Origin of the sequence: Mycobacterium sp. B14F4 (genome assembly GCF_039871645.1) — a bacterium.
GTDB lineage: Bacteria > Actinomycetota > Actinomycetes > Mycobacteriales > Mycobacteriaceae > Mycobacterium.
Window position 1 is genome coordinate 338239 of record NZ_JBDPMF010000004.1, and the last position, 56754, is coordinate 394992.

Below are 56754 nucleotides of genomic sequence, written 5' to 3' on the forward strand. Positions count from 1 at the left end.
CCTGCGGCGGGTCGCGCAGCGCCGCACGCCCAGGGCGGCGTTCGACTACGCCGACGGCGCCGCCGAGGAGGAGCTGTCGCTGGCCCGGGCGCGGCAGGCGTTCCGCGACATCGAGTTCCACCCGGCGGTGCTGCGCGACGTGGCGACGGTCGACACCGCCGCGACGGTGCTCGGCGACCGGGTGGCGTTGCCGTTCGGCATCGCACCGACGGGGTTCACCCGGCTGATGCACACCGCGGGCGAGGTCGCGGGCGCCCGGGCGGCTGCGCGGGCGGGGATCCCGTTCTCGCTGTCGACGCTGGGGACGTCGTCCATCGAGGACGTCAAGGCAGCGAACCCGCACGGGCGCAACTGGTTTCAGCTCTACATGTGGAAGGACCGGGACCGGTCGATGGCGCTGGTCCGGCGTGCGGCGGCGGCGGGCTTCGACACGCTGCTGGTGACCGTGGACGTCCCCGTCGCCGGCGCCCGACTGCGGGACACCCACAACGGCATGTCGATCCCGCCCGCGCTCACGGCGCGCACGGTCCTCGACGCGATACCCCACCCGCGGTGGTGGTTCGACCTGCTGACCACCGAGCCGCTGTCGTTCGCCTCACTGGATCGCTGGCCGGGCACCGTGGCCGAGTACCTCGACACCGCGTTCGACCCGACCGTCACTTTCGACGACCTCGCATGGATCAAGTCGCAGTGGCCGAACAAGTTGGTGGTCAAGGGAATTCAGACACTCGAGGACGCACGGGCCGTCGTCGACCTCGGCGCTGACGGCATCGTGCTGTCGAACCACGGCGGGCGCCAACTCGACCGCGCTGCGGTGCCGTTCCATCTGCTGCCCACGGTCGCGCGTGAGCTCGGGGCAGACACCGAGATTTTGCTGGACACCGGGATCATGTCTGGCGCCGACATCGTCGCGGCGATGGCGCTCGGCGCGCGGTTCACCTTGGTGGGGCGTGCCTACCTCTATGGCCTGATGGCCGGCGGCGAAGCCGGGGTGGACCGGGCCATCGCGATCCTGTCCGAGCAGGTCACCCGCACGATGCGGCTCCTCGGGGCGAGATCGTTGGACGAGTTGACGCCGCGGCACGTCACCCAGTTGCAGCGGCTCGGGCGCCACGTGCCGGGTGTCGGGGCCGAGTCTCAGTAATCACATCGTTCTCACAGGTCACTGCGCGAAAGGGTGGATCGTGAGTCCGCGCCGAGTCGTAATCGTTAGCCAACCGCGACGTCGCAACCGCATGTCACGGCACGGGACGCGGCGGCTCGGCGTGTTTCATTACGCAGGAAGCGACGGCAATTGCTTTGTGGCATGCGATGAAAGGTGGGTTGGTTGCCGTTATGAAGTTCATGGAGAGATACCGAGGTACCGGTACAAAACTGCTGCGCCGGATGGCGGTGGTCGCCCTCACGGCGGCGGCGCTACCCGGGCTGATCGGGTTCGCCGGGGGTTCGGCGACCGCGGGAGCGTTCTCTCGGCCGGGTCTGCCCGTCGAGTATCTGGACGTGTTCTCGCAGTCGATGAACCGCAATATCCGGATCCAGTTCCAGGGTGGCGGTCCGCACGCGGTCTACCTGTTGGACGGTCTGCGCGCGCAGGACGACTACAACGGCTGGGACATCAACACGCCGGCGTTCGAGTGGTACTACCAGTCGGGCCTGTCGACGGTGATGCCGGTCGGCGGCGAGTCCAGCTTCTACACCGACTGGTATCAGCCGTCTCGGGGTAACGGGCAGGACTACACCTACAAGTGGGAGACGTTCCTGACCCAGGAACTGCCCGCGTGGCTGCAGGCGAACAAGGGCGTCGACCCGAACGGCAATGCGGTGGTCGGCATCTCGATGGCCGGCAGCACCGCATTGACGTACTCGATCTACTACCCGCAGAAGTTCATCTACGCGGCGTCGCTGTCGGGCTTCCTGAACCCGTCCGAGGGTTGGTGGCCGATGCTGATCGGGTTGGCGATGAACGACTCCGGCGGGTACAACGCCGAGAGTATGTGGGGCCCGTCGTCCGACCCGGCCTGGAAGCGCAACGACCCGATGGTCAACATCGGGCAGTTGGTCGCCAACAACACCCGCGTCTGGATCTACTGCGGCACCGGCACCCCGTCGGAACTCGACACCTCCGGCGGCGGCGGCAACTTGATGGCCGCGCAGTTCCTCGAAGGGTTCACGTTGCGGACCAACATCACCTTCCGCGACAACTACGTCGCGGCCGGTGGCACCAACGGCGTCTTCAACTTCCCGGCCCAGGGAACGCACAGCTGGGGCTACTGGGGTCAGCAGCTGCAGATGATGAAGCCCGACATCCAGCGGGTCCTGGGAGCGCAAGCTTCCGCCTAGATCCACCCACTACAGGGAGCCTGCCGTAACCCCCGAACGGCAGGCTCCCTGCCATGTGCGGGTATGGCCGTCGACTCTGCGGTGAGGGCGTCGGCTACTCGGAGTTTCGCGCCCTACGCGCAGAGTGACTGCGCACACGGAGGGAACAAACCGGCTCGTCCCAGGGTTGAGTCCATTCGACTGAACTTTGGAGGATTGATGGCTGAAGCCGACAAGACGACGCGTGCCGTGCCGGTCCTTTTCACCAGCGACTCGATCGTGTTGCCCGGAATGGTGTTGCCGATCGAACTCGACGAGGCCGCACGGGCCGCCGTCGACGCTGCCCGCGCCAGCGAGTCCGGTGAGCTGCTGATCGCGCCGCGTCTGGAGGACCGCTACCCCTCCTATGGGGTGCTGGCCTCGATCGTGCAGGTAGGCCGGATCCCCGGCGGCAGCGGCGCCGCAGCGGTGGTGCGCGGCGAGAGCCGTGCGCACATCGGGGTCGGCGCCACCGGACCGGGTGCCGCGCTGTGGGTCGAGGTGACCGAGGTCGCCGAAGACCCTGCGGCCGCATCCAGCGAGGAGATCAGGGCGCTGGCGACCGAGTACAAGAAGCTGCTGCTGGCGGTGCTGCAGCGCCGGGAGGCCTGGCAGATCGTCGACTTCGTCAATCAGCAGACCGACCCGTCGGCGCTGGCCGATCTGGCCGGTTACGCCTCGCACCTGACCCAGGTGCAGAAGCGCCAACTGCTCGAGACGCCCGACGTGGCGGGCCGGCTGCGGGCACTGATCGGATGGACCACCGACCACCTCGCCGAGGTGGAGGTCAACGACAAGATCGCCGAGGACGTCCGCGAGGGCATGGAGAAGACGCAGAAGGAGTTCCTGCTGCGCCAGCAGCTCGCCGCGATCCGCAGGGAACTCGGCGAGTTGGGGTCGGACGGCGAAGACGGCGAAGACGACTACCGGGCGCGGGTCGAGGCCGCCGATCTTCCGGACAAGGTCCGCGAGGCGGCACTCCGCGAGGTGGGCAAGCTGGAGCGGTCCAGCGAGCAGAGCCCCGAGAGCGGCTGGATCCGTACCTGGCTGGACACCGTGCTCGACCTGCCGTGGAACGTGCGCACCGACGACTCCACCGATCTGGAGGCCGCCAGGAACATCCTCGACGCCGACCATCACGGTCTGGAGGACGTCAAGGACCGCATCGTCGAGTACCTGGCGGTGCGGGCCCGTCGCGCCGAGCGCGGCCTGGCGGTCGTCGGCGGCCGCGGTTCCGGCGCGGTGATGGTGCTGGCCGGTCCGCCCGGTGTCGGCAAGACCTCGCTGGGCGAGAGCGTGGCCCGGGCCCTCGGCCGCAAGTTCGTCCGCGTCGCCCTCGGCGGGGTGCGCGACGAGGCCGAGATCCGCGGCCACCGCCGCACCTACGTCGGCGCCCTGCCGGGCCGCATCGTGCGGGCCATCGGCGAAGCGGGTTCGATGAATCCCGTCGTGTTGCTCGACGAGATCGACAAGGTCGGCAGCGATTTTCGCGGTGATCCCGCGGCGGCGCTGCTGGAGGTGCTCGACCCGGCGCAGAACCATACGTTCCGCGACCACTACCTGGATCTGGATCTGGACCTGTCCGACGTCGTGTTCCTGGCGACGGCCAACGTGATCGAGAACATCCCGTCGGCACTGCTGGACCGCATGGAACTGGTGCAGATCGACGGTTACACCTCCGACGACAAGGTGGCGATCGCGCGCGACTTCCTGCTGCCCCGGCAGCGGGAGCGGGCGGCGCTGACCGAGGACGAGGTCACGGTCACCGAGGCGGCGCTGCGCAAGATCGCCGCGGACTACACCCGTGAGCCGGGGGTTCGCCAGTTCGAGCGGCTGCTGGCCAAGGCGATGCGCAAGGCCACCACGAAGCTGGTGTCCGCACCGGCGCCGTTGACGATCGACGAGCCCGATCTCGTTGGCTACCTCGGCCGTCCGCGGTTCCTGCCGGAGTCCGCCGAGCGCACCGCGGTGCCGGGGGTGGCGACCGGGCTGGCCGTCACGGGCCTCGGCGGCGACGTGCTCTACATCGAGGCCGGCGCCACCGATGGTGAAGCGGGACTGCAGCTGACCGGTCAGCTGGGCGACGTGATGAAGGAGTCGGCGCAGATCGCGCTGTCCTACGTGCGATCGCACGCCGAGCAGTTGGGCGTCGACCCCAAGGCGCTCGATCGTCGCATCCACGTGCACGTGCCTGCGGGTGCGGTGCCTAAGGACGGTCCGTCGGCCGGTGTGACGATGGTGACCGCGCTGGTGTCGATGGCCACCGGCCGGCAGGTGCGCTCGGACGTCGGCATGACCGGCGAGGTCACGCTCAACGGCCGGGTGTTGCCGGTCGGCGGTGTCAAGCAGAAGCTGCTCGCCGCGCAGCGAGCGGGGCTGTCAACGGTTTTCATCCCGCAGCGCAACGAGGCCGACCTGGACCCGGAACACGGAGGGGTGCCGGCCGACGTCCTCGAGGCGCTGGAGGTCAAGCCGATGACCGACGTGGCCGACATCGTCGCGCAGGCGCTGGCGCCCGCGGAGGCGGTGACCGTCGCCGCCTGACCGGCTCGCGAATGCACTCAGGGTCGTGATCCTTCGCGGGTCACGATCGTGAGTGCAGAATCGGTGTATCCGGGTACATCTCGGGCGTGAGATTCGTGCTCGATGTGAACCTTCCCGACGACGCCGACACGTGCGCCGAAGTCGGACGGATACTGCGCTACTGGGGCGGGGCGATGAACGACCTCGACGACCTCGAACCCGGCGACAAGCAGGATATCTACGACGCGGCCTACAACCGGGTCGGGTCGTGGTCGGTGACCGCCGATGGCGAGTGACTTGTCGGTGTCGGGGGTTACGGTCGTCGCATGCCCTACGACCAGGACCTGGCCGACCGTATCCGCGAGTTGTTGAGCGCCGAGCGCGGCGTCGAGGAGAAGCGGATGTTCGGCGGGTTGGCGTTTCTCATCAACGGAAACATGGCGGTGGTGGCCAGCGGCCACGGCGGGCTGATGGCACGGGTTCCGCCTGAGGACACCGAGAAGCTCCTGACGCGCGAGCACGTCGCGCCGATGGTGATGGCCGGCCGGGAAACACGCGGTTGGCTCCGGGTGTCCCTGGACGGGGTCAAGGCCAAGCGGCAGTTGCAGCCTTGGGTCCGCCGCGGTGTGGACTACGCGAAGAGTTTGCCCCCGAAATAGCCGGGGTACGCGCCGACGATGATCCGCATCGGCACCTCGGGCTGGTCCTACAACCACTGGACCGACGTGCTGTATCCGGCCGGGACGCCGGTGGCCAAGCGGCTGGCCCGCTACGTCGAGGAGTTCGACACCGTCGAGCTCAACGCCAGCTTCTACCGCTGGCCCAAGGACTCCGCCTTCGCCGGCTGGCGCGAGCGGCTGCCCGCGGGATTCACGATGTCGGTAAAGGCCCAGCGCGGCCTGACCCACTACCGCCGGCTTCGCTCGCCCGAGCCGTGGATCGAGCGGTTCGAACGGTGCTGGACACTGCTCGGTGATCGCGGTGAAGCCCTACTGGTGCAGGTGCATCCCGAGCTGGAACGCGACGACGCGCGCCTCGATCACTTCCTGACGCTGATGCCGGACCGGATTCCCGTCGCCATGGAGCTGCGCCATTCCTCGTGGGACGACCCCGGCGTGTACGCGCTGCTGGAACGCCACAGGGCGGCCTACGTGGTGATGAGCGGAGCCGGACTGCGCTGTGTTCCCCGCGCGACCGGCTCGCTGGTGTATATCCGTATGCACGGGCCGGACCAGAGCTCGATGTACGCCGGTTCCTACCCCGACGACGAGCTGCGGCACTGGGCGGACCGGATCAGCGAGTGGGACCGCGAAGGCAGGCGGGTACTGGTCTACTTCAACAACGATCTCGGCGGGCACGCCGTTCGCAATGCCCGCACGCTCAAGCAGATGCTGGCCGGCTGAACCGCACCCCGCGTCCCGCGCCGAAATAAGGTTCCGGCACGCTTGAGAGCCGAAATGCGTGTCATATGTCTGATCTCGGCCCTGGCGCTGATCACCGTCGCGGGCTGCTCGGGCGAGCGGATCGTCACCACCGACGAGCCGCGCGTGCAGACACCGGTGAGCACAATCGAGGCACCGCCTCCCCCACCGCCCGACAGTGCGCATCTGGTCGACGCGTTCGACTACGTCGCGCATCCGGGCGGCACGGCGGTCTACTTCTTCACCACCCCGAGCGGACGATGGGCCTGCGCGATCGTGCCGCGGCTCAGGGCGGGCTGTATGGCGGCGGGTGACTGGGAGTCCGGGCTGGGCGTCAGCGGTGAGCCGGAAACGGTCCCGGACGCCGACGGTGAACCGGCGACCCCGAATGCGCTGGTCGTCGACCGCGACGGCGCCCCGGCGTTCGTGGCGCTCGACCAACCGGAATTCGTCCTCGACGCCGCCAGGGTGCTGCCGTTCAACCGGGTTCTCGTCGCCGCCGGATTCCGCTGCAACGTGCAGGAGTCCGGGGTGTCGTGCATGAGCGAGGCCAGCGGCGAGGGGTTCAGCTTCGCCCCTGACGAATTCGTTCCGCGGTACACCGAGGTGCCGGCCGGCGCGCCGTAGGAGAGCGTATGCAGATCCACGCAGGACAGGTCGCCGTCGTCACCGGCGGCACGAGCGGCATCGGCTTCGCGCTCGCCGCCCACCTGGTACACCGCGGCGTGGACGTGATGATCGCCGACATCCGCGAGGACGCCATCCCCGTCGCGGTCGACGCGCTGTCCGGGCAGCCGGGCCGGGTGGTCGGCGTGCGGGCCGACGTCGGCATCGAGGCCGACGTCGACGCGTTGGCCGACGAGACCATCGAACGATTCGGGCGCGTCGACCTGGTGTGCAACAACGCCGGCGTGGTCTGCGAAAAGACCCCCATGTGGGAGCAGCGCCTCGCGACCTGGCGCTGGCTGATCGACGTCAAGCTGATGGGTGTCGTGCACGGTGTGCGCACCTTCGCCCCGCTGCTCATCGCACAGGGTTGCGGGCACTTCCTCATACGGCCTCGGCCGGTGGCCTGATGCCGCTGCCCTACCTCGCGCCGTACAACGCGACCATGCACGCGGTCGTCGGGCTGACCGAGACGCTGAACACCGAACTCCGTTCGATCTCAGCGGATCTGGGTGCCACCGTGCTGTGCCCCGGCATGGTCGACACCCCGCTCGGGCCGAACTCCGCCGCCCTCGGCCCCGCCGGGAGCGGCCAGCGTGCCCGGTGACCGCGACGACGACGTGCTGCGCGGCGCCCGCGGCCAGACAACGCGTCGACGCGCTGCTGGCCGACCTCGACTGAGGGACTACAGCAGCGCCGCGGTGCCGTCCGCGTTGACCTGCACCTTGGCGCCCGCGATGTCGTCGCGGACCGTGGCCTGCGCGTCGGAGGCGTCGCCGATGACCGCCAGCACCCGGGCGTCGTCGGGTGTGCGGACTGCGAGGAAAGCCTTGTCCGGCGTCCCTTCGCGGCTGAACGGAGTCGTCCAGGTCTCCACCGTTCCGACTCCGGACCAGTCCACCGGGGCCGCCCGCGTCGGTTCCCGGTCGACATCGGGTTGCACGTCCTCCCAACGGAATTCATGCTCGGGCGGCTCGGTGCCGTAGACCCCGAAGCTGTGCTTGGTGAGGTAGCCGCCGTTGGCGGTGATCAGGCCGCGCTGACCCGGTGCGTCGGCCAGTCGTTCGGCCATCGTGGCGATCGAGTGCGTGACGTAGTTGTTCCACGGGCCGCCGGCGAAGGTGAGCCCGCCGGTGACGGTGAGCGGCCGGCCGGGGTCGTTCGTCGAGAGCCCCAGTTCGTTGGCGGCCACCTGCACCGCTGAGGGGAAGCAGGAGTACAGGTCGACCAGTTCGACGTCGTCGAGGTCGGTGCCGGCCAATCGGAGCGCGCGTCGCCCGGCGATCCTGATCGCGGGCGAGGTGTGGAACTCGGCGCGTTCACCGATCGCGTAGGTGTCGTGTGCGTCGGTGCCGGCATACGGGAAAACCCAACGGTCGCGCGGGATCTGGAGGTGCTCGGCCTTATCCGCCGACGTCAGCACCAGGACCGCGCCCTGGTCGACCATGTTGTTGGAGTTCATCAACTTGGTGTACGGCCAGCTGATCATCCGGTTGTCCGGACCGGCCTGCCAGATCTGCTCGGCCGACAGCGCCTCCCGGCTCCAGGCGTGGGGGTTCGTCGCGGCGACGCCGCTGAACCGCGCCCACAGTTCGCCGATCCGGCGACGGTGCACTTCGGAAGATTCCCCCACCGCGATCCGCAGCGCCTGTTCGAACATCGGGTAGACGTAGGCGGGCCGGTCGAGGTGAATCTTGATCTCGGCCGGCCCGGCCATCGGCACGCCCTCGTCGGCGCCCGGGGCCGTCGGCACCGACTCGTCCTGGCGTGTCCAGTCCGCTTTCTTGCCGGCGGCGCGCATCCGGGTGCGGGTCCGCCAGGTCTCGGCGCCGGCGATCAGGACGACGTCGGCGCGGCCCCGCTGGATGTCCAGGCATGCCTCGTTCACCAAGGACTGCGGGGTGTTGCCGCCGACCCCCGTGTACCGGGTGGCGGCGTTGGCGGCGCGAAGCCGTTGCGCCAGTAGCAGACCCGGATCGCGGTACCGCCACGACAGCAGGCTGACCACCCGTACCGAGTCGGCCGCCTCGAGCACCCGGGGATCGGCGCCGGCGCGGGCGGCCGCGACCATCAGGTCGATCGGTTCCACATCGGGGTTCTCGTCGTACTGGTTGACCTGGCCGTAGCCGACCAGTACCGGCGTCCGCGGGTCCATCATGGCCTTTCTCGATAGTCGAAGAGCACACCCTCGGCGATCAGCCGATCGATCTCTTCGGGGGTCAGGCCGAGCGCCGTCCGGCAGATCTCGCGGGTCTGCTCCCCCGGCAGCGGCGCGGGACGGAACTCGGCGGGCGGGATGTCGGCGTACGGCGCAGGGCCGGTTTCGCTCGGCATCGCGGCCTCGAACAGTGGATGGACCATGTCGGCCAACACTTTCCGGTGTTTCACCTGCGGGTCGGCCAGCACGTCGACGGCGCGATTCATCGGCGCCGCGGCGATGCCCGCCTGCTGCAGCAGCTCCGCCGTCTCGGTCCGGTCGCGGGTGCCGGTCCACGTCGCGAGATCGACACCGTCGGTGAGCGCCGCCACCGCGGCGCGCTCGGCGTCGGTGCGCAACGAGACCACACACCACTCGTCGTCACCGGCGCACGGGTAGACACCGTGCGCGGCGGCGTCGTCGGCCACCTCGAGCCCCACCGCCCTGGCCGCCTCGGCGACGTACGCGGTGGCGAGCTGGTGCACCGCGGCTTCGGCCTGCGAGACATGCGTGTGCGCACCGTCTCCCGTTCGGTCGCGCCGGATGAGGGCGGCCAGCGCCGCGATCGCGGTGAGCCGCGCCGAGACATGGTCGGGGAAAATCGTGGTGGCGTCGTAGAAGCCGCCGTCACGCGACGTCCACAGCGAGGTCACCCCGGTCGTCGCGCGCACCAGCGGGCCGTACCCCATCCGGGTGCTCCACGGGCCGGTTGCACCGAACGCGCTGCTCTCGGCCAGCACGATGCGCGGATTGAGCTCTCGCAAGCGGTCATACGAAAAGCCAAGGGAATCAAGCGTTCCCGGTTTGAAGTTGGCGAACACCGCATCGGCGTCGGCGACCAGCCGCGCGAACAGTTCGGCGCCGCGGGGGTGGCGCAGGTCGAGGCCGAGGCTGCGCTCGTTGCGGTGGGTCAGCGCCCACGACCGGCTCATCACCTGGCCGGGTGGGGTCTGGCGGAGGCCGTCCGGGTAGGCGGCGCTTTCGATCTTGATGACGTCGGCGCCGAGGTCCGCGAACAGCCTGCCCAGTTCGCCGCCCGCGACGATGACGCCGAGATCGAGGATCCGCAGACCGTCGAACGGCCGGCGCACCGCGCCGGGGTGCCCGCCCGCGCTCGACGGTGCGCCGATCCACCCGGCGTCGTCGGCGCCGGCGTCGGGAGCGAGATGCCGGAGTCCGGCGCGACGGCCGTGGACGACGAACGGGCCGCACGGGATCTGCACCGGGGTCGCGGCGAACCGCGCCGTGGTCAACGCACCGACGGCGTGGAAGTGCTCGGAGGCCAGCGCCTCCGCGGGCGTCAGCACGGCGGCGATCGGCACGCCGCGCGACTGCCCCTCGGCCACCAGCGCTTCCATCGTCTGAGGGGCGACGAAATCGGCGATCAGGGCGTTGAGTTCACGTGACGCGGCATACCGCGCGGCGATGGTGTCGAACTTGGGGTCGGCGAACTGGTCGGGCTCACCCAGCCAGGCCCGCATGCCGTGCCACTGTCGCGCCGACAGCAGGCAGATCCGGACGTGGCCGTCCTTGCAGGCGAAGATCGGATAGATGTTCTGGTTGCGGGGCCTGCCGCGCCACAGTTCGGTCGTCTTCTTCATGCCGACGGCCGCCTGTCCCTCCGACCCGTAGGGCGGGTCGAGCGACTGCAGGACTCCCTCGAACCGGGAGAAGTCGATGTAATCGCCTGAACCGCAGCGTAACCGGCGATAGTAGGCGGCCAGCGCCGCCCACGCCGCCTGCACGGCGGCCGTCCCCGTCGCCAGGCCGAGCGGTGGTATCACCGGGGTACCCGCCGTCGGTCCCGTCCGCGACAACGCCGTCGACAGCGCGTAGAGCACCGGGTCGGTGGCACGCCACGAGGCGCGCGGTCCGTCGGTGCCGAAGTCGGTGACCGACACAGTCACGAGGTGGTCGTACCGCTGTGCCAAGGCCGCGCACGAGATTCCGAAAGCCGAAGCGCCCGAGAGTGATCCGTCGTCGATCACGATGTCGGCGGTGGCCGCCAACTCGAAGAACCGCCCGCGGTCACCCGCATCGGCCGGGTCGAGGACGGCGCAGCGCTTGTTGGCGTTGTGCACGGCGAACGGCACACTGACGCCGTCGACAGCGGGCAGTGCGCGGCGCGCGGGGCTGCCGCCCGGAGGCTCGATCTTCACCACATCGGCGCCGAGGTCGGCGAGCAACCGGCCCACGCCGTCGGATCCGCCGCCGCCGAGGTCGAGCACCCGCACCGATGCCAGCAGGGCGTCGCTCACGGCGCCAGCAGCCGTTCCGCCCACCGCAGGTGCTCGTCGGTGTCCGCCGCGACGTACAGCAGGTCGACGAACGCATCGTGGTAGCCGCTGTCGGCGAGCACCCGCACGGCCTCGGCGACGGCTTCGACAGGCGTGCCGGTGGCCACGTTGATCCGGACGCAGGTAGCGATCGCCGACGGGTCGCGTCCCGCCGCGCGGGCCGCGTCGTCGATCGCGCCGCGCTGCCAGCTCAACATCTCCGGCAGCACGCCCCCGGGCACCTGCACGACGGCCATCCATCCGTCGGCCCGCTGCCCGATGCGCTTCAGCCCGGCCGGGGTGAAGGCCCCGAGGAACACGGGCGGACGCGGCTGCTGCACCGGTTTGAGGTTCACCCATGACGGCGGGATCGACCACCGATCGCCCTCGTGCGACACCGGATTCGTCGTCCACAGCAGCTCGAGCGCGTCGAGCAGCTCGTCGAGCTGGGCGCCGCGGCGACGGAACGGGGCGCCGGCGGCCCGGAACTCCTCGGGCGACCACCCGATGCCGAAGCCGGGCACCAGCCTGCCCCCGCTGATCACGTCGATGCTGGTCAGCTGACGCGCCAGTTGCACGGGCGGATACCACGGCGCGACGAAGACGCTGCTGCCCAGCCGGACCCGGCTTGTGGCCGTCGCCGCCACGGTCAGGGCGACGAACGGGTCCAGACCGGTGCGGAACTGCTCGGGAATGGTGTCGCTGCCCGCGTATCCGACGCTGGGATGCGCCGGTGCCAGCAGCCGGTCGCCGACCCAGAGACTCGCGGCGCCGAGGTCCTCGGCCGTGCGCGCGAATCGGGCCACGTCGGCGTGCGCAGCCTGCCCGTATTGCGGCACCGCGAATCCCAGCACGTCCGACAGGCTAATGCGTAGCCCCTGACCCACCGGGTACCAGGACCTCACGCGTTGTTCACCCGCCACGACGATGATGGGCCAGATGACCACCCAGGACCTCTCCCCGACCCTGTCCGACGACGAGCTGGAAGTGATCGACGCCTACTGGCGCGCTGCGAATTACCTGTCGGTCGGGCAGATCTATCTCCTGGACAACCCGCTGCTGCGCGAGCCGCTCGAACCGCACCACGTCAAGCCGCGTCTGCTCGGTCACTGGGGCACCACTCCGGGACTGAATCTCATCTACGCCCACCTGAACCGCGTGATCCGCGCGCGCGACCTCAACGTCATCTACCTCACCGGACCCGGGCACGGTGGCCCCGGCCTGGTTGCCAACGCCTACCTCGAGGGCACCTACAGCGAGGTCTACTCGGCTATCTCCGGGGACGCCGAGGGCATGCGAAAGTTGTTCCGGCAGTTCTCTTTTCCCGGTGGGATTCCCAGCCACGTGGCCGCCGAGACGCCGGGCTCGATCCATGAGGGCGGTGAGCTGGGCTATGCGCTGGTGCACGCCTACGGCGCGGCCTTCGACAACCCGGACCTGGTGGTCGCGTGTGTGATCGGCGACGGGGAGGCCGAGACCGGTCCGTTGGCCACCAGCTGGCACTCGAACAAGTTCCTCAATCCGGTCACCGACGGCGCGGTGCTGCCGATCCTGCACCTCAACGAGTACAAGATCGCCAACCCGACGGTGCTGTCGCGCATCCCGGCCGACGAGCTCGAGGCGCTGCTGTTCGGCTACGGCTACCGGCCCATCACGGTGGCCGGGGACGACCCCGTCAACGTGCACCAGCAGATGGCCACCGCGCTCGACGAGGCGTTCGACCAGATCGGCGCGATCCAGCGGGCCGCCCGGCTCGACGGGGAGAGCGGCCGCCCGCTGTGGCCGACGATCGTGCTGCGCACCCCGAAGGGCTGGACCGGCCCGCGGACCGTCGACGGCAAGAAGGTCGAGGGCACCTGGCGCTCGCATCAGGTGCCGCTCGCCGAGACCCGCAGCAACCCCGAACACCGCGCCCAGTTGGCGGACTGGCTGCGCAGCTACCGGCCCGGGGAGTTGTTCGACGAGGACGGCGTGCTGCGGGCCGGTCTGCGGGCCTTCGCGCCGGAGGGGCAGCGCCGCATGAGCGCCAATCCGCACGCCAACGGCGGGCTGCTGGTCCGCGACCTCGACCTGCCGCCCTTCGCCGACTACGCGGTGCCGGTCGACAAGCCGGCGTCCGAATCCGCCGAGGCGACCCGCGTGCTCGGCACCTTCCTGCGCGACGTGATCGTCCGCAACCCCGACCGCTTCCGGCTGATGGGCCCGGACGAGACGGAGTCCAACCGGCTCTCGGCCACCCTCGAGGTGACCGACAAGGCGTGGATGGGCGAGATCGGGCCGGACGACGAGAACCTGGGGCCCGAGGGCCGCGTGATGGAGGTGCTGTCCGAACATCTGTGCCAGGGCTGGCTGGAGGGCTACCTGCTCACCGGCAGGCACGGTCTGTTCAACTGCTACGAGGCGTTCGTCCACATCATCGACTCGATGCTCAACCAGCACGTCAAATGGCTGTCCAGCAGCAGGGAGCTGGCCTGGCGGCGGCCCATCGCATCGCTGAACTACCTTCTGACATCCCATGTCTGGCGCCAGGACCACAACGGCGCCTCGCACCAGGACCCCGGCTTCATCGACCACGTCGCCAACAAGCGGCCCGAGATCGTGCGGGTCTACCTGCCGCCGGACGCCAACACGCTGCTGTCGGTGGCCGACCACTGCCTGCGCAGCCGCCACTACGTCAACGTGATCGTCGCGGGCAAGCAACCCGCCCTGAGCTATCTGGACATGGACTCCGCGATCGCGCACTGCACCCGCGGCCTCGGGATCTGGGATTGGGCGAGCAACGCCGGCGGAGGGCTGGGCCCACGCCCGGAGGGCCGGGGAGAGCGGAGCGACTCGGGAATTTACCGCGGTGAACCCGACGTCGTGCTCGCCTGCGCCGGCGACATCCCGACGCTGGAGACCCTGCGCCGCCGCCGACATCCTGCGCCGCGAACTGCCCGACCTGGCGGTGCGGGTCATCAACGTCGTCGACATCATGCGGTTGCAGCCCGACACCGAGCACCCGCACGGGTTGTCGGACCACGAGTTCGACGCGCTGTTCACCACCGACAGACCGGTGATCTTCGCCTATCACGGCTACCCGTGGCTGATCCACCGGCTCACATACCGGCGGACGAACCACCCGCAGCTCCATGTGCGCGGGTTCAAGGAGCGGGGCACCACGACGACCCCGTTCGACATGGTGATGCTCAACGATCTCGACCGGTTCCACCTCGTGCTCGACGTGATCGACCGCGTCGACGGGTTGGCCAACCGCGCGGCGATGGTGCGCCAGCGCATGGTCGACGCCCGGCAGGCGGCCCGGCGCTACACCCGCGAGCACGGCGAGGACGACCCGGCCGTCTCCGGGTGGACGTGGGACCACACCTACCAGGCGCCGTCGTTGTCGCAGGACACCCTCAGCGACGGCGGTCGGTAGACTGGGTTGTTGTGTCCGACCAAGCCGTGGTAATCGATCCCCCGCACCCGCTGGTCGAACAGCTGTCCGCGCTGCACCACTTCCGCACGTACGTCGACATCGCGGTGGTCGTCGTGGTGCTTGCGCTCACCAACCTCATCGCGCACTTCACCACGCCGTGGGCCAGCGTTGCGACCGTGCCGGTCGCCGCGGTGCTTCTCGTCGCCCTCGTCCGCTCACGCGGCCTCGGCTGGGCCGAACTGGGCCTGAGCCGCGAGCACTGGAAGGCGGGTGCGGGCTATGCGCTGGCCGCCGTCGGCATCGTGCTGTCGGTGATCGCGATCGGCCTGCTGCTGCCCTGGACGCGGCCGATGTTCATGAACAACAACTACGCGACCATCTCGGGTGCGTTGATCGCGTCGATGGTCATCATCCCGCTGCAGACGGTGATTCCCGAGGAGTTGGCATTCCGCGGTGTGCTGCACGGAGCGCTGGACCGGGCCTGGGGGTTCCGGGGTGTGGCCGCGGCCGGTTCGCTGCTGTTCGGGCTGTGGCACATCGCCACCTCACTTGGATTGACCAGCAGCAACGTCGGCTTCACCCGATTGTTCGGTGGCGGGCTGCTGGGCACGATCGCGGGCGTGGTGCTGGCCGTCGCGGCCACCGCGGTGGCCGGTTTCGTGTTCACCTGGCTGCGGCGCCGCAGCGGAAGCCTGATCGCGCCGATCGCGCTGCACTGGTCGCTCAACGGGCTCGGCGCGCTGGCCGCCGCCCTGGTATGGCATCTGTCGATGTGACCTCGGCCGCGCGCCGGCGCGCCCGGAACTCCCGGTTCTTGATCTTGTTGCCGCACGTGGCCATGTCGCACCAGGTGCCACCGTGGTTGCGCGACCGGTCGTAGAACGCCCAGCGACAGTCCTCGTTCGCGCACGCCTTCAGATGGACCCAGCTGCCGTCGCGCTGGGCGTCGCGGATGATCAGCAGCAGGTCGAAGAGTCGATCCGCGACCGAATCCCCCTCGGGGGCGAGCTCGATGCCCCCGTCGTCGGCGAGGGCGACCCTGGCGGCGCCGCGGGCCGCGAGCCTGCGCAGGGGTGCCAGCTGAGCTTCGGCCGGGGCCGGACCGCCCGTGTTGTGTACCAGCACGGCGCGCAGCGCCTCGCGTACGCCGCGAAGAAGTTCGACGTCCGGTTCGGTGAGCTCGGCGCCCGGCGTCAGCAGACCGGTGCGCACCAGCCACGGGACCGCCTCGGCGGGATCGGCCAGCCGGTCCCGGTCGAAGTCCCACTCCACGCTGTTGACCAGTGCCTGAATCCGGTTGAGGGGTTCGGGCGCCGGCTTCGTCTCGTCGTCGCTGAACCAGTGGCTCGATCCGGCGGTCATGGGGCCACCCTACGCTCTGTGACTGGTAAATGCTGTTGACCGGTCATGCATGACCGGTGTACGGTTTTTGATAGTCATCACCTTCGAGACCAATGAGGTTAGGCGCATGCCTGACAACCCGCTTTCGCACACCGTTGTCGCCGCCACCCCCGCGTCGGCGGACGGAGGTCGTGCCCGCCCGACGATGCGGGCCCGGCTGACCGCCCGGGTGATGGCGGGCAGATTCGACCGGCTGGTCGCGGTCGGGGTGCGCGCGCCGGCGGGCAGCGCGCTCGCCGCGCACTACGCCCGGCTGACCTCGACGGCCGAACGCGAAGCGGTCGCCCGCGCACTGCGGCGCATCGGATGCGACGCACGCGCACGCGGACCGCTGATGAGTTCGCGAATCCCGTTGCACGTCCCCAACATCGCCGCCGCCGAGGACCTCTTCGACGCGATCACGCTGCGGCTGCATTCGCCCCGGCCCGTCGCCGCTCGAGGAATGGCGCGGCTGCGGGTACTGCTTGCCGACGGAACCGGCCCGCTGTTTCGCTACGGCCGGGGTGACCTGGCCGGCCGGCTCGGCGCTGCGCTGGCCGAACTGTAGGCCTCGCGCGGCTCCGACGCGTCGAGGTCCATAATTTCGGTGTGGACAGACGACGCACGGATTCGCGCGTGTACTCGCCCGACACGTTGCTCGACCACCTGCCGGCGCGAGTCGTGCTCGAGCGCATGCCCGTTCCGGTGCTCGCGATCGGGCTGGACGGCTCGATACTCTTCGTCAACGTCGCGTTCGCCGAAATGCTCGGCTACACCGCGGATGCGGTGACGTCGCTGAACTTCATCGAGATCTTCCAGACCGCACCGATCGACGAGCCGCCGGTGTCGGTGGTCCGCGCCTACGCCGGCGAGATCGTGTCCCTGCTGCACGCCGACGGTTCCGTGGTCCGGGCCAAGATGAGCAAGTCGGCCCTGATGCGCGAGGACGACGCGATGGCGCTCGCCACCTTCGAAGATCTCACCGAGCAACTCTGGCTCCGCGGGGATCGCTGAGCCCCGTCGTCGCCGAGGGGCCCGACCGTCGGTCAGACCAGGAGGACGGCGGCCCCGGCGATGCGGCCGGAGCCCAGATCGGCCAGCGCCTCGTCGGCCCGCTCGAGTGGATACTGCGGGGTCGTGACCGCGACCCGGTGCCTGCCCGCGAACTCGAGGAACGCACGTGCGTCGGCCCGCGTGTTGGCGGTGACCGACCGCAGTTGGCGCTCCTGGAACAAGTGGCGCTGGTAGTTCAGCGCCGGAATGTCCGAGAGGTGGATGCCGGCGATCGACAGCGTGCCGCCACGATCGAGGGCTTCGAGCGCCGGCAGCACCAGATCGCCCACGGGGGCGAACAGGATCGCGGCGTCGAGCGGCACCGGCGGACGGTCGGCCGCGCCCTGGACCGATGCGGCCCCGAGGGACAGCGCGAGGTCACGTGCGTGCTCGCCACGGGTCATGACGTGGACCTCGGCTCCCTGCGCCAGCGCGACCTGAGCCGTCAGGTGCGCGCTGCCGCCGAACCCGTAGATCCCCAACCGTCCTCTGGCGGGCAGGTCGGCACGCATCAGCGCGCGATAGCCGATGATTCCGGCGCACAGCAGCGGCGCCAACTCGGTGTCGGAGTAACCCGCCGGCAGCGCGAGTGCGTAAGCGCTTGGCACGGTGGTGAACTCGGCGTAACCGCCGTCGGCGTCCCAACCGGTGTAGCGCGAGTCGGGGCACAGGTTCTCGTCGCCCCGGACGCAGAACTTGCAGTGTCCGCAGGTGTGGCGCAACCATGCGATACCGACGCGGTCGCCGACGGCGAAGTCGCCGTCGGTCCCGGGGCCCACCTCCACCACTTCCCCGACCACCTCATGGCCCGGTATGACCCCCGGCCGGTGTACCGGCAGGTCGCCTTCGGCGACATGAAGATCGGTGCGGCACACCCCGCATGCGCGCACCGCGACGAGGAGCTCACCCGGTGCGGGACGCGGTATCTCGACTTCCGCGCGCTCCAGCGGCCGTGTCGGGATCGGGCCTGGGCGCCGGACGCGCCACGCACACATGGTGGTCACCACTACATCGTCGCGCCGCGCCGCCCGCAGCACCATCCCCGCTTCGCCGTGAGCGAACCACGCTAACGCCGGAGTCCGCGGCGCGGACATCCCCGATGAGGTCCCCATGCTGGCGGGGCAGCGACGTCGCGGCGCCGACAAGGCCTAGGGAAAACCTGATTCCCGTGGCATAACAGAGGCATAACCTGGATATCACGACGGACGAGGTCGGGCGCCCGCCGAAAGGCCAGTACCGGTGACAGGCCCCGGTACCGCGGAAAAGAAGGTGAAGGATGAAGACACTTGTTGCACTTGCGGTTGGCGCCCTCGCGGCCGGCAGCATCGCCCTGGCCGCGCCGGCCAATGCGGGTTGCCAATCCGGGTGGACGCCGTGGGGTGGCGGCGAGATCTGTGATGGGCCGGTGGATGCCAACGGCAACTTCGAGCGCTGTCAGACCGTGGGAGTCTTGGGCTTCGGCGGTTCAGTGCCCTGCTACATCGCCAATGTCAGCAACGCGAATCCGCCGCGGATCGGCCCGTAACGCCGAGATCCGCGGAATGAACCCGGTTGCTCCGCAGCGGACGCCGCGGAGCAACCCGTCATAGGTCAGGTCAGCCCGGAGGCAGCATCCCGGGCGCGTTCTCCGGCGCGACCGGGACCGCCACCCCGACACCCGGCCGCGGCGCGGGCGCATTCGGGTCCGCCGGCGGAGGCGGCGGGGCGTTCGGGTCGGGCGGAGGCGGCGGGGCGTTCGGATCCGCCGGCGGCGCAGTCGGCGGCGCGACGTACGGCCGGATCGAATTCGCCAGTGTCACAGCCTCGTCCTTGGGCACCGGGTTGTTGGCGGTGCCGAGCCAGACGACGAACCAACGCTCCGGTGTGCGCTGGCCACGCGGTGTCCCCGGCTCCACCGGGTTGCCCACCACCCCGGCCCAGATCTGGCCGCTCGGCTTGTTCGTGTCCGTGAACTTCACTTCGTAGTACGACGCGACACCCGGCATCCCGTCGGCGTTCAGCTCGACCGTTTCCTGGTTGAGCCGGGTGCCCGGGAACGGCATGAAGAACTCGCCCATGTCCGAGGCGAGCCGCTGCGCGGCCTTGGTGTTGTCGGATTCCGCCCCCGCGAACAGTTTCAGGTCCAGCCGGCCCAGCAGCACGCTGGTGTCGTTCGGCGGCTCGGCACCCTCGGGTGCGATCTTGGTCAGCAGCGCCTGACCGTATGAGAGCTGGGTCGAGTCCGAAACCTTCCAGCCCGCGGGCACGACGTAGCTCAGGCCACCCGCGGGAGCCTCGACCCGGCCCGGGTCGGCGGGCGGCGGAGGCGCGTTCGGGTCCGGCGGTGGTGCGGGCGCGCCGGGCGGTGGTGGCGGCGGAACCGGCGCACCGGGTGCCGGCGGGGGCGGTGCGGGCTCACCCGGGGGTGGCGGCGGCGGAGGCGGCCCCTGCATGAACGTGTTGCCCGCAGGCGGCGGGGGTGGCGGCGGTGTCGGCTCGGGCTGCGCCTGCGCCACTGTCGGCAGCGCGAGTGCCACCGCGGTGGCACCGGTCAGCGCCGCGATCGCCAGCGTCTTCGAGAGGCCTGTGCGGTGTTGAGATATCGCGTCCGGCTGATCCATGGGGAAGAAACTACCGTGTTACCGCCGTGACGCAAGTGCGAGTTGCTCAAAAAGTGCTCAATTGAGGGATTGCTGAGAGACATCAACTACGACGCAGACCGCATAGCAGCAAGTTGCTGACATGACAAGGTCCCCGCGCGTTGCGCGGGGCTTGTGAACCGCTGTTGTCGCCGGGGCTGTCGGCTGCTTTGAATCGTTTTTCGCGGCTGCGCTCCGCGCCGTTACGGGATCGGGTGCACCGACACCTCCTGCGCCTTCACCGCGAAGAGGACCCGCTCCCCCGGTGCCAGGCGCAACTCGGCCGCCGCGTCGGCGGTGATGTCGGCGGCGAGGCCGGGTCCGCCGTCGGGTTGTTCCTCCGCGCGGACGCGAATGGCCGGCCCGCGGGTGTCGAGTTCGGCGATCGTCACCTCGACGGTGTTGCGGGGACTGCCGTGCGGCCGCTCGCGGTAGACGGCGACGGCCGCGGGCGCGAACAGCGCGACCGCCGGCTGGCCGGCGGGTACGTCGGAATCGGGACTGCCGTGCCAGATCGCGCCCCACTGCGTGGTCAGTGCACCGGCCCCGTCCGCGGTTCCGCTGACCAGGTTCACGCCGGCCAGCCGGGCGGCGAACTTGCTGCGCGGTGTCGCGAGAACCGTTGCCGCCGAGCCGCTTTCGACCACCCGGCCGTCCTCGAGCACCACCACGCGGTCGGCCAGGGTCACCACGTCGAGCACGTCGTGGGTGATCAGCACGGCCGACCGCCCGTCGCGGGTGAGCACCTGACGCAGCACCTTGCGCACCGCGGTCGCCGTGGCGACATCCAGACCGGCGAGCGGTTCGTCGAGCAACAGCACGTCGGGTTCGGCCGCCAGGGCGCGCGCCAGGGCCACCCGCTGTGCCTGGCCCCCGGACAACTGGCGGGGCCGACGGCCGGCCAGGTCCGCGGCGTCCACCTCGGCCAACCAGTGCTCGGGCCGGGCGCTGCGCGGCGGGAATGCCACGTTGCCGAGCACGCTGAGGTGCGGAAACAACAGTGGATCCTGCAACAGCAGGGCGACGCGACGGTCGTGGGTGGCGACGTGGACGCCGGCTGCGGTGTCGGTGAGGACTCGTTGGCCGATGCGCACGACTCCGTCGTCGGGCCGGATGAGTCCGGCGATGACGTGCAGCGCGGTCGACTTGCCCGCGCCGTTCGGGCCCAGCACGGCCAGCACGTCGCCGGCGGCGACCTCGAAATCGACGTCGACACCCCGCTTTCGGACCGCGGCGCGCACGGCCAGGCCGCCATCACCAGGCACGGGCACCCCTCAGCCGTCGGCCGCCGAGACCGATGACCACCACCGCGGCCACCGCGACCAGCAGCAGGGACAAGGCCACCGCCGCGTCGGCGTCGCTCTCCCGCTGCAGGTAGATCTCCAGGGGCAGCGTTCGGGTGACCCCCTGCCGTGAGCCGGCGAAGGTCAGCGTGGCGCCGAACTCGCCGAGGGAACGCGCGAACGCCAGCACCGTCCCCGATACCAGTCCCGGCGCCAACAGCGGCAGGGTCACCCGCCACCACACGCGGGTCGGCGCGGCGCCCAGCGTCGCGGCGACCATCTCGTAGTCGCCTCCGGCCGAGAGCGCGGCACCCTCGAGTGCGATGACCAGGAACGGCAGCGACACGAACGTCTGCGCCAGCACGACCGCCGTCGTGGTGAACGCGATCTGGATCCCCGCGGCCTCGAGGTATTCCCCGAGCAGACCGAGCCGGCCGAACACGTACAGCAACGCGATACCGCCGACCACCGGCGGCAGCACGAGCGGCAGCAGGATGAGCGGCCGCACGGCGCGCACCGCCCGGTTGTCGCTGCGCGCGAGGACCAGAGCCATCGGCACCCCCAGCACCAGGCACAGGACTGTGCTCGCTGCGGCGGTCCGCAGGCTGAGCAGCAGAGCGCTGATCGACGACTCGCTGGTCACCAGGGTGAGGAAGTCGGGCCAGTCCACCTTGACCGCGATCGCGATCAGCGGCACCACCACGAACAGCGCGCCGATCGCGGCGGGCAGATACAGCCAGCGCGGCAGACCCGGCGACGGGCTCACCGCCGTGCCGCTTCTGACTCCACGCGCCAAATCTATGGCACGGCGTCCGTCGAGGCCGCGGGCCGCCCGCGAGTCGGTTTCGTGCCCTAGCTACTGTCCAGTAACATTGCGGTGGATCGCTGGGTTCAGCGGCGAACACGTCAGGGAGGTCCTCGTGATGGAGGTGCTCGTCACCGGAGGTGACACCGATCTGGGTCGCACGATCGCCGAAGGCTTCCGGGATGCCGGACACCGCGTCGTGATCGCCGGCGCCCGCCGCGACGACCTCGAGGTCGCCGCCAAGGAACTCGATGTCGACGCGATCGTTTTCGACAACACCGATCCGGCCGGCCTGGAGGCGGCGCGTCCGCAGTTCCCCCATCACCTGGACACCATCGTCAACGTGCCCGCGCCGCAGTGGGACGGCGGTGATCCCCGCACCTACACCCTGGCCGACCAGGCCGCGGCGTGGCGTTCGGCGCTCGACTCGACCATGGTCTCTGCGGTGCTGACCGTGCAGATCCTCGGCGACCACCTGCGCTCGGGTGGATCCATCGTCACGGTCGTGCCGGAGAACCCCGCCGAGGGCAGCGCCGAGGCGGCGATCAAGGCAGCGGTGTCCGACTGGACCGCCGGCCAGACAACTCACTTCGGGACCAGGGGCATCACCGTGAACGCCGTCGCGTCGGGGCGCAGCGCCGAACCCGGCTACGAGGGCCTGTCACGCACACCGCCGCCGGTGGCCGCCGAAATCGCCCGCCTCGCACTGTTTCTGACGACGCCGGCCGCACGCCACATCACCGGCCAGACGCTGCATGTCAGCCAGGGCGCGCTGGCTAACTTCGGCTGAATATTCCCGCGTTCGCCCGAAGCGGAAGCGGGGTGCCCGCTCCGCTTAGTTGTGGTTACGTGAAGGCGTGACCATCAGACTCGGACTTCAGATCCCGAACTTCTCCTACGGCACGGGCGTCACCGAACTGTTTCCCACCGTCATCGCGCAGGCACAGGAGGCCGAGGCCGCGGGCTTCGACTCCGTGTTCGTGATGGACCACTTCTACCAGTTGCCCGGCCTGGGCACCCCGGACCAGCCGATGCTCGAGGCCTACACCGCGCTCGGTGCGTTGGCGACCGCGACCTCGCAGGTGCAGTTGGGCACGCTCGTGACGGGCAACACCTACCGCAATCCCACGCTGTTGGCCAAGGCCATCACGACGCTGGACGTGATCAGCCAGGGCCGCGCCGTGCTGGGCATCGGCACCGGCTGGTTCGAACTCGAGCACGACTCGCTCGGTTACGAATTCGGCACGTTCACCGACCGTTTCAACAAGCTCGGCGAGGCGCTGGAGATCATCCTGCCGATGCTGCGGGGCGAGCGCCCCACCTTCGAGGGCAAGTACTACCGCACCAAGGAGGCCATGGCCGAACCGCGCTTCCGCGACCACATTCCGCTGATGATCGGCGGCAGCGGCGAGAAGAAGACCATCCCGTTGGCGGCCAGGCACTTCGACCACCTCAACATCATCGCGGGCTTCGACGAGCTCCCGCGAAAGGTGCAGGTCGTCAAGGAGCGCTGCGAGGAGATCGGGCGTGATCCGGCCACGCTGGAGACCAGCATGCTGGTCATCGCGATCATCGATGAGAACGTCACCGGCGACGTGATTCCCGACGACTTCAAGCAGCAGGCGGTGTACGGCAGCGCCGAGCAGGTGGCCGAGCAGATCAAGGCCAAGGTGCTCGACGCCGGCGTCGACGGGGTGATCCTCAGCCCGGTGACGAGCCTCAACGGCTACCAGCCAGGCGGCGTCACCGCGGTCGGCGAGGTACTGCGGCCGCTCCTCCGCGGTTAATCCCCCGCGGTGCGTGGGATATCACACAGCAAACCGATTCCCCGATCGGCTGTTCAGGCGGCTACCGTAAGGGGTACAGGACTGCACGTGAAGCACCGTCGAGGAGCCCAGAATGAGCCATCCCGGAGCCACTGCAACTGATCGGCACAAAGTCGTCATCATCGGATCGGGATTCGGTGGGCTGACCGCAGCCAAGAGGCTCAAGCGAGCCGACGTCGACGTCAAGCTGATCGCAAAGACGACGCATCACCTTTTCCAGCCGCTGCTCTACCAGGTGGCCACGGGCATCATCCCGTCCGGTGAGATCGCGCCGCCGACGCGGATGATCCTGCGCAAGCAGAAGAACTGCCAGGTGCTGATGGGCGACGTCATGCACATCGACCTGGCGAATCAGACCGTCAAGTCGGAGTTGCTGGGCCACACCTACGTCACGCCCTACGACACCCTGATCGTCGCCGCGGGTGCGGGCCAGTCCTACTTCGGCAACGACCATTTCGCCGAGTGGGCGCCGGGCATGAAGTCGATCGACGACGCATTGGAGTTGCGCGCGCGGATCCTGTCCGCGTTCGAACAGGCGGAGCGCTCCAGCGATCCGGCGCGCCGCGAGAAGCTGCTGACGTTCACCGTGGTGGGTGCCGGCCCGACCGGCGTCGAAATGGCCGGGCAGATCGCCGAACTGGCCGACCACACGCTCAAAGGCGCGTTCCGCCACATCGATTCGACGACCGCCAGGGTGATCCTGCTCGACGCGGCGCCCGCGGTGCTGCCGCCGATGGGCGAGAAGCTGGGCAGGAAGGCGCAGGACCGGCTGGAGAAGATGGGCGTCGACATCCAACTCGGCGCGATGGTCACCGATGTGGACCGCAACGGCATCACCGTCAAGGACTCCGACGGCACCATCCGGCGCATCGAGTCGGCGACCAAGGTGTGGTCGGCCGGGGTGCAGGCCAGCCCGCTGGGCCGTGACCTCGCCGAGCAGTCCGGCGTCGAGATCGACCGGGCCGGACGCGTCATGGTGCAGCCCGACCTGACCATCCCCGGCCACCCGAACGTGTTCGTCGTCGGCGACATGGCTCATGTCGAGGGTGTGCCCGGGCAGGCGCAGGGCGCCATTCAGGGCGGTCGGTACGCCGCCAACGCGATCAGGGCGGAGCTCAAGGGCGCCGACCCGTCCCAGCGTGAGCCGTTCCAGTACTTCGACAAGGGGTCGATGGCGACGGTGTCGCGGTTCTCCGCGGTCGCCAAGATCGGTCCCCTGGAGTTCGGCGGCTTCATCGCCTGGCTGGCCTGGCTGGTGCTGCACCTGGTGTACCTCGTCGGGTGGCGACGTAAGATCACCACGCTGCTGTCGTGGACGGTGACGTTCCTGTCGACGCAACGCGGGAACATGACGATCACCGAGCAGCAGGCCTACGCCCGCACCAGGATCGAGGAGCTCGAAGAGATCGCTGCCTCGGTGCAGGAGACGGAGAAGGTCGCGGGCTAGGGATCCGGCGGGGTGGGAGCGAAGCGACTGGGGGGACTACAAGCGCTCGCCCTGCCACGTCGACAGGCAACCGCCCGCGGCAAGCGCCAGCGGCGTTCCCGCCGTGTCGACATCACGGTCGGGATAGTGCAACTCGCTCACCGCGGCCCTCGGTGTTCCGAGCTCGTCGTCGGTGACCGAACCCCGGCCCAACTCGATGCGGTGACGCACCAGGGGCATACCACCCACGTCGGCGTGCAGCGACCCCGACCAGAACCCCTGTCGCTCATCGGTTCTGCCGATCTGCACCCGCTCACGGACCCTGATCCGGCCGGCGCAGCCGAGATCCAGGCGCGTCGACGCGTGATGCCATGAGGTGGCCGCGACGATCGTCGGCTGCGGGTCGAGGTCGAGGTCGCCGGCCACCTCCAGCGTCCAGATCGCCTGCGACTCAGGCGTGGTAACACCCGGGAGCGTCACCGTCGCGGCCGCACTGCGTACCCGCAACCGGGCGCCGGCCTCGACGACGACGCGGACGTGAAGGTAGTCCCCGCCCAGCGGTGTCGCCGCGGCCGACACCAGGTGCACGGTGTCGGGCTCGGTCAGCCGGGCGGCCAGTCCGCCGGTGCACTCGATGCGCGGCCGCCGAGAGGAGCACGCGACGATGAGCACCTCGGAGCGCACTAGTCGCGGTCCCTGCTGCTCCGCGCGTGCGCGGGCACCCGCAGTTGCTCGCGCACCCAGGCCAGCACCGGGGTGGCCGTGGGGTCTTCGGTCAGCGAGATCAGCACCGTCGGGCGATCGCCGCGGACGGCGGCCGCGTCGCGCCGCATGACGTCGAGGTCGGCCCCGACGAGTGGTGCGAGGTCGGTCTTGTTGACCACCAACAGATCCGAGTACGTCACCCCGGGCCCGCCCTTACGCGGCACCTTGTCGCCGCCGGCGACGTCGACGACGAAGACCTGCACGTCGATCAGGCCCGACGAGAACGTGGCGGTGAGGTTGTCGCCGCCGGACTCCACCAGGATCAGGTCGAGCCGGTCGTTACCCGCGATGAGGTCGTCGATCGCGTCGAGGTTGGCCGTGATGTCGTCGCGGATCGCGGTGTGCGGGCAGCCCCCGGTCTGCACCGCGGCGATCCGGTCATCGGGCAGCACGGCGTGGCGGCGCAGGAAGTCGGCGTCCTCGGTGGTGTAGATGTCGTTGGTCAGCACCGCGAGAGACAACTCCTCGCGCAACTGCCTGCACAGCGCCGCGACGAGCGCCGTCTTGCCTGATCCGACCGGCCCGCCGATGCCGATGCGCAACGGCTCCCCCGGCCGTCGCTCGCGCTTGGGCCGCGCCACGTGATCGTGCGGTTGTCCCACCGAATCGGACGAGAGGAAATGCGGTGGCATGTGGCTCCTTTCAGGAGACGAACAGGGGTCGCTCGCGTTCGCTGTGCCGTTGGGCGAGCACGTCGAGCAGCGGATCGGAGAGGTCGGCCAGTTCCTTGGCGGCTGCCGAGGCGATCCGATCGCACAGCGGCGCCAGTTCGAAGGTCGCCGCGGCCACGTCGCCGGGGTCCAGTGCCAGCAGTCGCTGCGCGGCCGTCGCGGATCCGGTCATCGTGGTGTAGATGACCGACAGCGCAGTCTGCTCGACGGTCAAGTCGGCGGCGCGGCCCGCGACCCCGGCGGCGACCGCCAGGTGCGGTGTCGCGCCGAGCGTGGCCCAATCCTCGCCGGGCCAGACCCGGCGAGCCAGTCGGACGAGCCCGCGGCCCTGCGCACGCGAGGCCCGCCGAGCGGCGGGAGCCGGTGTGCGGGCATCGGTTTCGCGGTCGGCGTCGTCACACGACAGGCTCCCCGCGTGCACGGCGGCGGCCAGCGAGGCGGTCACCAGGCCCTGAGTCCGGATGCGGCGGCGTAGATAGGCGCGAAGCGTCGGCAGGTCGACGACCAGCCCGCTGGTGACCGCCTCCTCGACGCCACCGGAGTGCACATGGCCGCCGGTCGGCAGCCGCGAGTCGGCGAGCGCGAGCAGGTTGGTCAGCGTCATCAGAACAGGAAGTAGCGTTGTGCCATCGGCAGTTCGGTTGCGGGTTGTTCCTGCCACACGTCGCCGTCGATGCGCACGGTGAAGGTGTCGGGGTCCACCTCGATTCGGGGCAGCGCGTCGTTGTGCGGCATCTGGGCCTTGCCGATCCGGCGGACGTCGGAGACCGGGACGAGGCGGCGCTTGACGTCGATCCGGCCGGCGAGGTCGGCCTCGATCGCCTGCGGGGACACGAAGTGCACCGACGTGGCGGCGGCAGCCGACGGCGCCGCGCCGAACATCGGACGCGGCAGCACCGGCTGCGGCGTCGGGATCGAGGCGTTCGCATCGCCCATCGCCGCCCAGGCGATCATCCCGCCCTTGAGCACCGCATGCGGGCGCACCCCGAAGAACGCCGGCTCCCACAACACGAGGTCGGCGAGCTTGCCCGGCTCGACCGAGCCGATCTCGCCGTCAAGGCCGTGGGCGATCGCCGGGCAGATCGTGTACTTCGCGACGTAGCGGCGGGCACGGTTGTTGTCGGCTCCACCGTCGCCGTCGAGCGCGCCGCGCCTGCGCTTCATCACGTGCGCGGTCTGCCAGGTGCGCAGCACCACCTCGCCGATGCGGCCCATCGCCTGCGCGTCGCTGCCGATCATCGAGATCGCGCCGATGTCGTGCAGCAGGTCCTCGGCCGCGATGGTCGAGGGCCGGATCCGGCTCTCGGCGAACGCGAGATCCTCGGGGACGCTGGGGTTGAGGTGATGGCAGACCATCAGCATGTCGAGGTGCTCGTCGAGGGTGTTGACGGTGTGCGGCCGGGTCGGGTTCGTCGAACTCGGCAGCACGTGGGCCTCGCCCGCGACGGTGATGATGTCGGGCGCGTGTCCGCCGCCCGCGCCTTCGGTGTGGTAGGCGTGGATCGACCGGCCCTTGATCGCGGACAGGGTGTTCTCGACGAAGCCCATCTCGTTGAGCGTGTCGGTGTGGATGTTGACCTGGACTCCGGCGGCGTCGGCCACCGTCAGACAGGCGTCGATCGCGGCCGGAGTGGTTCCCCAGTCCTCGTGCAGTTTGAAACCGGCTGCGCCGCCGCGCAACTGCTCCCACAGGGCGTCGGCGCTGACGGTGTTGCCCTTGCCGAGCAGCGCGACGTTCAGCGGCCAGGAGTCCAGCGACTCGAGCATCCGTGCCAGGTGCCAGGCGCCCGGCGTGACCGTCGTGGCCTTGCTGCCCTCGGCGGGGCCGGTGCCGCCCGCGACGATCGTCGTGATGCCGGCGCCGAGCGCCTCGGCCATGAGCTGCGGGCAGATCAGGTGCACATGGCAGTCGACCGCCCCCGCGGTCACGATGCGGCCGTTGCCCGCGATGACCTCGGTCGACGGGCCCACCACCAGATCGGGGTGCACGCCGGACATGATGTCGGGGTTGCCCGCCTTGCCGATGGCGGCGATGCGGCCGTCACGGATACCGATGTCGGCCTTGATGATTCCCCAGTAATCGAGGATCACCGCGCCGGTGATCACGGTGTCGGGGGCGCCGTCGGCGCGGGTGGCGCGGGACTGCCCCATCGACTCGCGCAGCACCTTGCCGCCGCCGAAGACCGCCTCGTCACCCGCGAGTCCCGGACCGCCACTGCGGTCCTCGGTGATCTCGACGAACAGATCGGTGTCGGCCAGTCGGATCCGGTCGCCGGTCGTGGGCCCGAACAACGCGGTGTACCGCGCCCGCGACAACCCGCTCATCGCGTGTCCAATCGCCCCGGCGGGTTCGCGGTCAACCCGTGCACCTCCCGCGAGCCGCTCAGCGGGACCAGCGAGACCGTCTGTGCGACATCGGGTTCGAAGCGCACGGCGGTGCCCGCTGGGATGTCGAGCCGGTGGCCCCGTGCGGCGTCGCGGTCGAACGACAGCGCGGCGTTGGCCTGCGGTAGGTGGACGTGGCTGCCGACCTGCACGGGGCGGTCACCGGTGTTGACCACGTCCAGGGTGAGCCGCGGTGCGCCGGTGTTGATCTCGATCTCGCCGGCCCCGAAGACGACCTCGCCCGGGATCATGGGATCGGATGGTGGACGGTGACGAGCTTTGTGCCGTCGGGGAACGTCGCCTCCACCTGGACGTCGTCGAGCATCTCGGGCACACCCTCCATCACCTCGTCGCGGCTGAGCACTTCACGGCCGCTGGCCATCAGCTCGGCGACTGTGCGGCCGTCCCTGGCACCCTCCAGAAGATGGTCGGTGATCACCGCGACGGCCTCGGGATGGTTGAGCCGCAGGCCGCGCGCTTGGCGCCTGCGGGCGAGTTCGGCCGCATACGAGATCAGCAGCCGGTCCTGTTCATGCGGCGTTAAGCGCATAGTGCGCGATATTGCCACGCCGCGCGCCGATCAGCAGCGCGGCCGGGTTCGGCTACTCGGCCGGCATGTTCTGCAGCCGGACCTGCCCGCGGGCAACGAGGCGGTCGTGGTCGTCGGTGATGGAGATCGACCACAGCTGCTGGCGGCGGCCCCGATGGATCGGCGTCGAGACCGCGGTGACCGTTCCGGAGGAGATGGCCCGCAGGAAATCGGTGTTGTTGTTGACCCCGACCACATGCCCGCCGCCGTTGTCGGCCAGCCAGACCTGACCCGACACGCTGGCCAGGCTTTCGACGATCGAGCAGTACACGCCGCCGTGCACGATGCCCCAGAGCTGCAGCAAGCGGTCGTCGATCTTCAGCTGCGCGCGACCTCCGTCGGGGCCCATCTCGAGGTAGGTCAGACCCAGTTCGTTGTCGAAACCCTTGCCCAGCGCGGTCGGCTCGTCGGATGTCACGTGATCGTGTCTACACGTTCGCTTTCCCCACCGGCGCCCGGGGTCGGGCGGTTAGGGTCGGGCATGGCCAAGAGTGCGAAAGATCTGGTTGCCGCCGCCAACGCAGTCGTGCCGCGAATCTCGCCGGCCGACGCCCAGGAGTTGATCGCCGACGGCGCGTTGGTGGTCGACGTCCGTGACGCCCCCGAACTGGAGCAGAGCGGGAAGGTCGCGGGTGCCGTCCACGTCCCGCGCGGAATGCTGGAGTTCCGTGCCGATCCCGATTCGCCGTATCACGATGCGAACTTCAGCAGGGACAAGGCGGTGATCGTCTACTGCGCATCCGGCGGCCGGTCCGCGTTGTCCGGTCAGGCGCTCAAGGATCTCGGCTACGAACAGGTCTACAACCTGGGTGGCTTCGGGGACTGGGCCGACAGCGGCGGCGCCGTCGAAACGGTCTGACGCCGAACACTTCTCACGCACGCGGACAGGCCCCACACCGATGGCGTGGGGCCTGTCCTTCGTGTGGACCGGGGGTCTCTGCAGCCCTCAGGACTCCGGCGCGGTCCGGTGGTTCTCTCGACGTTCTGCCTTGAGAATAGGCAAGGCTGCCCTAATTAAGCAAGACCTTCCCCGCGGCGGTCCGGGACGTTCCCCGGACGGGCAGCCCGAAGCCCACGAACGCGTCGAGCACGGCCTGTCCGCGGCGCATGCTGGTCAGCTCGCTCGAGCCCGCCAGCAGCGGAACCTGCGTGGCCGCGCTGACCACCGCGCCGCCCACCACGTGCCATATCGCCGCGATCGACATCGCTCCGCCGCTGATGTCGGCCAGCCGGGCGAACAGCGGGGCCAGCGCCCGATGGCTGCGATGGGCGATCCACGTCGTCAGCGCCGCCTCGCCGGGCAGGGCGACGATGCCTTCGCGGATGCCTTCGCGCGCCGAACGCCCCGTATGCCCCGATCGGCGACCGGCGAAGTACGGATCGTCCGGCAGGGCGCGCAGGGTGGGGTCGACGACGCCGACCCAGTCGATCGCGCCCTCCGAATCCACATGCACCCAGAGGTTCTCCAGGCCGGTGTCCCACGCGCGTCCCTCGAGCACGACGAGCGGCATGACGCGGCCGACGACAACGTGCGCGAGCGTGGCCGCCAACTGCTGGGTGACGGCGGCGCGGCTGTCGGTCTCCTCGGCCGCCAGGTCGAACATCGTCTGCAGCCGATTGGTGGTCAGCGCCTCGGCCAGCGGCCACCACCGGCGCCGGGACAGATCGCCGATCACCGCGACGCCGTAGACCCGGGGGCATTCGGGATAGAGCTCGCGAAGTCGCCGGCTCGATTCGTGCAGCGGCAGAGTCCTGCTGATCGCCATGCTCGCGATGAGCGGATCGTCGACGACAACCGTCATGGCACCTCCGATGTTGAGTTAGGGTAGCCTTACTATAACTAGGCACCGGGACAGCACCAGTCTGTGTGATTGGTCTCACAGGGGCATGTGACCGGCGGTTAGGCCAGTCGCAGGTCATGCCGCTGCCTGCCGCGGAGCTCGCTCGCCGGGCGAGATACGACGCACGGTAGTAAACCCGTAGTACGCTGGACCTACAGTCGCTAGGAGATGAACGAAAGATGGCGAAATTGACGCGTCTCGGCGAACTCGAACGCGCGGTGATGGATCACCTGTGGTCCGTGCCCGAGCCCCAAACCGTGCGCCAGGTTCACGAGGCGCTGTCGGCCCATCGGGACCTGGCTTACACCACGATCATGACCGTGCTGCAGCGGTTGGCGAAGAAGAACCTTGTCGTGCAGCACCGCGACGACCGCGCGCATCGGTATGCGCCCACCCGTGGTCGCGACGAACTGGTCGCCGGGCTGATGGTCGACGCCCTCGACCAGGCTGCCGACTCGGGCAGCCGCGAGGCGGCCCTGGTGCACTTCGTCGAGCGCGTCGGCGCCGATGAGGCCGCAGCGCTGCGCCGTGCACTGGCCGAACTCGAAAGCAAACACGGCGTATCGTCGTCCGCTGGCGATCCGGGTACTGGCTGAGGGAGACTTACGGCGTGTCCGCGCTGGCCTTCACCGTCATGGCGCTGGTCCTGTCGGGACCGGTGCCGGCTATGTTGGCGCGGGCATCGTGGCCCTCTCGGGCGCCGCGCGCGGCGATCGTGCTGTGGCAGGCGATCGCGCTCGCCGCGGTGCTCTCGGCGTTCTCGGCCGGTATCGCCATCGCCAGCCGGCTGTTCGCGCCCGGCCACGACGGCCGCCCCACCACGACGATCACCAGTGAGATCGAGGCGCTCGGGTGGCCGGTGTGGGCCGCCTTCGTCGCGGTGTTCGCGCTGACGCTCGTCGTCGGCGCCCGGCTGCTGGTCTCCGTCGTGCAGGTGGCGATCGCCACCCGCCGCCGGCGCGCGCATCATCGGATGGTCGTCGACCTGGTCGGCAAGTCGCAGAAATGGGCCCACGCGCATGGGCCCACGCGCATGCTGGGGGCTGGGGACGGGTTGCGCATCCTCGACGTCGACCAGCCGCTGGCCTACTGCCTGCCCGGCGTGCGCAGCCGGGTCGTGGTCAGCGAAGGGGCACTGACCACGTTGGCGGACAAGGAGATCGCCGCCATCCTCTCGCACGAGCGCGCGCACCTGAGGGCCCGCCACGACCTGGTTCTGGAGATGTTCACCGCGGTGCACGCCGCGTTCCCGCGCTTCGTCCGCAGCGCCAGCGCCCTGGACGCCGTCCGCCTTCTGATCGAGATGCTCGCCGACGACGCCGCGGTGCGCACGGCCGGTCCCACTCCCCTGGCCCGGGCGCTCGTGGCCTGTGCGGCCGGCCGCGCGCCGTCGGGTGCGCTGGCCGTCGGCGGGCCGACCACCGTGCTTCGGGTGCGCCGACTCGGCGGTGCGCCCAACAGCATCGCGCTCGCGGGTGCCGCCTACCTCGCCGCCGCGGCGGTGCTGGTGCTGCCGACGATCGCAGTCGTGGTGCCGTGGCTGACCGAACTTCACCGGCTCTTCACCGCGTAGAAAATTCTCACCCCCTCACAACCAAACAACGAAAGGCTGCCCGTATGAGCTCGTCCGACGCCTCCGCTTCGACCACCGGCACCGCTCAGATCGGGGTCACCGGCCTGGCCGTGATGGGGTCGAACATCGCGCGCAACTTCGCCCGGCACGGCTATACCGTCGCCCTGCACAACCGCTCGGTGGCCAAGACCGATGCGCTGCTCGAGCAGCACGGCTCGGAAGGCACGTTCGTCCGTAGCGAGACGATCGCGGAGTTCCTCGATGCGCTGGAGAAACCGCGGCGCGTGCTGATCATGGTCAAGGCCGGGGAGGCGACCGACGCCGTGATCAACGAACTCGCCGACGCGATGGACGAGGGCGACATCATCATCGACGGCGGAAACGCGCTCTACACCGACACCATCCGGCGCGAGAAGGCGATGCGCGAGCGCGGACTGCACTTCGTCGGCGCCGGCATCTCGGGTGGCGAGGAAGGTGCGCTCAACGGGCCGTCGATCATGCCCGGTGGCCCGGCCGAGTCGTATAAGAGCCTCGGCCCGCTGCTGGAGGAGATCTCCGCGCACGTCGACGGGGTGCCGTGCTGCGCCCACATCGGGCCCGACGGTGCCGGCCATTTCGTCAAGATGGTGCACAACGGCATCGAGTACTCCGACATGCAGCTGATCGGCGAGGCCTACCAGCTGCTGCGCGACGGTCTCGGCAAGACCGCGGGCGAGATCGCCGACGTGTTCGACGAGTGGAACTGCGGCGACCTGGACAGCTTCCTGGTGGAGATCACCGCCCAGGTGCTGCGCCAGATCGACGCCAAGACCGGCAAGCCGCTGGTCGACGTCATCCTCGACGAGGCCGAGCAGAAGGGTACCGGCCGCTGGACGGTGAAGTCGGCCCTGGATCTCGGTGTGCCCGTGACCGGGATCGCCGAGGCGGTCTTCGCGCGCGCCCTGTCCGGATCGGTGGCCCAGCGCACCGCGACCACCGGACTGGCCTCCGGCGATCTGGGTGAAAAGCCAAGCGACGCGGAGAAGTTCACCGAGGACATCCGCCAGGCGCTGTACGCCTCGAAGATCATCGCCTACGCGCAGGGCTTCAATCAGATCCAGGCGGGCAGCGCCGAATACGACTGGAGCATCACCCCCGGCGACATGGCGACCATCTGGCGCGGCGGGTGCATCATCCGGGCCAAGTTCCTCAACCGGATCAAGGACGCGTTCGACGAGAATCCGGAGTTGCCGACGCTGATCGTCGCGCCGTACTTCCGCAGCGCGATCGAGGCGGCCATCGACAGCTGGCGGCGCGTCGTCGTCACCGCCACCGAACTCGGCATTCCCATCCCCGGGTTCTCCTCGGCGCTGTCGTACTACGACGGGCTGCGTCAGGAGCGGCTGCCCGCCGCGCTGACCCAGGGGCTGCGCGACTTCTTCGGCGCGCACACCTACGGCCGCATCGACGCCGACCGCGCCGAGCGCTTCCACACCCTGTGGAGCGGCGACCGCTCAGAAGTGGAGGCGTAGTTCTTGATCGCGAGCAGACGCAAAACTGCCCTTTTCATAGCGAGATAGGGCTGGTCTGCGTCTGCTCGGCGAGGAGAACGGCCAACTAGACTCGCTGGTGATGCGCTTTCTCGACGGCCACCGGCCCGCCTACGACCTGACCTACAACGACGTCTTCATCGTCCCCGGACGCTCGGACGTCCAGTCCCGGATGGACGTCGACCTTTCCACCTCCGACGGGTCGGGCACCACGATCCCGGTGGTGGTGGCCAACATGACCGCCGTCGCGGGCAGGCGGATGGCCGAGACGGTGGCGCGCCGCGGCGGCATCGTCGTGCTGCCGCAGGACCTGCCGATCTCGGCGGTCAAGGCAACCGTCGACTTCGTCAAGAGTCGTGATCTGGTCGTCGACACCCCCGTCGTGCTGTCCCCCGACGACTCGGTGTCGGACGCGACAGCGTTGATCCACAAGCGTGCGCACGGGGCCGCGGTGGTGGCCTTCGAGGGTCGGCCGATCGGCCTGGTCACCGAGGCCCACTGCGTGGGCGTCGACCGTTTCACCCGGGTGCGCGACATCGCGCTCTCCGACTTCGTCACCGCGCCCGTCGGCACCGACCCCCGCAAGGTCTTCGACCTGCTCGAGCACGCGCCGATCGACGTCGCGGTGCTCACCGAGCGCGACGGCACGCTGGCCGGCGTGCTGACCCGCACCGGCGCCGTCCGCGCGGGCATCTACACCCCCGCCGTCGACGGCAGGGGCCGGTTGCGTATCGCGGCCGCGGTCGGCATCAACGGCGATGTCGGCGATAAGGCGCGCAGCCTCGCCGAAGCCGGCGTCGACCTGCTGGTGATCGACACCGCACACGGTCACCAGGTCAAGATGCTCGACACGATCCAGGCGGTGGCCTCGCTGGAGCTCGGGCTGCCCGTGGCCGCGGGCAACGTCGTCTCCGCCGAGGGCACCAGGGACCTGATCACCGCAGGCGCGTCGATCGTCAAGGTCGGCGTCGGGCCCGGCGCCATGTGCACCACCCGCATGATGACCGGCGTCGGTCGGCCCCAGTTCTCGGCGGTCGTCGAATGTGCCGCCGCGGCAAGGCAACTGGGAGGTCATGTGTGGGCCGACGGCGGGATCCGCCACCCCCGCGACGTGGCGCTGGCGCTGGCGGCGGGTGCGGCCAACGTGATGATCGGGTCGTGGTTCGCCGGCACCTACGAGTCGCCCGGCGACCTGATGCGTGACCGCGAGGATCAACCGTTCAAGGAAAGCTACGGCATGGCGTCCAAGCGCGCCGTGGCAGCGCGCGCCGTCGCCGACAGCCCGTTCGACCAGGCGCGCAAATCGCTGTTCGAGGAGGGCATCTCGACGTCGCGGATGGGGTTGGACCCGTCGCGCGGTGGCGTCGAGGACCTGCTGGACCACATCACTTCGGGGGTGCGCAGCACCTGCACCTATGTCGGCGCCGCGAACCTGGCCGAACTCCACGACAAGGCGGTGCTCGGCGTGCAGTCGGCCGCCGGGTTCGCAGAAGGACATCCGCTGCCCACCGGCTGGTGACTCCAGCGCCCCGCTGGTAACCGCTACCATGGGTTTCTTCCAGCCCTCAACTCGAAAGGGATCTCGTGCCGCAGGCACCCGTCGAGGCCTCGGATTCTGGGCGGGCTCTGAACGCAGAGCGGCCCGGTCACGAGCCCTCGGACGCCGACCCCTCCTCTAGTCGGCCGGGCGCGAGGCCCGGCACCTCCCCGGCGAGGATGCGATGACCGTCGCGATGTCGCTGCTGTCCGTTCTGGCGATCGTGCTGCTGACCGCGGGCACCGCGGTGTTCGTCGCCGCGGAGTTCTCGCTGACCGCGCTCGAGCGCAGCACCGTCGAGGCCAACGCGCGCAGCGGGCACCGTCGTGACCTCATGGTCCGCCGGGCGCACCGCACGCTGTCGACTCAGCTGTCCGGCGCCCAGGTGGGCATCTCGATCACCACGCTGGCGACCGGCTTCCTGGCCGAACCGGTGGTGGCCCGGCTGATCCAACCCGGCCTCGACGCCATCGGCATTCCCCAGCAGGTCGCCTCCGGGCTGGCGCTGGTGCTGGCCATCGTGATCGCGACGTCGTTGTCGATGGTGTTCGGCGAACTGGTGCCCAAGAACCTGGCCGTCGCGCGGCCGGTACCGACGGCACGCTGGTCGGCCGGTCCCCAGCTGGTGTTCTCGGCGCTGTTCACCCCGCTGATCCGGCTGACCAACGGGACGGCGAACATGATCCTGCGCCGGCTGGGCATCGAGCCGGCCGAGGAGTTGCGGTCGGCGCGCTCACCGCAGGAGCTGGTGTCGCTGGTGCGCAGCTCCGCGCGCAGCGGTGCGCTGGACCCGGTCACCGCCGTGCTGGTGGACCGGTCGCTGCAGTTCGGCGACCGCACCGCCGAGGAGTTCATGACGCCGCGCCAGAAGATCGAGGCGCTGGAGGCCGACGACACCGTTGCCGATCTGGTGACGGCCGCCATCAAGACCGGCTTCTCGCGGTTCCCCATCATCCGGGGTGACCTCGACGAGACCGTCGGCATCGCACACGTCAAGCAGGTGTTCGAGGTGCCGATGGGTGAGCGCGGCACCACCCGGCTCGCCTCGCTGGCGCTGCCGATCGCCACGGTGCCGTCGACGTTGGACGGTGACGCGGTGATGACGCAGATCCGGGCCAACGGGTTGCAGACCGCGCTGGTGGTCGACGAGTACGGCGGCACCGCGGGCATGGTCACCGTGGAGGACCTGATCGAGGAGATCGTCGGCGACGTCCGCGACGAGCACGACGTCGAGCCGCCCGACGTGGTGCCCGCCGGCCGCGGCTGGCAGCTATCCGGCCTGCTGCGCATCGACGAGGTCGCCGGCGCGACCTCGTTCCGCGCCCCCGACGGCGACTACGAGACCATCGGCGGGCTGGTGCTCGAGCGGCTCGGCCACATTCCCCAGGAAGGCGAGTCGGTGGAGCTCGAGGCGTTCGACCCCGACGGCCCGCTGGAGGACCCGAACCGCTGGCTGGCAACGGTGCTGAAGATGGACGGCCGGCGCATCGACCTGCTCGAGCTCACCGAGCTGGGCCGCCGCGGCGAAGACAGGGGGCGCGCCGATGGGTGACTACCTGGGCGTGCTGCTGACGGTGTTGCTGCTCGGTGTCAACGCGTTCTTCGTGGCGTCGGAGTTCGCGCTGATCTCCGCGCGCCGGGACCGGCTCGAAGCGCTGGCCGAACAGGGCAAGAAAAGCGCGGTGACGGTCATCCGCGCCGGCGAGAACCTGTCGCTGATGCTGGCGGGCGCCCAGCTGGGCATCACGATCTGTTCGATCCTGCTGGGCCGCGTCGGCGAACCCGCCGTCGCGCATCTTCTCGAGAAACCGTTCCAGGCGTTCGGCATCTCCGAGGCGGTGCTGCACACGGTGTCGTTCATCGTCGCGCTGGCGGTCGTGGTGACGCTGCACGTGCTGCTAGGCGAGATGGTGCCCAAGAACATCGCGATCGCCGGACCGGAATCGACCGCGATGCTGCTGATCCCGACGTATCTGGTGTGGATCCGGCTGGCCCGGCCGCTGATCGCGTTCTACAACTGGTGCGCCAACGCGACGCTGCGGGCGTTCGGCGTCGAACCGAAGGACGAACTCGACGTCACTGTGTCGACCGTCGAACTGTCCGAGATGATCGCCGAATCGCTGTCGGAGGGCCTGCTCGACCCCGAGGAACACGGCAGGCTGACCCGCGCCCTGCAGATCCGGGACCGCACGGTCAACGACGTGGCGGTGCCGATCAGCGAGATACGGGCGGTCCCGGTGGCGCGCGAGGGCGCAGGACCGACGGTCGGCGCGATCGAGCAGGCGCTGGCCGAGACCGGCTACTCGCGCTTCCCGATCACCGACGCGTCCGGCGGCTACCTCGGGTACCTGCACATCAAGGACGTGCTGCCGCGCTTCGAGGACGTCGACTCGGTGCTCGACGCGGCGATGGTGCGGCCGCTGCCGCTGGTGCCCGCGTCGCTGCCGCTGCCCGACGCGCTGTCGCGGCTGCGACGCGACAACAGCCACCTCGCGCTCGTCACCGCCGCCGACGGCAGCGTCGCGGCGATGGTCGCGCTGGAGGACCTCGTCGAGGACCTGGTCGGCACCGTGCGCGACGGGACGCACCGTGTCTGACGTGTTGTCAGAACCCGAGTGGACGACTCGCGAGCGGCTGCATCACACCCGGGTCGACGAGTTCTGTTCACCACACCTGCGCCGGGCACGGGCCGGCGAGGCGCACCCGGTGTGGGACTTCCTCTTCACCTACTACAGCCTGCGGCCTCGGCAGTTGCGGTGCTGGCACCCCGGCTTCGGCGTGACGCTCGCCGGCGACACGGCACAGCGCCATCTGACCCGGACCGGATACGGACGGACCCGCGACGGGGTGGCGGTGACCGGCGACTACCTGCGGGCCCGCCTGGAGACGGTCCGGTTCGTCGCCGGGCTGCTGCGCGCGACGGCCGCCCGCCCGGCGCGGCTGAACTGCTTCGGGCTGCACGAGTGGGCGATGGTGTACCGGGCGCCGACGGTGCGCCACCGCTCGGTGCCGCTGCGGCTCGGCGCCGAGCGCACCGACGCCGTCGTCGAATCGATGCCGTTGCGCTGCAGCCACTTCGACGCTTTCCGCTTCTTCACCGAGCCGGCCGCCCGGCGCAACGCCGAGCAGCTGACCCGGCAGCGCCAGGTCGCCACCGAACAGCCGGGCTGCCTGCACGCGGCGATGGACCTGTACAAGTGGGCCTTCAAGCTGGGCCCGCTGGTGGCCTCCGAGTTCGTGATGGACGCTCTGGAGCTGGCGGCCGATGCCCGTGAACTCGACATGCGCGCCAGCCCCTATGATCTCCGCGACTACGGATTTGCGCCGATCGCGATCGAGACCCCGGCCGGTCGTGCCGAATACGTCCGGGTTCAGCAGGGAATTGCTGAGCGGGCCGCACCGATGCGGTCCGCTCTCGCCGAGCGGTGCAACCTGCTGCTCACGGCGGCGAGCCGCGAAGCGGGAACGGCCGCCGTTGGCGGATAACGCCAGTTACCGGTGGGTAAGCTGGATCGACAGCTCAAGGGAGGAATGATGACCGATCGCGTCTCGGTTGGGAACCTGCGCGTGGCTCGGGTGTTGTACGACTTCGTCAACAACGAGGCGCTGCCGGGGACCGACATCGATCCCGACACCTTCTGGTCCGGCGTGGACAAGGTCGTCGCCGACCTGACTCCGCAGAACGAGGAGTTGCTGGCCAGGCGCGACGATCTGCAGGCCCGCATCGACAAGTGGCACCGGCAGCGGGTCATCGAGCCGATCGACCCCGAGGCCTACAAGGCCTTCCTCACCGAGATCGGCTACCTGCAGCCCGAGCCCGGGGACTTCACCATCACCACCGCCGGCGTCGACGACGAGATCACCACCACCGCGGGTCCGCAGCTGGTGGTGCCGATCCTCAACGCGCGCTTCGCGCTCAACGCCGCCAACGCCCGCTGGGGCTCGCTGTACGACGCGTTGTACGGCACCGACGTCATCTCCGAGGAGGACGGCGCGGAGAAGGGCACCAGCTACAACAAGGTTCGCGGCGACAAGGTCATCGCCTACGCCCGTCGATTCCTCGACGGCGCCACGCCGCTGGCGTCGGGCTCGTGGGGCGACGCCACCGGGCTCAAGATCGACGACGGCCGGCTTCTCGTCGAGCTGGGCGACGGGAGCTCGACGGAATTGGCCGCCGCTGACCAGTTCGTCGGCTACACCGGCGAACTCGGCTCGCCGCAGTGGTCGGTGCTGCTGCGCAACAACGGCCTGCACATCGAGATCCTGATCGACCCCGAGTCCCCCGTCGGATCCACCGACTCCGCAGGGGTCAAGGACGTGGTGCTCGAATCGGCGGTCACCACGATCATGGACTTCGAGGACTCGGTCGCCGCGGTCGACGCCGACGACAAGGTGCTCGGCTACCGCAACTGGCTGGGGCTGAACCGCGGCGATCTCACAGAAGAGGTGAGCAAGGCCGGCGAGACGTTCACCCGCAGGCTGAACGAGGACCGCACCTACACCACGCCCGACGGCGGCGAGCTCACGCTGCCCGGCCGCAGCCTGCTGTTCGTGCGCAACGTCGGCCACCTGATGACCAACGACGCGATCGTCAGAACGGACGCCAAAGGCGAGGAGACCGAGGTCTTCGAGGGCATCCAGGACGCGTTGTTCACCAGCCTGATCGCCATCCACGGATTGAAGGCGAACGACGGCAACGGCCCGCTGGTCAACAGCCGCACCGGCTCGGTGTACATCGTCAAGCCCAAGATGCACGGGCCGGACGAGGTGGCCTACACCGTCGAGCTGTTCAGCCGCGTCGAGGACGTGCTCGGCTTACCCGCCAACACCCTCAAGGTCGGCATCATGGACGAGGAGCGGCGCACCACGCTGAACCTCAAGGCCTGCGTCAAGGCCGCCGCCGACCGCGTCGTGTTCATCAACACCGGTTTCCTGGACCGCACCGGCGACGAGATCCACACCTCGATGGAGGCCGGCCCGATGATCCGCAAGGGTGCGATGAAGGGCACCGACTGGATCAAGGCCTACGAGGACCAGAACGTCGACATCGGCCTGGCGACCGGTTTCTCCGGCAAGGCGCAGATCGGCAAGGGCATGTGGGCGATGACCGAGCTGATGGGCGACATGGTCGAGCAGAAGATCGGTCAGCCCAAGGCCGGCGCCACCACCGCCTGGGTGCCGTCCCCGACGGCGGCGACCCTGCACGCGATGCACTACCACGAGGTCGATGTGTACGCGGTGCACGAGGAGCTGGTGGGCAAGCGCCGCGCAGAACTTGAGCAGCTGCTGACCGTTCCGCTGGCCAAGGAACTGGCCTGGGCGCCCGAGGAGATCCGCGAAGAGGTCGACAACAACTGCCAGTCGATCCTGGGCTACGTGGTGCGCTGGATCGACGCCGGCGTCGGCTGCTCCAAGGTGCCCGACATCCACAACATCGCGTTGATGGAAGACCGTGCGACGCTGCGTATCTCGAGCCAGCTACTGGCTAACTGGTTGCGGCACGGGGTCATCACCGAAGACGATGTGAAGGCCAGTTTGCGGCGGATGGCCGCGGTGGTCGACGAGCAGAACGCGAAGGATCCCGACTTCAAGCCGATGGCGCCGGACCCCGAGGGCAGCATCGCATTCCAGGCCGCCCAGGAGCTGATCCTGTCGGGCACCGCGCAACCGAACGGCTACACCGAGCCGATCCTGCACCGCCGACGCCGCGAGTACAAGGCCGCCGGCGGTGCGTGATCCGGTGACCGGTCGCGAACAAGGGCGCAATGGGCAGGCATAGCAAACCGGATCCCGAGGACTCGGCGGGCGAGGTTTTCGGGGACCAGCACGACGACTCCCAGACTGAGCGTTTCGGCCAGTTCGCCGGCGACTCCGGCTACGGCCGCTATGAAGACGATTACGACGAGCCGGGCCATCCCGGCTACGACGACGAGGACGACTACCCCGAGGAGCCGGCCGACACGGCTGCGGCATCGGTCCCGCCGCGGTCCGGCCCGCAGCACAGCGGCGAGTGGGAGGGTGGCGAATGGACCGGCAGCCACCGCGCGATCACGCCGAAGCGGCGCGGCGTCAGCATCGGTGTCATCGCGGCGCTGGTGGCGGTCGTCGTGGTGGTCGGGGCGGTGATCCTGTGGCGCTTCTTCGGTGACGCGCTGTCCAACCGCAGCGACGAGGCCGCCGCCCGCTGCGTGGCCGGTGAACTCGCCGTCGCGGTCGTCGCCGACCCGTCGATCGCCGAGCAGATCCAGGGCCTGGCCGACAGGTACAACGAGACCGCCGCCCCCGTCGGCGACCGCTGCGTCAAGGTCGGCGTCAAGCCGGCGGGCTCCGATCAGGTCGTCAACGGCTTCATCGGTGACTGGCCCGGCGACCTCGGCGAGCGGCCCGCGCTGTGGATCCCGGCCAGTTCGGTGTCCGCGGCGCGCCTCGAGGCCTCTGCAGGCGCCCAGACGATCAGCGACAGCCGCTCGCTGGTCCGCTCCCCCGTGTTGCTCGCCGTTCGGCCCCAGCTGAAAAATGCTCTGGCGCAGCAGAACTGGTCGACGCTACCGCGGCTGCAGACCAATCCCACCTCACTGGAGGGCCTCAACCTGCCGGGCTGGGGCTCGCTGCGGCTGGCGCTGCCGCTCAGCGGCGACAGCGACGCGTCCTACCTCGCCGCGGAGGCGGTCGCGGCGGCCTCGGCGCCGGCCGGTGCGCCGCCGAGCGCGGGCACGGGCGCGGTGAACACGTTGGTGGCCGGTCAGCCGAAGCTGGCCGACAACAACGCGTCGACCGCGATGGACGCGCTGCTGGACGCCGACGATCCGGCCGCCGCACCGGTGCACGCGGTCGTCACCACCGAGCAGCAGCTCTACCAGCGCAGCACCGGCCTGCAGGACGCCAAGAACGTCGTCGCCTCGTGGCTGCCGCCCGGACCCACCGCGACGGCCGACTACCCCACCGTGCTGGTGTCGGGCGACTGGCTGTCGCAGGAACAGCAGACGGCGGCCAGCGAGTTCGCCCGGTTCATGCGCAAACCCGAACTGCTCGGCGAACTCGCCAAGGCCGGATTCCGGGTCGAGGGTGCGACCCCGCCGAACAGCGACGTCGTCGACTTCGTGCCGGTGCCGGCGCCGCTGTCGGTGGGCGATGCCGAGATGCGGGCCACGCTCGCCAACGCGCTGACCGCTCCCAGGGAGAGCCCGGCGGTGACGATCATGCTGGACCAGTCGATGCCCACCGACGAGGGCGGCAGGTCGCGGCTCGCCAACGTGGTCGCGGCGCTCAATGCGCGACTGCAGGCACTGCCCCCGACGTCGGCGGTCGGACTGTGGACCTTCGACGGCACCGAGGGCCGCTCCGACGTCGCCACCGGCCCGCTGAGCGATCCGCTCAACGGCCAGCCCCGCTCGGCCGCGCTGACCGCCGCGCTGGACTCGCAGTCCGCGTCCGGGGGCGGCGCCGTCTCGTTCACCACCTTGCGCCTGGTCTACACCGAGGCGATGGCCGATTACCGCCAGGGACAGAAGAACTCGATCCTCGTCATCACCACCGGCCCGCACAGCGACCAGAGCCTCGACGGCGACGGCCTGCAGGCCTACATCCGCGGCGCGTTCGACAGGGCCCGTCCGGTCGCGGTCAACGTGATCGACTTCGGCTCCGACGGCGACCGCGCCACCTGGGAGGCCGTCGCCCAGGCCAGCGGCGGCAGTTACCAGAACCTGGCGAGTTCGGCCTCCCCCGAGCTCACGTCGGCGATCTCGAACTTCCTGGGCTAGCGCGTCAGCAGGCTCAGCGCCGCCCTGGCGAACACGTCGGGCACCTCGACCTGCGGGTAGTGCCCGACGCCCGGCAGTTCGATCACGTCGGCGGCCGGCCGCAGGTCACGCAACCCGTCGAGCACGTTGGTGGTGGCCACCGGATCGTCGAGCGCCCATAGGAAACTCAGCGGCTTGGGCCAGTCGGCCACCGCACCGTGCCAGCGCGAGGCGTAGGAGACCCGCTCGCCGAGATACGAGATCAGCAGGTGCGCGATGCGGTGCCCGTCGTGGTAGGCCATCAGCGCCCACTGCGCCTCGGCCTCCTCGCTGGTCAGCGGATGCCCGGAACTGAACAGCTTGCCGAACCCGCGGGCGAACCCGCGCTCACTGACGAGCCGCGCCGCCACCGGGCCGAGCGGCCCGCGCAGGATCTTCTGGATCGGCCGCAGGCTGGCCCGGTGCAGGATGACGCTTCCGTTGGTCAACACCGCGGCCCGCAGGTCAAAAGGCAAGTGGCCGTCGATATCTCGGGCCAGCAGTTCGGTGGCCACCGAGGTGCCCATGTCGTGTGCGACCAGCACGACGGGCCCCTGCGTCGTCTCGCCCACCACGGCTTGGACGATGTCGGCCTGCTCGAAGAGGCTGTAGCGGTGCGGGCGCGGCTTGGCCGACAGGCCGAAGCCGAGGAAGTCCAGCGTCACCCACGCGCGGCCGGCGAGGTGCGGCACGACGTGGCGGTAGTCGAACGAACTCGACGGATAGCCGTGCAGCAGCAGGATCGTCGGGCCGTCGTTGTCGGCCGAGCCGTCCGCCGAGCGGACGAACACCTCACCGGCCGGCGTCCGGACCAGGCGGCCGCCGTCGCGCCATTGCGCCACGCTCGCAGGCAACATCCGACGAACCTTAGTCGCCGAACGTGGATTACCGGCACGCTTCCGACGGCGGAGCGTGACTCAATCCCACACTCGCGCCCCTAGGCGAACGCCTCCACCGGCGGGCACGAGCACACCAGGTTGCGGTCGCCGTAGGCGCCGTCGATGCGTCGCACCGGCGGCCACACCTTCGGCCGGAAGTTCTTGCCCAGCGGGTAGGCGGCCTGCTCGCGGGTGTACGGATGGTTCCATTCGGTGACGAGCAGGCTCTCCGCGGTGTGCGGCGCGTTGCGCAGCGGGTTGTCCTCGACCGGCCACGCGCCCGAGCCGACCTGGTCGATCTCGGCCCGGATCGCGATCATCGCCTCGCAGAATGCGTCGACCTCGGCGAGGCTCTCACTCTCGGTCGGCTCCACCATCAGCGTGCCCGCCACCGGGAAGCTCATCGTCGGGGCGTGAAAACCGTAGTCCGCCAACCGCTTCGCCACATCGTCGACGGTCACCCCGGTCTGCTTGGTGATCGTCCGCAGATCCAGGATGCACTCGTGGGCGACCATGCCGTTCTCGCCGGTGTAGAGCACCGGGTAGTACTCGTCGAGGCGGCGGGCGATGTAGTTGGCCGACGCGATCGCCGTCAGCGACGCCGCCCGTAATCCGGCCGCGCCCATCATCCGGATGTAGGCCCAGCTGATCGGCAGGATGGACGCCGACCCGTAGGGCGCTGCCGAGACGGTGCAGTCGTCCCCGAGTTCGTCGGCGAGCGGATGTCCCGGCAGGTACTTCGCGAGGTGGCCGCGCACCGCGACGGGCCCGACGCCCGGGCCGCCGCCGCCGTGCGGGATGCAGAACGTCTTGTGCAGGTTGAGATGGCTGACGTCGCCGCCGAACCGGCCCGGCCGGGCCAGGCCGACGAGCGCGTTGAGGTTGGCGCCGTCGACATAGACCTGCCCGCCGACGTCGTGGACCGCCGCGCAGATGTCGGCGATGTCGTGCTCGTAGACGCCGTGGGTGGACGGATAGGTGATCATCAAGGCCGACAAGCGATCCGCGTGCTCGGCGACCTTGGCCCGCAGGTCGTCGAGATCGACGTCGCCGTTCGCCCGGCAGGCCACCACGACGACGCGCATCCCGGCCAGCGCCGCCGAGGCGGCGTTGGTGCCGTGCGCGCTCGACGGAATCAGGCAGACGTCGCGGTCCGGCTCACCGCGCTCGGCGTGGTAGGCCTGGATGGCGAGCAGGCCCGCGTACTCGCCCTGCGATCCGGCGTTGGGTTGCAGCGACACCGCGTCGTATCCGGTGATGTCGACCAGCCACTGCTCCAGGTCGGCGATCAGCTTGCGCAGCCCCGGGGTGTCGGAGGCCGGTGCGAACGGGTGTTGACGGCCGAACTCCGCCCAGGTGATCGACTCCATCTCGGCGGCCGCGTTGAGCTTCATGGTGCACGAACCGAGCGGAATCATGCTGCGGTCCAACGCAATGTCCTTGTCGGCCAACGAGCGCAAGTAGCGCATCATCTCGGTCTCGGTGCGGTACCGCGTGAACGCCGGATGGGTCAGGAACTCCGACGTGCGCGTCGCGACCGTCGGGCCGTCGAAGCCCGCATCCGCGGGTGTCGCCCCGAAAGCCTTCAGCACCGCTTCGATGTGCCCGGCGGTGGTGGCCTCGTCGCAGGACACCGAGACGTGGTCGTCGTCGACCAGCCAGACGTTGATGCCGCTCGCCTTGGCGGCGTCGCGCACCGCGACCGCGCGCCCGGGCACGTGAGCCAGCACGGTGTCGAAGAACGCGCGGTGCACGATCTGCACCCCGGAAGCGGTCAATCCGGCGGCCAGCGCAAGGGCGTGGCCGTGCACGCGGGACGCGATCCCGGACAGGCCGTCGGCGCCGTGGTAGCTGGCGTACATCGCGGCGATGACCGCCAGCAACACCTGCGCGGTGCAGATGTTGCTCGTGGCCTTGTCGCGGCGGATGTGCTGCTCGCGGGTCTGCAGCGCCAGCCGGTAGGCCAGGGCGCCGTCGGCGTCCAGCGACACCCCGACGAGGCGCCCGGGCAGCTGCCGGGCATGCTTGGCGTGCACCGCCAGGTAGCCGGCGTGCGGTCCGCCGAATCCCATTGGTACACCGAAGCGTTGGCTGCTGCCGAAGGCGACGTCGGCGCCGATCTCCCCCGGCGGGGTGATCAGCGTCAGCGCCAGCAGGTCGGCACCGATGGCGACCAACGCGCCACGCTCGTGTGCCTGATGGACCAGTCCACTCCAGTCATCGACGCATCCGCTGGCGCCGGGCAGCTGCGCGATGACGCCGAAGAAGTCGCCGTCGGGCAGTCCCTGCCGCAGGTCGGCGCTGACAATTTCGATGCCCAGCGGTTCGGCGCGGGTGGCCAGCACCGCCGCGGTCTGCCGGTACACGTCGGTATCCACCGCCAGGCGGTTCGACGGGCCGCGCACGGCGCGGTGCATCAGCGTCATCGCCTCGGCGGCCGCGGTGCCCTCGTCGAGCATGGAGGCGTTGGCGACCTCGAGACCGGTGAGGTCGGTCACCATCGTCTGGAAGTTCAGGAGCGCCTCGAGCCGGCCCTGGCTGATCTCCGGCTGGTAGGGCGTGTAGGCGGTGTACCAGGCGGGGTTCTCGAGGATGTTGCGCAGCAGCACCGGCGGGGTGAGCGTGTCGAAGTAGCCCTGTCCGATCATCGACACCGCGACGGTGTTGGTGTCGGCGAGCGCGCGCAGTTCGGCGAGTGCCTGCTCCTCGGTGGCGGCCGACGGCAGCGTGTCCAGACCGGGTGCGAGCCCGTCGGCGCACAGCGCGTCGAGGATGCCCGCTGGCAGCGCCTTATCGGCGAGTTCGTCGAGCGAGGCCACGCCGATGGTCTTCAGCATCGTCGCAACGGCATCGGCGTCGGGGCCGATGTGGCGGTCGGCGAAGTCGGGCTGGTGATGATCGAACACTCGGGACTGCTCCAGTCGCATAGAGGAACCGCGGGGTTCCTCTCCCTCTGTCGTCGACCCGGTCCGGGCGCCTGAGAGATTCGGCGCCGAAGTGCCTTTCCCCATGGGCGGGTAAGCGAGGCGCTTACCGCTTTCCAGAGGCATCGGGGCCGTGTGCGGTCCGGGTGCCTGAGAGGTTGACGGAGAGGTGTTGCTCCTTCGGCGTCCGTGACTGGCCGTCACGGAACTCTCCCGCACAAGGGCGATGCGCCGCCCAGTTTACCGCGGCTGCCCAGCGACCACTCACTGCACGGTTGGCAGCGGAGAAACGTGTGCTAATTGGCCACTCGGCCGGGCCGGAACGTCAGCCGATCTTGCGGTCGCGGTGCTTGCGCCGCGACGCCAGCTCGTCTTCGGGGGTCGCGATGGATTCCCCGCCGTCGGCGCGCTCACCCGGGAAGTCGGCGATCGCGCCGGTCAGTTCCCGCATCGCGCCGGACACGGCGATGCCGAACACACCCTGGCCACCCTGCAGCAGGTCGACCACCTCTTCGGCCGACGTGCACTCGTACACCGTGGTGCCGTCGGAGAACAGCGTGATGTTGGCCAGGTCCTGGACGCCGCGCTGCCGCAGGTGGTCGACGGCGACGCGGATGTTGTGCAGCGAGATCCCGGTGTCCAGCAGCCGCTTGACGATCTTGAGGACCAGGATGTCCTTGAACGAGTACAGCCGCTGGCTGCCGGAACCCGCCGCACCCCGGATCGACGGGACCACCAGCGACGTGCGCGCCCAGTAGTCCAGCTGCCGGTAGGTGATCCCGGCGATCTGGCAGGCGCTGGGCCCGCGGTAGCCGACCAGTTCGTCGGGCACGGAGTCGTCCGGGAAAAGCCCCGCCTGCACGGGTTCGCTGGACGCCGTCATCTGCGGTTCCACACCGTCGCTGGGAGTGGTGAGATCCAGCTGCTCCTGACGTGGCGTGTCTCCCACTTCCAGAATCCTCTCGCCGATCGAGCCCGCATCCGTGTCCTGCCAGGCGCACATTTGCCGAGTCCGAGTGTGTCGAGCATACGCTTCTCGCCGGACCTTCGACTGCTCATCAGTGGTCCAGCCATCAAAGTATGGCTGCCCAAAACCTCGATGCGGAAAACCCTCGCCGCGTGTCGGGGCCGACGAGACGGATCCGTGACAAACGAATAGGGCTACGTCCGAATAGGGCTACGTTCGAATAGGGCTACGTTCGAATAGGGCTACGTCGCCTTGAAGTCGTCGGGCGAGACGCTGTCGAGGAACTCCTTGAACTTCTCCACCTCGTCCTCGCGCACCGCGCCGGCGGCCTCGTCGTCGTTCTCGTCGGGGATCAGCAGGCCCGCCTCGGCCAGTACCGCTTCCTCGACGTAGATCGGCACGCCCACCCGCAACGCGATGGCCACCGAGTCCGATGGCCGCGCCGAGACCTTGATGTCGCGGTCGAAGATCAGGTCGGCGTAGAACGTGCCTTCCTGCAGATCGACGATGCGCACCTCTTTGAGTGAATGGCCAAGCGCGGCAATGACATCTCTGATCAGGTCGTGCGTCAGCGGCCGCGCCGGCTCGACGCCCTGCTGTTCCAGCGCGATCGCGGCGGCCTCCGACTGGCCGATCCAGATCGGCAGATAGCGGTCGCCGTTGGACTCTCGCAGCAGCAGGACCGGCTGGTTCTGCGGCTGCTCCACGCGAATGCCGACCACGCGAACCTCACCCATCTGTGTCTGCCCTCCGCACACAAGAAGCCAGCCGTAAAGCCATCGGTTTCGAGTCTAATCCTCAGCGATCCAGAACGTCGCGCACAGCCGACTTCATCAGTGACGTGTGCAACGTGATCGCCAGCGCGGCCACCTCACGTGCCAGATCGTCGGCGCGGTCACGTGCACCGGCCTTGCCCGCCTTGACCACCGGCCCGGCGATCTGGGCGATCAGGTCGGACTGCCGGTCGGCCGCGGACCGGAACGCGCGCAGGTGCCGGGGCTCGACACCGTAGTCCGCGAGTGCACGGGCGCACTGCGCGATCACCACCGAATGCTCGTCGAAGAAAGTCGCGCCGGGCCCCCGGAAGGAGGGAGTGATCACCCCGGCCTTGACCAGAGCCGTCAGCAGGTCGTCGCCGACACCGGACCGCTCGAGCAGGTCCTCGCGGGACAACCGCACCTGCGTGGGCGCCACCGCCGCGGACCCGTCGCGCTCCCCCGCGTGGCCGGACACCGGGACCAATCGCGGCTGCCCGTAAGCGGATCCGGTCTGCGGCAACTCACCGTCGGGCTGCGCGTCGAGCTGGGCCTTGATGACCTTCAACGGCAGATACTGGTCGCGCTGCGCGGTGAGGATGAACCGCAGCCGCGCGCAGTCGTAGGCGGTGAACCGCCGATAACCCGAGGCCGTGCGCTCCGGGGTGACCAGGCCTTCGGCCTCGAGGAACCGGATCTTGGAAATGGTCACGTCCGGGAAGTCCGGTCGCAGCAGATCGAGGACCGCTCCGATCGACATCCCAGTGAGCGCGGGAGTGTCGGGTGCGGTCATCGTTACTCTTCGCGCAAGCGCTCGTCGACCACTAGCCGGCCTGGCCGCTGTCGTCGCTCTTCGGGCCGGTGAGGAACACCAGGCGGAACTTGCCGATCTGCACCTCGTCGCCGTTGGCCAGCACCGCGGAGTCCACCGGTTCGCGGTTGACGTAGGTGCCGTTGAGGCTGCCGACGTCGACGACCTGGAACTCGCCGCCTTCCAGGCGGAACTCGGCGTGCCGACGGCTCACCGTGACGTCGTCGAGGAAGATGTCGCTGTCGGGATGGCGACCGGCCGACGTCGTCGGCTGGTCGAGCAGAAAGCGCGAACCGGCGTTGGGCCCGCGTTTGACGACGAGCAGGGCCGAGCCCACGGGCAGACCTTCGACGCCCGAGACCGCTCCTTCGGCGCCCGCCGCCGCCGGGGCGTCCAGCTCGTTGAGGAAGTCGGCGCGGAAAACCGATGTCGTCTCCACGGTGACTTCGTCAGACGTCTGGTCGGCCCCAGAGTTCTGGTCCTTCTGTGTCACCCGCTGCTCCTAACTGGCTGTGCGTGGCGATACCGCGTCGGTGTCGACCGTACCGCGCGGTGGGCGTGATTGTGCCCACCACCGCCGGATCAGCCCTAGTTGGCTTCCGGTCTGCTCGACCCTAACAACTCCTCATTCGGTCGCCGTGTTGCGGTAGCCGTCGGCGTCCAGCAGCCCACGAAGCCCCTCCTCCAGCGCCGAGGCGTCGGCCCGCAGCTCGACCAGCCAGCCCTCGCCGTACGGATCGGAGTTCACCAGCTGCGGCGTGCCCTCCAGATCACCGTTGACCGCAACGACTTTCGCGCTGACGGGCGCGTAGAGGTCGGACACCGACTTGGTGGACTCGACCTCGCCGAACGACTCACCGGCGGTGACGTCGGCGCCCACGTCGGGCAGTTGAATGAACACCACGTCGCCGAGCGCCGACTGGGCGTAGTCGGTGATGCCGACGCGCACGGTGTCGTCGCCGGTGCGCTGCACCCACTCGTGTTCCTCGGTGTAGTACAGGTCGGCTGGGATTTCGCTCACGGCGCTCCTCGTTCTTCGGCTCGATTTTGCCGGGGCTCTGCCCATTACTTGACTGGCTGAGCGTATTGGCGCGGTTTCGGTTGCCGCAAGGCGGTCACGTCGACTCGGTCGGCCTGTTGGACCACCATCGTCCCGCCAACCCGCTCCACGCTGTCCACGGCACCGCCGGGGATGTTCATCGCGGCGGCCAGAGTCGGCGGATCGCCAATGGCCAGAACCGAATACGGCGGGTTCAGCGTGGAGCCGTCGACCACCAGGGCGCCGGGCGTGCCGACCACCCAGGTGTCCACGCCGACGCGTACCGAGGCCTGTTGGTCGCCGGCCCGCCCCTGGATCTCCATCGCCTCGGCGCCCGCGTTGCGCAGTTCGTTGATCACGTCGAGCAGGGTCTCGGCGGGCACACCGGGAGCGGTGTCGGTGATGGTCAGCGTGACGCCGGGGCCGGTGGCGGGCACCGTGCCGATCAGGATGGACAGCGCGGCCAGCCGTGCCTGGGCGTTCTCGATTGCCGCCTGGTCGCTGCTGCCCGACGCCTGCAGCTGCGCCAGCGTGCGCTGCAGGTCGGTCACCTCGGTGTTGAGCGCGGCCTCGCGCTGCTGCAGCGAATCCAGCAGCACCAGAAGATCGGCCGGCCGGGCGGTCTCCAGCGAGTCACCGGACTCGTTCTGGCGCGCCTGGGTGACGATCGCGATCCCGAGCAGCACACACAGCACGACCGCCAGTGCGCCGAACACCAGTTGTGACCGGCCCCGCCGCCCGCTCCCTCCGGCCCGCAGCCCGGTGACGTCGGGTGCCGGCGCATCGGGCGGCAACTCGTGGCGGCCGTGCTGTTCCTCCGGCTGCCCGTGTTGGGGGGTGTGCTGACTCATCACGCACCGAACAGTCTGCGCCGCAACGCGGCTGCGTTGCCGAAGATCCGGATGCCGAGCACGACGATGATCGCCGTCGACAGCTGGGTGCCGACGCCCAGCTGATCGCCGACGTAGACGATCAGCGCGGCGACGAGCACGTTGAACACGAACGACACCACGAATACCTTCGAGTCGAAGATGCGCTCCAGGTAGGCCCGAAGCCCGCCGAACACCGCGTCCAACGCGGCGACCACCGCGATCGGCAGGTACGGCTGGACGAACTCGGGCACGTCCGGGTGGAACACCAGGCCGAGCACGATGCCGACGACGAGTGCGGCGATCCCGATCATGTGGCTGGACCCATCTTCCTGGTCACTGTCCAATCTGCTTGGCGAAGTTGATTTCTCGGACCGATCCCGCAGGCAGGGTGAGGGCGTCTCCGGCGCTGACGCTGACTCCCACACCGTAGGAGGATTCCAGCAGCCGCAGCCGCTGCAGGCCGGGGCTGCGGTCGAACACATCCTGCATGGCGTGCGGCGGTCCGACGGCGAGGACCTCGTACGGGCTGCTGATGGGTTGATTGTCGACCAGGATGCCGCCGCCCGCCTGCCGGACCGTGACATTGGGCCCGATCCGGACACCGCCGACCGACAGCGCCTCGGCACCGCTGACCCACAGCGAGTTGACCACCAGCTGCAGGTCGCGGTCCAGGATGATCTGCTGGCTGCCCGGTAGCCGTTCCTTGGACACATCGCTGAGGTCCTCGGAGGTGACGCCCGGGTCGGTGACCGTGATGGTCAGTCCCGGCCCGGTGACCGGGGTGACCGCCGCGGCGAAGTTCGCCCCGTCGAGCTCGCCCAGCAGCTGCTGGCCCAGGGCGTCGCCTTCCAGGCGGCTGCGCCGTTCGGTGTCCACTTCGGCGGCCAGCGTGTCGCGACGGGTGGCGAGGTCGGCGACGGTGGCCTCCTCGCCCCGCACGCTGCCCGCGAGAACCTGTTGCGTCTCGCGCATTCCCGGGGCGGTCTCGCGGGCCTGCGCCATCGCGACGGCGAACACCGTGACCAGTAGCGCCGCGCCGAGGAGCTGCCACACCCAGGCCTGCCACCACGGCCGCACCCGGCCCGCGGCCTTGGCCTCCGCGGCCGCGGCGTAGCCGGGGTCGAGGTGGTCGGACAGCAGCGAGCGCAGCAGCGACGGCACCGGGATCAGCGTCGGCTTGTCGGCCGCATGCGCGTTGCGACCGGCCTCGGGGTCGTAGCCACCGAGCGTGGTCATCGCTGCGCCGCCCTTGGCATGCGCCGCATCACCAACCCGACCTGGAGCAGGTAGAGCACGCCCGACCACAGGTACATCGCCAGGCCCCAGAGCAGGAAGGCCCAGCCGCAGGCCAGGATCACCCGGCTCCACAACGCGTCCCACTGCCCGAGCAGGATGAGCGGCAGGCCGGACATGAGCGCGAACGTCGCCGCCTTGCCGATGTAGGTCACCGGCAGCGCGGTCAACCCGCGGCTGCGCAGCAGCGGCAATGTCGCGGCCAGCAGCGCGTCGCGGCCGACCAGGGTCAGCACGATCCACCACGGCAGCGAGCCGTGGATCGCCATGGCCACCGGAACCACGACCATGTAGATGCGGTCGACGAACGGGTCGAGCAACTCCCCCAGCCGCGACGACTGGTTGTCGACGAGGCGGGCGATCTTGCCGTCGGCCCAGTCGGAGAACCCGCTGAACATGAGCACAGCCACCGCCCACGCGTTGGCGTCCGCCACCAGCAGCAGCCACAGGAAGACCGGAACCAGCACGAGGCGCAGCACGCTGAGCACATTGGGCACCGTCAGCACCCGGTCGCGGGCTGGGCCCCCGTCCTCCGGCGGCGGCGAAGGCGCCCGGCGATGCGCCTCGGTCATGGGCTAAACCTAGCGGAACACACCCGGCAGGCTCAGCGCCGACAACGAGTCGTCGGCCAGCGGATTGTCGTGGACCATGTAGGTCCACGTCGAGGTGGGCCGGGCCAGCTTGGAAAGATCGACACCGGGTTCGTCCTCGATCGCAGGCGCGGTCTCGAAGGTCTGCTGGGCGGCCTCGATCGCGTCGGCGGCCAGTGAGGCGAACGCGTCGACGGCCATCCGGTGGAACTCGTCGATCGGCGACTGATTGCCCAGGGCCCGCAGGTGGATGCTCTCCCGGATGTCGGCGAGGTAGGCCAGGTGATCGGCCCAGCCGCGGTCGAGGTGATACAGCATGATCAGCCGGCAGATCTTCTCCAGCTTCTCCTCGCCGAGGCGCTCGAGCGCCTCGGCGTAGTGCTTCGGCGAGCGCTCGGCCAGCTCCTCGCGCGCGGTCGCGGTGCGCAGCAACGTGTTTCGTCGGTCGACAATGATCGCGCGCTGCTGGGCGATCAGCTGGTTGTAACGCCAGTTGTTGGCGTGGATGTCGAGCATGCGGCCCTCGGCGATGCGCTGGGCGTGGTCCAGCAGGCTCGCGGCCTTACGGCCGACGACGCGGCCGTCCTCGTCGGTCTCCATGGGCAGCTTGTTCGGATCGAGGTGGGCGGTCACCACGTCGTCCTCCCAGCTGGAGAAGAAGACCGACGAGCCGGGGTCGCCCTGGCGCCCGGCGCGGCCACGCAACTGGTTGTCCAGCCGCTCGGTGTGGTGGCGGCCGGTGCCGATGACGTGCAGGCCGCCGAGTGCGGCAACCTCATCATGGTCGGCCTCGTCGGACCCGCCCAGCCGGATGTCGGTGCCGCGACCGGCCATCTGGGTGGACACCGTGACGCTGCCGAGCTTGCCGGCCTCGGCGATGACCGCGGCCTCCTCGGCGTCGTTCTTGGCGTTCAGCACGACGGCGGGCACACCGGCCTTGACCAGCTTCTCGTGCAGCTCCTCCGATTCGGCGACGTCGCGGGTGCCGACGAGCACTGGCTGACGGGTCTCGTGCATCTGCTTGATGTGCTCGACGATCGCGTCGTTCTTGGCGGCCGCGGTGACGTACACCCGGTCGGGCTCGTCCTCGCGGACGTTGGGCTTGTTCGGTTCGATCGGCGAGACGCCCAGCTTGTAGAACTGGCGCAGCTGTTCACCCGCCGCCAGCGCCGTGCCGGTCATCCCGCACACGGTCGGATAGCGGTTGACCAGCGCCTGCACCGTGATGGTGTCGAGCACCTCGCCCGTCTCGGTGGTCTCGATGCCCTCCTTGGCCTCGACCGCGGCCTGCAGGCCGTCGGGCCAGCGCTGCAGCTGGGCGATCCGGCCGCGGGAGGCGTTGATCAGGTGCACCGCGTCGTCGCGGACGATGTAGTGCACGTCGCGCTGCAGCAGCACATGCGCGTGCAGCGCCACGTTGATCTCGGTGAGCGTGGTGGCGACGTGCTCCTCGGAGTACAGGTCGATGCCGCCGAGCTTGGCCTCCATCTTCTGCGCGCCGACCTCGGTGAGGTGCACGTTGCGGCCGTCGCTGTCGGTGTCGTAGTCCGTGCCGGGGGTGAGTTCGCCGACCATCCGGATGATCTCGACCTTCGGCGTCTCACGGTGCGTGGTGCCGGCGAGCACCAGCGGCACCAGCGCCTCGTCGACGAGCACCGAGTCGGCCTCGTCGATCAGCGCGACGTCGGGGTTCGGCGAGACCAGGTCGGCCACGTCGGTGACGAGCTGGTCGCGCAGCACGTCGAAGCCGATCTCGTTGACCGAGGCGTAGGTGACGTTGCACTCGTAGGCCGCCCGGCGCTCGTCGGCGGTGGAGTTCTCGGTGATCCAGCCGACCGTCAGGCCCAGCGCCTCGAGCAGCGGGCCCATCCACTCGGCGTCGCGGCGCGCCAGGTAGTCGTTGATGGTGATGACGTGCACATGCCGTCCGCCCAGCGCGTAGCCGGCCGCGGCGATCGCACCGGAGAGCGTCTTGCCCTCACCGGTCGCCATCTCGACCACGTCGCCGGCCAGCATGCGCAGCGCGCCGAGCAGCTGCACGTCGAAAGGACGGAGCGTGGTCGTGCGCTCGGCGGCTTCCCGCGCGATCGCCAGGAACTGCGGGATGTCGTCCGATTCGGCCAGGTCGTCGAGGTTCAGCAGTTCGGCGGCCTTGCGCAGCTGTGCGTCGTCGAGTGCGGCGGCCTTCTCGTCGAATCCGGCCGAACGGCGCACCTCCGCCATCGATTGCGCCTGTTCCCGGTCGGTGCTGGCGCCGAGCAGCCGCCAGAACCGATTACTGACACGACCTGAGGTGCGGGTCTTGGTCTTCGCCACATAATCAAGGTACGCGGCCCGTTCATCCGGCGAGCGTGCGTGCCTGCACACCACATGCCGCGCGCGGGCGACCGTTCGCGCACCTCCCCGCGGTCAGTCGACCGCGCGGAAACTGACGCGGGTGAAGTCGGTGACGGGTTCGAAACCGATGCGTCGGTAGATGGCGTTCGACGTCGGGTTGGCCAGGTCGGTGAACAGTACGACGTCGTCGACTCCGGTATCGAGGGCCGAGCGGGCGGCCGCGGCGGTGACGGCCGATCCGAAGCCCTGTCCGCGGCGGTCCTCGGGTGTGAAGACCGGGCCGATCCGCGACACCCCGGCCGCGGGCGCCCGCACCATCGCCATGCTCACGGGTGCGCCGTCGAGATCCCAGAGGACGAACTCGTCGCCC

At 69.6% G+C, this 56754-nt stretch carries 55 protein-coding genes, 1 pseudogene and 1 riboswitch (2 of these 57 cut by a window edge); of the genes and pseudogenes, 27 read left to right on the forward strand and 29 right to left on the reverse strand.

The window, feature by feature from the left end; genetic code table 11:
* The 9 genes from ABGB19_RS14060 to ABGB19_RS14100 form a co-directional block, all read left to right on the forward strand.
* Window positions 1-1144 carry the 3' portion of an alpha-hydroxy acid oxidase gene (locus ABGB19_RS14060; RefSeq protein WP_347686563.1) on the forward strand. It extends 110 nt beyond the left edge of the window, so 1144 of the gene's 1254 nt are visible here — the last part of the coding sequence; its start codon lies off the left edge, out of view; its stop codon occupies window positions 1142-1144.
* A gap of 191 nt (window positions 1145-1335) precedes the next feature.
* Window positions 1336-2340 carry an alpha/beta hydrolase family protein gene (locus ABGB19_RS14065; protein WP_347686564.1) on the forward strand — a complete coding sequence of 335 codons (1005 nt, stop codon included), beginning with the start codon at window positions 1336-1338 and terminating at the stop codon, window positions 2338-2340.
* Between the two features lie 198 nt (window positions 2341-2538).
* Entirely contained in the window at window positions 2539-4902 is a 2364-nt protein-coding gene (gene lon / locus ABGB19_RS14070; protein ID WP_347686565.1) for an endopeptidase La, read from the forward strand.
* Between the two features lie 86 nt (window positions 4903-4988).
* Complete coding sequence (locus ABGB19_RS14075) at window positions 4989-5177, forward strand: hypothetical protein (protein ID WP_347686566.1); 189 nt, start codon at window positions 4989-4991, stop codon at window positions 5175-5177.
* A gap of 30 nt (window positions 5178-5207) precedes the next feature.
* On the forward strand, window positions 5208-5540 hold the full coding sequence (locus ABGB19_RS14080) for a TfoX/Sxy family protein (RefSeq protein ID WP_347686567.1): 333 nt from the start codon (window positions 5208-5210) through the stop codon (window positions 5538-5540).
* An 18-nt stretch (window positions 5541-5558) separates the two neighbouring features.
* Entirely contained in the window at window positions 5559-6284 is a 726-nt protein-coding gene (locus ABGB19_RS14085) for a DUF72 domain-containing protein (RefSeq protein WP_347686568.1), read from the forward strand.
* 54 nt (window positions 6285-6338) lie between these two features.
* On the forward strand, window positions 6339-6929 hold the full coding sequence (locus ABGB19_RS14090) for a hypothetical protein (protein WP_347686569.1): 591 nt from the start codon (window positions 6339-6341) through the stop codon (window positions 6927-6929).
* A gap of 8 nt (window positions 6930-6937) precedes the next feature.
* Window positions 6938-7378, forward strand: a complete 441-nt coding sequence (locus tag ABGB19_RS14095) for an SDR family NAD(P)-dependent oxidoreductase (protein WP_347686570.1) — start codon at window positions 6938-6940, stop codon at window positions 7376-7378.
* On the forward strand, window positions 7378-7575 hold the full coding sequence (locus ABGB19_RS14100) for a hypothetical protein (protein ID WP_347686571.1): 198 nt from the start codon (window positions 7378-7380) through the stop codon (window positions 7573-7575). Before ABGB19_RS14095 ends, ABGB19_RS14100 begins: the two co-directional genes overlap by 1 nt.
* A gap of 78 nt (window positions 7576-7653) precedes the next feature.
* On the opposite strand, the gene ABGB19_RS14105 is transcribed toward ABGB19_RS14100, so the two are convergent.
* Genes ABGB19_RS14105 through ABGB19_RS14115 form a run of 3 tightly spaced genes read right to left on the reverse strand, consistent with a single transcriptional unit; the run spans window position 7654 to window position 12295 of the window.
* A complete protein-coding gene (locus ABGB19_RS14105) occupies window positions 7654-9123 on the reverse strand; it encodes an acetyl-CoA acetyltransferase (protein ID WP_347686741.1) in 1470 nt (489 codons plus the stop codon).
* Window positions 9123-11423 carry a CoA transferase gene (locus ABGB19_RS14110; RefSeq protein ID WP_347686572.1) on the reverse strand — a complete coding sequence of 767 codons (2301 nt, stop codon included), beginning with the start codon at window positions 11421-11423 and terminating at the stop codon, window positions 9123-9125. The genes ABGB19_RS14105 and ABGB19_RS14110 overlap by 1 nt, the downstream gene beginning before the upstream one ends.
* Window positions 11420-12295: a TIGR03619 family F420-dependent LLM class oxidoreductase gene (locus ABGB19_RS14115; RefSeq protein ID WP_347686573.1), complete on the reverse strand. Its 876-nt coding sequence runs from the start codon at window positions 12293-12295 to the stop codon at window positions 11420-11422. The genes ABGB19_RS14110 and ABGB19_RS14115 overlap by 4 nt, the downstream gene beginning before the upstream one ends.
* An 85-nt stretch (window positions 12296-12380) precedes the next feature.
* Between ABGB19_RS14115 and ABGB19_RS14120 the strand changes: the two are divergent.
* Together ABGB19_RS14120 and ABGB19_RS14125 are read left to right on the forward strand one after the other, a co-directional pair.
* Window positions 12381-14859 (forward strand): annotated as a pseudogene (locus ABGB19_RS14120) (phosphoketolase family protein).
* 401 nt (window positions 14860-15260) lie between these two features.
* Complete coding sequence (locus ABGB19_RS14125) at window positions 15261-15635, forward strand: CPBP family intramembrane glutamic endopeptidase (protein WP_347686742.1); 375 nt, start codon at window positions 15261-15263, stop codon at window positions 15633-15635.
* Here ABGB19_RS14125 and ABGB19_RS14130 read toward each other — a convergent pair.
* Window positions 15583-16221: a CGNR zinc finger domain-containing protein gene (locus ABGB19_RS14130; protein ID WP_347686574.1), complete on the reverse strand. Its 639-nt coding sequence runs from the start codon at window positions 16219-16221 to the stop codon at window positions 15583-15585. The genes ABGB19_RS14125 and ABGB19_RS14130 overlap by 53 nt on opposite strands.
* Before the next feature lie 184 nt (window positions 16222-16405).
* On the opposite strand from ABGB19_RS14130, the gene ABGB19_RS14135 reads away from it, so the two are divergent.
* Together ABGB19_RS14135 and ABGB19_RS14140 are read left to right on the forward strand one after the other, a co-directional pair.
* Window positions 16406-16807 (forward strand): hypothetical protein, encoded by a 402-nt coding sequence (locus ABGB19_RS14135; RefSeq protein ID WP_347686743.1) that lies wholly within the window; start codon window positions 16406-16408, stop codon window positions 16805-16807.
* Window positions 16808-16848: 41 nt separating this feature from the next.
* Window positions 16849-17253: a PAS domain-containing protein gene (locus tag ABGB19_RS14140; RefSeq protein ID WP_347686575.1), complete on the forward strand. Its 405-nt coding sequence runs from the start codon at window positions 16849-16851 to the stop codon at window positions 17251-17253.
* Between the two features lie 32 nt (window positions 17254-17285).
* Here the strand turns inward: ABGB19_RS14140 and ABGB19_RS14145 are convergent, their stop codons facing one another.
* A complete protein-coding gene (locus ABGB19_RS14145; protein WP_347686744.1) occupies window positions 17286-18332 on the reverse strand; it encodes a zinc-binding alcohol dehydrogenase family protein in 1047 nt (348 codons plus the stop codon).
* 236 nt (window positions 18333-18568) lie between these two features.
* Between ABGB19_RS14145 and ABGB19_RS14150 the strand changes: the two genes are divergently transcribed.
* Window positions 18569-18817 (forward strand): hypothetical protein, encoded by a 249-nt coding sequence (locus ABGB19_RS14150; protein ID WP_347686576.1) that lies wholly within the window; start codon window positions 18569-18571, stop codon window positions 18815-18817.
* 70 nt (window positions 18818-18887) lie between these two features.
* Here ABGB19_RS14150 and ABGB19_RS14155 read toward each other — a convergent pair whose 3' ends face one another.
* From ABGB19_RS14155 to ABGB19_RS14165, 3 genes are all read right to left on the reverse strand, one after another.
* Window positions 18888-19892, reverse strand: a complete 1005-nt coding sequence (locus ABGB19_RS14155; protein WP_347686577.1) for an alanine and proline-rich secreted protein Apa — start codon at window positions 19890-19892, stop codon at window positions 18888-18890.
* 221 nt (window positions 19893-20113) lie between these two features.
* Window positions 20114-21175 (reverse strand): ATP-binding cassette domain-containing protein, encoded by a 1062-nt coding sequence (locus tag ABGB19_RS14160; protein ID WP_347686578.1) that lies wholly within the window; start codon window positions 21173-21175, stop codon window positions 20114-20116.
* The gene (locus ABGB19_RS14165; RefSeq protein WP_347686579.1) at window positions 21165-21959 is read right to left on the reverse strand and encodes an ABC transporter permease; all 795 of its coding nucleotides are present in this window, start codon (window positions 21957-21959) and stop codon (window positions 21165-21167) included. Before ABGB19_RS14165 ends, ABGB19_RS14160 begins: the two co-directional genes overlap by 11 nt.
* Window positions 21960-22116: 157 nt before the next feature.
* Here ABGB19_RS14165 and ABGB19_RS14170 point away from each other — a divergent pair, with 157 nt between their 5' ends.
* The 3 genes from ABGB19_RS14170 to ABGB19_RS14180 all read left to right on the forward strand — a co-directional run bounded on the left by ABGB19_RS14170 (window position 22117) and on the right by ABGB19_RS14180 (window position 25271).
* Entirely contained in the window at window positions 22117-22788 is a 672-nt protein-coding gene (locus ABGB19_RS14170; protein ID WP_347686745.1) for an SDR family oxidoreductase, read from the forward strand.
* 67 nt (window positions 22789-22855) lie between these two features.
* Window positions 22856-23785, forward strand: a complete 930-nt coding sequence (locus ABGB19_RS14175) for an LLM class F420-dependent oxidoreductase (RefSeq protein WP_347686580.1) — start codon at window positions 22856-22858, stop codon at window positions 23783-23785.
* 112 nt (window positions 23786-23897) lie between these two features.
* Window positions 23898-25271: an NAD(P)/FAD-dependent oxidoreductase gene (locus ABGB19_RS14180; protein WP_347686581.1), complete on the forward strand. Its 1374-nt coding sequence runs from the start codon at window positions 23898-23900 to the stop codon at window positions 25269-25271.
* Window positions 25272-25307: 36 nt separating this feature from the next.
* Here ABGB19_RS14180 and ABGB19_RS14185 read toward each other — a convergent pair whose 3' ends face one another.
* The 7 genes from ABGB19_RS14185 to ABGB19_RS14215 are packed head-to-tail and all read right to left on the reverse strand — an operon-like array spanning window position 25308 to window position 30078.
* On the reverse strand, window positions 25308-25934 hold the full coding sequence (locus tag ABGB19_RS14185; RefSeq protein ID WP_347686582.1) for an urease accessory protein UreD: 627 nt from the start codon (window positions 25932-25934) through the stop codon (window positions 25308-25310).
* Entirely contained in the window at window positions 25934-26647 is a 714-nt protein-coding gene (gene ureG, locus ABGB19_RS14190) for an urease accessory protein UreG (protein WP_347686583.1), read from the reverse strand. The genes ABGB19_RS14185 and ureG overlap by 1 nt, the downstream gene beginning before the upstream one ends.
* Before the next feature lie 10 nt (window positions 26648-26657).
* Entirely contained in the window at window positions 26658-27293 is a 636-nt protein-coding gene (locus tag ABGB19_RS14195; RefSeq protein WP_347686746.1) for an urease accessory UreF family protein, read from the reverse strand.
* On the reverse strand, window positions 27290-29011 hold the full coding sequence (locus ABGB19_RS14200) for an urease subunit alpha (RefSeq protein ID WP_347686584.1): 1722 nt from the start codon (window positions 29009-29011) through the stop codon (window positions 27290-27292). Before ABGB19_RS14200 ends, ABGB19_RS14195 begins: the two co-directional genes overlap by 4 nt.
* Window positions 29008-29322, reverse strand: a complete 315-nt coding sequence (locus tag ABGB19_RS14205) for an urease subunit beta (protein ID WP_347686585.1) — start codon at window positions 29320-29322, stop codon at window positions 29008-29010. Before ABGB19_RS14205 ends, ABGB19_RS14200 begins: the two co-directional genes overlap by 4 nt.
* The gene (locus ABGB19_RS14210) at window positions 29319-29621 is read right to left on the reverse strand and encodes an urease subunit gamma (protein WP_347686586.1); all 303 of its coding nucleotides are present in this window, start codon (window positions 29619-29621) and stop codon (window positions 29319-29321) included. The genes ABGB19_RS14205 and ABGB19_RS14210 overlap by 4 nt, the downstream gene beginning before the upstream one ends.
* Before the next feature lie 52 nt (window positions 29622-29673).
* Window positions 29674-30078: a PaaI family thioesterase gene (locus ABGB19_RS14215; protein ID WP_347686587.1), complete on the reverse strand. Its 405-nt coding sequence runs from the start codon at window positions 30076-30078 to the stop codon at window positions 29674-29676.
* A 63-nt stretch (window positions 30079-30141) separates the two neighbouring features.
* On the opposite strand from ABGB19_RS14215, the gene ABGB19_RS14220 reads away from it, so the two are divergent.
* Entirely contained in the window at window positions 30142-30519 is a 378-nt protein-coding gene (locus tag ABGB19_RS14220) for a rhodanese-like domain-containing protein (protein ID WP_347686588.1), read from the forward strand.
* A gap of 151 nt (window positions 30520-30670) precedes the next feature.
* Here ABGB19_RS14220 and ABGB19_RS14225 read toward each other — a convergent pair whose 3' ends face one another.
* A complete protein-coding gene (locus ABGB19_RS14225) occupies window positions 30671-31462 on the reverse strand; it encodes an iron reductase (protein WP_347686589.1) in 792 nt (263 codons plus the stop codon).
* 218 nt (window positions 31463-31680) lie between these two features.
* Here ABGB19_RS14225 and ABGB19_RS14230 point away from each other — a divergent pair, with 218 nt between their 5' ends.
* The 9 genes from ABGB19_RS14230 to ABGB19_RS14270 all read left to right on the forward strand — a co-directional run bounded on the left by ABGB19_RS14230 (window position 31681) and on the right by ABGB19_RS14270 (window position 43900).
* The gene (locus ABGB19_RS14230) at window positions 31681-32097 is read left to right on the forward strand and encodes a BlaI/MecI/CopY family transcriptional regulator (protein WP_347686590.1); all 417 of its coding nucleotides are present in this window, start codon (window positions 31681-31683) and stop codon (window positions 32095-32097) included.
* Window positions 32098-32111: 14 nt separating this feature from the next.
* On the forward strand, window positions 32112-33074 hold the full coding sequence (locus ABGB19_RS14235) for a M56 family metallopeptidase (protein ID WP_347686591.1): 963 nt from the start codon (window positions 32112-32114) through the stop codon (window positions 33072-33074).
* A 44-nt stretch (window positions 33075-33118) separates the two neighbouring features.
* On the forward strand, window positions 33119-34585 hold the full coding sequence (gene gndA / locus ABGB19_RS14240; protein WP_347686592.1) for an NADP-dependent phosphogluconate dehydrogenase: 1467 nt from the start codon (window positions 33119-33121) through the stop codon (window positions 34583-34585).
* Between the two features lie 97 nt (window positions 34586-34682).
* On the forward strand, window positions 34683-36122 hold the full coding sequence (locus tag ABGB19_RS14245) for a GuaB1 family IMP dehydrogenase-related protein (RefSeq protein WP_347686593.1): 1440 nt from the start codon (window positions 34683-34685) through the stop codon (window positions 36120-36122).
* 202 nt (window positions 36123-36324) lie between these two features.
* Window positions 36325-37692 carry a hemolysin family protein gene (locus ABGB19_RS14250; protein ID WP_347686594.1) on the forward strand — a complete coding sequence of 456 codons (1368 nt, stop codon included), beginning with the start codon at window positions 36325-36327 and terminating at the stop codon, window positions 37690-37692.
* On the forward strand, window positions 37685-38737 hold the full coding sequence (locus ABGB19_RS14255; protein ID WP_347686595.1) for a hemolysin family protein: 1053 nt from the start codon (window positions 37685-37687) through the stop codon (window positions 38735-38737). Before ABGB19_RS14250 ends, ABGB19_RS14255 begins: the two co-directional genes overlap by 8 nt.
* A 1-nt stretch (window position 38738) precedes the next feature.
* Window positions 38739-39626 carry a 3-methyladenine DNA glycosylase gene (locus ABGB19_RS14260; protein ID WP_347686596.1) on the forward strand — a complete coding sequence of 296 codons (888 nt, stop codon included), beginning with the start codon at window positions 38739-38741 and terminating at the stop codon, window positions 39624-39626.
* 48 nt (window positions 39627-39674) lie between these two features.
* Window positions 39675-41876: a malate synthase G gene (locus ABGB19_RS14265; protein ID WP_347686597.1), complete on the forward strand. Its 2202-nt coding sequence runs from the start codon at window positions 39675-39677 to the stop codon at window positions 41874-41876.
* 29 nt (window positions 41877-41905) lie between these two features.
* Window positions 41906-43900 carry a substrate-binding domain-containing protein gene (locus tag ABGB19_RS14270; protein ID WP_347686598.1) on the forward strand — a complete coding sequence of 665 codons (1995 nt, stop codon included), beginning with the start codon at window positions 41906-41908 and terminating at the stop codon, window positions 43898-43900.
* Here the strand turns inward: ABGB19_RS14270 and ABGB19_RS14275 are convergent.
* The 13 genes from ABGB19_RS14275 to ABGB19_RS14335 all read right to left on the reverse strand — a co-directional run.
* Window positions 43897-44775, reverse strand: a complete 879-nt coding sequence (locus ABGB19_RS14275) for an alpha/beta hydrolase (protein ID WP_347686599.1) — start codon at window positions 44773-44775, stop codon at window positions 43897-43899. The genes ABGB19_RS14270 and ABGB19_RS14275 overlap by 4 nt on opposite strands.
* 80 nt (window positions 44776-44855) lie before the next feature.
* Window positions 44856-47702, reverse strand: coding sequence for an aminomethyl-transferring glycine dehydrogenase (gene gcvP, locus ABGB19_RS14280; protein WP_347686600.1), 2847 nt, complete (start codon window positions 47700-47702; stop codon window positions 44856-44858).
* 146 nt (window positions 47703-47848) lie between these two features.
* Window positions 47849-47946: riboswitch (glycine riboswitch) on the reverse strand.
* A gap of 99 nt (window positions 47947-48045) precedes the next feature.
* On the reverse strand, window positions 48046-48669 hold the full coding sequence (locus ABGB19_RS14285; protein ID WP_347686601.1) for a MerR family transcriptional regulator: 624 nt from the start codon (window positions 48667-48669) through the stop codon (window positions 48046-48048).
* Window positions 48670-48929: 260 nt separating this feature from the next.
* Complete coding sequence (locus tag ABGB19_RS14290) at window positions 48930-49424, reverse strand: bifunctional nuclease family protein (protein ID WP_083408741.1); 495 nt, start codon at window positions 49422-49424, stop codon at window positions 48930-48932.
* A 61-nt stretch (window positions 49425-49485) separates the two neighbouring features.
* Complete coding sequence (locus ABGB19_RS14295) at window positions 49486-50235, reverse strand: MerR family transcriptional regulator (protein ID WP_347686602.1); 750 nt, start codon at window positions 50233-50235, stop codon at window positions 49486-49488.
* A 31-nt stretch (window positions 50236-50266) separates the two neighbouring features.
* Window positions 50267-50746, reverse strand: a complete 480-nt coding sequence (gene garA, locus ABGB19_RS14300) for a glycogen accumulation regulator GarA (RefSeq protein ID WP_347686603.1) — start codon at window positions 50744-50746, stop codon at window positions 50267-50269.
* 132 nt (window positions 50747-50878) lie between these two features.
* Entirely contained in the window at window positions 50879-51274 is a 396-nt protein-coding gene (gene gcvH / locus ABGB19_RS14305) for a glycine cleavage system protein GcvH (protein ID WP_347686604.1), read from the reverse strand.
* A 44-nt stretch (window positions 51275-51318) separates the two neighbouring features.
* Window positions 51319-52143 carry a DUF881 domain-containing protein gene (locus ABGB19_RS14310; protein WP_347686605.1) on the reverse strand — a complete coding sequence of 275 codons (825 nt, stop codon included), beginning with the start codon at window positions 52141-52143 and terminating at the stop codon, window positions 51319-51321.
* Window positions 52143-52475: a DUF1290 domain-containing protein gene (locus ABGB19_RS14315; RefSeq protein WP_068147896.1), complete on the reverse strand. Its 333-nt coding sequence runs from the start codon at window positions 52473-52475 to the stop codon at window positions 52143-52145. The genes ABGB19_RS14310 and ABGB19_RS14315 overlap by 1 nt, the downstream gene beginning before the upstream one ends.
* Window positions 52476-52497: 22 nt before the next feature.
* Window positions 52498-53400 (reverse strand): DUF881 domain-containing protein, encoded by a 903-nt coding sequence (locus ABGB19_RS14320; protein ID WP_347686606.1) that lies wholly within the window; start codon window positions 53398-53400, stop codon window positions 52498-52500.
* The gene (locus ABGB19_RS14325) at window positions 53397-54029 is read right to left on the reverse strand and encodes a CDP-alcohol phosphatidyltransferase family protein (protein ID WP_347686607.1); all 633 of its coding nucleotides are present in this window, start codon (window positions 54027-54029) and stop codon (window positions 53397-53399) included. The genes ABGB19_RS14320 and ABGB19_RS14325 overlap by 4 nt, the downstream gene beginning before the upstream one ends.
* Window positions 54030-54038: 9 nt before the next feature.
* On the reverse strand, window positions 54039-56363 hold the full coding sequence (gene secA2, locus ABGB19_RS14330; protein WP_347686608.1) for an accessory Sec system translocase SecA2: 2325 nt from the start codon (window positions 56361-56363) through the stop codon (window positions 54039-54041).
* A gap of 93 nt (window positions 56364-56456) precedes the next feature.
* On the reverse strand, window positions 56457-56754 hold the 3' end of the coding sequence (locus tag ABGB19_RS14335; RefSeq protein WP_347686609.1) for a GNAT family N-acetyltransferase. 542 nt of this gene lie beyond the right edge of the window; the window shows 298 of its 840 coding nt (coding positions 543-840); the start codon falls outside the window, past its right edge; it ends in the stop codon at window positions 56457-56459.

Bases quoted from the DNA above. Each gene is read 5' to 3' on its own strand.
- ABGB19_RS14095 (WP_347686570.1), top strand. From the start codon at position 6,938: ATGCAGATCCACGCAGGACAGGTCGCCGTCGTCACCGGCGGCACGAGC.
- ABGB19_RS14255 (WP_347686595.1), top strand. From the start codon at position 37,685: ATGGGTGACTACCTGGGCGTGCTGCTGACGGTGTTGCTGCTCGGTGTC.
- ABGB19_RS14125 (WP_347686742.1), top strand. From the start codon at position 15,261: ATGGTCATCATCCCGCTGCAGACGGTGATTCCCGAGGAGTTGGCATTC.
- ABGB19_RS14210 (WP_347686586.1), bottom strand. From the start codon at position 29,621: ATGCGCTTAACGCCGCATGAACAGGACCGGCTGCTGATCTCGTATGCG.
- ABGB19_RS14080 (WP_347686567.1), top strand. From the start codon at position 5,208: ATGCCCTACGACCAGGACCTGGCCGACCGTATCCGCGAGTTGTTGAGC.
- ABGB19_RS14220 (WP_347686588.1), top strand. From the start codon at position 30,142: ATGGCCAAGAGTGCGAAAGATCTGGTTGCCGCCGCCAACGCAGTCGTG.
- ABGB19_RS14320 (WP_347686606.1), bottom strand. From the start codon at position 53,400: ATGACCACGCTCGGTGGCTACGACCCCGAGGCCGGTCGCAACGCGCAT.
- ABGB19_RS14225 (WP_347686589.1), bottom strand. From the start codon at position 31,462: ATGACGGTTGTCGTCGACGATCCGCTCATCGCGAGCATGGCGATCAGC.
- ABGB19_RS14265 (WP_347686597.1), top strand. From the start codon at position 39,675: ATGACCGATCGCGTCTCGGTTGGGAACCTGCGCGTGGCTCGGGTGTTG.
- ABGB19_RS14135 (WP_347686743.1), top strand. From the start codon at position 16,406: ATGCGGGCCCGGCTGACCGCCCGGGTGATGGCGGGCAGATTCGACCGG.
- ABGB19_RS14230 (WP_347686590.1), top strand. From the start codon at position 31,681: ATGGCGAAATTGACGCGTCTCGGCGAACTCGAACGCGCGGTGATGGAT.
- gndA (WP_347686592.1), top strand. From the start codon at position 33,119: ATGAGCTCGTCCGACGCCTCCGCTTCGACCACCGGCACCGCTCAGATC.
- ureG (WP_347686583.1), bottom strand. From the start codon at position 26,647: ATGCCACCGCATTTCCTCTCGTCCGATTCGGTGGGACAACCGCACGAT.
- ABGB19_RS14270 (WP_347686598.1), top strand. From the start codon at position 41,906: ATGGGCAGGCATAGCAAACCGGATCCCGAGGACTCGGCGGGCGAGGTT.
- ABGB19_RS14105 (WP_347686741.1), bottom strand. From the start codon at position 9,123: ATGGACCCGCGGACGCCGGTACTGGTCGGCTACGGCCAGGTCAACCAG.
- ABGB19_RS14145 (WP_347686744.1), bottom strand. From the start codon at position 18,332: ATGGTGCTGCGGGCGGCGCGGCGCGACGATGTAGTGGTGACCACCATG.
- ABGB19_RS14205 (WP_347686585.1), bottom strand. From the start codon at position 29,322: ATGATCCCGGGCGAGGTCGTCTTCGGGGCCGGCGAGATCGAGATCAAC.
- ABGB19_RS14310 (WP_347686605.1), bottom strand. From the start codon at position 52,143: ATGAGTCAGCACACCCCCCAACACGGGCAGCCGGAGGAACAGCACGGC.
- ABGB19_RS14180 (WP_347686581.1), top strand. From the start codon at position 23,898: ATGAGCCATCCCGGAGCCACTGCAACTGATCGGCACAAAGTCGTCATC.
- lon (WP_347686565.1), top strand. From the start codon at position 2,539: ATGGCTGAAGCCGACAAGACGACGCGTGCCGTGCCGGTCCTTTTCACC.
- ABGB19_RS14090 (WP_347686569.1), top strand. From the start codon at position 6,339: ATGCGTGTCATATGTCTGATCTCGGCCCTGGCGCTGATCACCGTCGCG.
- ABGB19_RS14065 (WP_347686564.1), top strand. From the start codon at position 1,336: ATGAAGTTCATGGAGAGATACCGAGGTACCGGTACAAAACTGCTGCGC.
- ABGB19_RS14200 (WP_347686584.1), bottom strand. From the start codon at position 29,011: ATGAGCGGGTTGTCGCGGGCGCGGTACACCGCGTTGTTCGGGCCCACG.
- ABGB19_RS14100 (WP_347686571.1), top strand. From the start codon at position 7,378: ATGCCGCTGCCCTACCTCGCGCCGTACAACGCGACCATGCACGCGGTC.
- ABGB19_RS14325 (WP_347686607.1), bottom strand. From the start codon at position 54,029: ATGACCGAGGCGCATCGCCGGGCGCCTTCGCCGCCGCCGGAGGACGGG.
- ABGB19_RS14290 (WP_083408741.1), bottom strand. From the start codon at position 49,424: ATGGGTGAGGTTCGCGTGGTCGGCATTCGCGTGGAGCAGCCGCAGAAC.
- ABGB19_RS14150 (WP_347686576.1), top strand. From the start codon at position 18,569: ATGAAGACACTTGTTGCACTTGCGGTTGGCGCCCTCGCGGCCGGCAGC.
- ABGB19_RS14315 (WP_068147896.1), bottom strand. From the start codon at position 52,475: ATGATCGGGATCGCCGCACTCGTCGTCGGCATCGTGCTCGGCCTGGTG.
- ABGB19_RS14170 (WP_347686745.1), top strand. From the start codon at position 22,117: ATGGAGGTGCTCGTCACCGGAGGTGACACCGATCTGGGTCGCACGATC.
- ABGB19_RS14250 (WP_347686594.1), top strand. From the start codon at position 36,325: ATGACCGTCGCGATGTCGCTGCTGTCCGTTCTGGCGATCGTGCTGCTG.
- ABGB19_RS14155 (WP_347686577.1), bottom strand. From the start codon at position 19,892: ATGGATCAGCCGGACGCGATATCTCAACACCGCACAGGCCTCTCGAAG.
- ABGB19_RS14130 (WP_347686574.1), bottom strand. From the start codon at position 16,221: ATGACCGCCGGATCGAGCCACTGGTTCAGCGACGACGAGACGAAGCCG.
- ABGB19_RS14295 (WP_347686602.1), bottom strand. From the start codon at position 50,235: ATGACCGCACCCGACACTCCCGCGCTCACTGGGATGTCGATCGGAGCG.
- ABGB19_RS14085 (WP_347686568.1), top strand. From the start codon at position 5,559: ATGATCCGCATCGGCACCTCGGGCTGGTCCTACAACCACTGGACCGAC.
- ABGB19_RS14275 (WP_347686599.1), bottom strand. From the start codon at position 44,775: ATGTTGCCTGCGAGCGTGGCGCAATGGCGCGACGGCGGCCGCCTGGTC.